General features: G+C 42.6%; 51 protein-coding genes and 3 pseudogenes (1 of these 54 running past the window's edge). 44 read left to right on the forward strand and 10 right to left on the reverse strand.

Annotation, left to right across the window (positions count from 1 at the left end; all coding sequences use genetic code 11):
- Positions 1 to 143 precede the first annotated feature (143 nt).
- Positions 144 to 1,838, reverse strand: a complete 1,695-nt coding sequence (locus tag L1028_RS21035; protein ID WP_234539239.1) for a M3 family oligoendopeptidase — start codon at positions 1,836 to 1,838, stop codon at positions 144 to 146.
- Positions 1,839 to 2,050: 212 nt separating this feature from the next.
- Between L1028_RS21035 and L1028_RS21040 the strand changes: the two genes are divergently transcribed.
- The 11 genes and pseudogenes from L1028_RS21040 to L1028_RS21085 all read left to right on the forward strand — a co-directional run bounded on the left by L1028_RS21040 (position 2,051) and on the right by L1028_RS21085 (position 11,399).
- Positions 2,051 to 2,479 carry an SRPBCC family protein gene (locus L1028_RS21040; RefSeq protein ID WP_234539242.1) on the forward strand — a complete coding sequence of 143 codons (429 nt, stop codon included), beginning with the start codon at positions 2,051 to 2,053 and terminating at the stop codon, positions 2,477 to 2,479.
- 152 nt (positions 2,480 to 2,631) lie between these two features.
- Positions 2,632 to 2,815 (forward strand): annotated as a pseudogene (locus tag L1028_RS21045) (VOC family protein); the annotation flags it as partial.
- Between the two features lie 226 nt (positions 2,816 to 3,041).
- On the forward strand, positions 3,042 to 4,226 hold the full coding sequence (locus tag L1028_RS21050) for a GntR family transcriptional regulator (RefSeq protein ID WP_234539244.1): 1,185 nt from the start codon (positions 3,042 to 3,044) through the stop codon (positions 4,224 to 4,226).
- A 233-nt stretch (positions 4,227 to 4,459) separates the two neighbouring features.
- Positions 4,460 to 5,725, forward strand: a complete 1,266-nt coding sequence (locus L1028_RS21055) for a glycoside hydrolase family 125 protein (protein ID WP_234539247.1) — start codon at positions 4,460 to 4,462, stop codon at positions 5,723 to 5,725.
- A 43-nt stretch (positions 5,726 to 5,768) separates the two neighbouring features.
- Complete coding sequence (locus L1028_RS21060) at positions 5,769 to 7,073, forward strand: ABC transporter substrate-binding protein (protein ID WP_234539249.1); 1,305 nt, start codon at positions 5,769 to 5,771, stop codon at positions 7,071 to 7,073.
- Between the two features lie 65 nt (positions 7,074 to 7,138).
- Positions 7,139 to 8,026, forward strand: coding sequence for a carbohydrate ABC transporter permease (locus tag L1028_RS21065; protein WP_234539252.1), 888 nt, complete (start codon positions 7,139 to 7,141; stop codon positions 8,024 to 8,026).
- 33 nt (positions 8,027 to 8,059) lie between these two features.
- Positions 8,060 to 8,947 carry a carbohydrate ABC transporter permease gene (locus L1028_RS21070; protein WP_234539254.1) on the forward strand — a complete coding sequence of 296 codons (888 nt, stop codon included), beginning with the start codon at positions 8,060 to 8,062 and terminating at the stop codon, positions 8,945 to 8,947.
- A gap of 33 nt (positions 8,948 to 8,980) precedes the next feature.
- Positions 8,981 to 10,036: a glycoside hydrolase family 76 protein gene (locus L1028_RS21075; protein ID WP_234539257.1), complete on the forward strand. Its 1,056-nt coding sequence runs from the start codon at positions 8,981 to 8,983 to the stop codon at positions 10,034 to 10,036.
- A 12-nt stretch (positions 10,037 to 10,048) separates the two neighbouring features.
- A complete protein-coding gene (locus L1028_RS31535) occupies positions 10,049 to 10,414 on the forward strand; it encodes a hypothetical protein (RefSeq protein ID WP_341482571.1) in 366 nt (121 codons plus the stop codon).
- Complete coding sequence (locus L1028_RS21080; RefSeq protein WP_341482572.1) at positions 10,366 to 11,109, forward strand: glycoside hydrolase family 76 protein; 744 nt, start codon at positions 10,366 to 10,368, stop codon at positions 11,107 to 11,109. Before L1028_RS31535 ends, L1028_RS21080 begins: the two co-directional genes overlap by 49 nt.
- A gap of 113 nt (positions 11,110 to 11,222) precedes the next feature.
- On the forward strand, positions 11,223 to 11,399 hold the full coding sequence (locus L1028_RS21085; RefSeq protein WP_234539259.1) for a hypothetical protein: 177 nt from the start codon (positions 11,223 to 11,225) through the stop codon (positions 11,397 to 11,399).
- 10 nt (positions 11,400 to 11,409) lie between these two features.
- Here the strand turns inward: L1028_RS21085 and L1028_RS31745 are convergent.
- Both L1028_RS31745 and L1028_RS21090 read right to left on the reverse strand, forming a co-directional pair.
- A pseudogene (locus L1028_RS31745) lies at positions 11,410 to 11,457 on the reverse strand (hypothetical protein); the annotation flags it as partial.
- Between the two features lie 338 nt (positions 11,458 to 11,795).
- A complete protein-coding gene (locus L1028_RS21090; RefSeq protein WP_234539261.1) occupies positions 11,796 to 12,026 on the reverse strand; it encodes a cupin domain-containing protein in 231 nt (76 codons plus the stop codon).
- 364 nt (positions 12,027 to 12,390) lie between these two features.
- Here L1028_RS21090 and L1028_RS21095 point away from each other — a divergent pair, with 364 nt between their 5' ends.
- The 3 genes from L1028_RS21095 to L1028_RS21105 all read left to right on the forward strand — a co-directional run bounded on the left by L1028_RS21095 (position 12,391) and on the right by L1028_RS21105 (position 13,130).
- Positions 12,391 to 12,591, forward strand: a complete 201-nt coding sequence (locus L1028_RS21095) for a helix-turn-helix domain-containing protein (RefSeq protein WP_234539263.1) — start codon at positions 12,391 to 12,393, stop codon at positions 12,589 to 12,591.
- The gene (locus L1028_RS21100) at positions 12,581 to 12,760 is read left to right on the forward strand and encodes a hypothetical protein (RefSeq protein WP_234539265.1); all 180 of its coding nucleotides are present in this window, start codon (positions 12,581 to 12,583) and stop codon (positions 12,758 to 12,760) included. Before L1028_RS21095 ends, L1028_RS21100 begins: the two co-directional genes overlap by 11 nt.
- Before the next feature lie 148 nt (positions 12,761 to 12,908).
- The gene (locus L1028_RS21105; protein WP_234539267.1) at positions 12,909 to 13,130 is read left to right on the forward strand and encodes a hypothetical protein; all 222 of its coding nucleotides are present in this window, start codon (positions 12,909 to 12,911) and stop codon (positions 13,128 to 13,130) included.
- Positions 13,131 to 13,923: 793 nt separating this feature from the next.
- Here L1028_RS21105 and L1028_RS21110 read toward each other — a convergent pair.
- Together L1028_RS21110 and L1028_RS21115 are read right to left on the reverse strand one after the other, a co-directional pair.
- A complete protein-coding gene (locus L1028_RS21110; RefSeq protein WP_234539270.1) occupies positions 13,924 to 14,694 on the reverse strand; it encodes an alpha/beta fold hydrolase in 771 nt (256 codons plus the stop codon).
- Between the two features lie 18 nt (positions 14,695 to 14,712).
- Positions 14,713 to 15,048 (reverse strand): class I SAM-dependent methyltransferase, encoded by a 336-nt coding sequence (locus L1028_RS21115; protein WP_234539272.1) that lies wholly within the window; start codon positions 15,046 to 15,048, stop codon positions 14,713 to 14,715.
- Between the two features lie 224 nt (positions 15,049 to 15,272).
- Here L1028_RS21115 and L1028_RS21120 point away from each other — a divergent pair, with 224 nt between their 5' ends.
- The 4 genes from L1028_RS21120 (at position 15,273) to L1028_RS21135 (ending at position 16,933) form a co-directional block, all read left to right on the forward strand.
- Positions 15,273 to 15,566, forward strand: coding sequence for a hypothetical protein (locus tag L1028_RS21120; RefSeq protein ID WP_234539275.1), 294 nt, complete (start codon positions 15,273 to 15,275; stop codon positions 15,564 to 15,566).
- A 126-nt stretch (positions 15,567 to 15,692) separates the two neighbouring features.
- Positions 15,693 to 16,043: a hypothetical protein gene (locus L1028_RS21125; RefSeq protein ID WP_234539277.1), complete on the forward strand. Its 351-nt coding sequence runs from the start codon at positions 15,693 to 15,695 to the stop codon at positions 16,041 to 16,043.
- Positions 16,044 to 16,147: 104 nt separating this feature from the next.
- Complete coding sequence (locus L1028_RS21130; protein WP_234539404.1) at positions 16,148 to 16,453, forward strand: hypothetical protein; 306 nt, start codon at positions 16,148 to 16,150, stop codon at positions 16,451 to 16,453.
- Positions 16,454 to 16,570: 117 nt separating this feature from the next.
- Positions 16,571 to 16,933: a DUF1304 domain-containing protein gene (locus L1028_RS21135; protein ID WP_234539279.1), complete on the forward strand. Its 363-nt coding sequence runs from the start codon at positions 16,571 to 16,573 to the stop codon at positions 16,931 to 16,933.
- A 271-nt stretch (positions 16,934 to 17,204) separates the two neighbouring features.
- On the opposite strand, the gene L1028_RS21140 is transcribed toward L1028_RS21135, so the two are convergent.
- Entirely contained in the window at positions 17,205 to 18,092 is an 888-nt protein-coding gene (locus L1028_RS21140) for a fructose bisphosphate aldolase (RefSeq protein WP_234539280.1), read from the reverse strand.
- 646 nt (positions 18,093 to 18,738) lie between these two features.
- Between L1028_RS21140 and zwf the strand changes: the two genes are divergently transcribed.
- From zwf to L1028_RS21155, 3 genes are all read left to right on the forward strand, one after another.
- Positions 18,739 to 20,274 (forward strand): glucose-6-phosphate dehydrogenase, encoded by a 1,536-nt coding sequence (gene zwf, locus L1028_RS21145; RefSeq protein WP_234539283.1) that lies wholly within the window; start codon positions 18,739 to 18,741, stop codon positions 20,272 to 20,274.
- Between the two features lie 72 nt (positions 20,275 to 20,346).
- A complete protein-coding gene (gene gnd / locus L1028_RS21150; protein WP_234539285.1) occupies positions 20,347 to 21,240 on the forward strand; it encodes a phosphogluconate dehydrogenase (NAD(+)-dependent, decarboxylating) in 894 nt (297 codons plus the stop codon).
- A 165-nt stretch (positions 21,241 to 21,405) separates the two neighbouring features.
- Positions 21,406 to 22,050: a class I SAM-dependent methyltransferase gene (locus L1028_RS21155; protein WP_234539287.1), complete on the forward strand. Its 645-nt coding sequence runs from the start codon at positions 21,406 to 21,408 to the stop codon at positions 22,048 to 22,050.
- An 87-nt stretch (positions 22,051 to 22,137) separates the two neighbouring features.
- Here the strand turns inward: L1028_RS21155 and L1028_RS21160 are convergent, their stop codons facing one another.
- Positions 22,138 to 22,893, reverse strand: a complete 756-nt coding sequence (locus L1028_RS21160; protein ID WP_234539289.1) for a DeoR/GlpR family DNA-binding transcription regulator — start codon at positions 22,891 to 22,893, stop codon at positions 22,138 to 22,140.
- Between the two features lie 356 nt (positions 22,894 to 23,249).
- Between L1028_RS21160 and L1028_RS21165 the strand changes: the two genes are divergently transcribed.
- From L1028_RS21165 to L1028_RS21235, 15 genes and pseudogenes are all read left to right on the forward strand, one after another.
- The gene (locus L1028_RS21165) at positions 23,250 to 24,401 is read left to right on the forward strand and encodes an iron-containing alcohol dehydrogenase (RefSeq protein ID WP_234539290.1); all 1,152 of its coding nucleotides are present in this window, start codon (positions 23,250 to 23,252) and stop codon (positions 24,399 to 24,401) included.
- 68 nt (positions 24,402 to 24,469) lie between these two features.
- Positions 24,470 to 24,782: pseudogene (locus L1028_RS21170) on the forward strand (L-rhamnose isomerase); the annotation flags it as partial.
- A 49-nt stretch (positions 24,783 to 24,831) separates the two neighbouring features.
- Positions 24,832 to 25,677 carry a rhamnulose-1-phosphate aldolase gene (rhaD, locus tag L1028_RS21175; protein WP_234539294.1) on the forward strand — a complete coding sequence of 282 codons (846 nt, stop codon included), beginning with the start codon at positions 24,832 to 24,834 and terminating at the stop codon, positions 25,675 to 25,677.
- Positions 25,678 to 25,846: 169 nt separating this feature from the next.
- Positions 25,847 to 26,941, forward strand: a complete 1,095-nt coding sequence (locus L1028_RS21180) for an NADH:flavin oxidoreductase (protein ID WP_234539298.1) — start codon at positions 25,847 to 25,849, stop codon at positions 26,939 to 26,941.
- 107 nt (positions 26,942 to 27,048) lie between these two features.
- The gene (locus L1028_RS21185) at positions 27,049 to 28,488 is read left to right on the forward strand and encodes an SWIM zinc finger family protein (RefSeq protein WP_234539300.1); all 1,440 of its coding nucleotides are present in this window, start codon (positions 27,049 to 27,051) and stop codon (positions 28,486 to 28,488) included.
- A gap of 47 nt (positions 28,489 to 28,535) precedes the next feature.
- Positions 28,536 to 30,413 carry a HEAT repeat domain-containing protein gene (locus tag L1028_RS21190; protein WP_234539302.1) on the forward strand — a complete coding sequence of 626 codons (1,878 nt, stop codon included), beginning with the start codon at positions 28,536 to 28,538 and terminating at the stop codon, positions 30,411 to 30,413.
- Positions 30,414 to 30,419: 6 nt separating this feature from the next.
- Positions 30,420 to 31,514, forward strand: a complete 1,095-nt coding sequence (locus L1028_RS21195; protein ID WP_234539305.1) for an ATP-binding protein — start codon at positions 30,420 to 30,422, stop codon at positions 31,512 to 31,514.
- Positions 31,514 to 33,853, forward strand: a complete 2,340-nt coding sequence (locus L1028_RS21200; protein ID WP_234539308.1) for a DUF5682 family protein — start codon at positions 31,514 to 31,516, stop codon at positions 33,851 to 33,853. Before L1028_RS21195 ends, L1028_RS21200 begins: the two co-directional genes overlap by 1 nt.
- A gap of 2 nt (positions 33,854 to 33,855) precedes the next feature.
- Positions 33,856 to 35,076 carry a VWA domain-containing protein gene (locus tag L1028_RS21205; RefSeq protein ID WP_234539311.1) on the forward strand — a complete coding sequence of 407 codons (1,221 nt, stop codon included), beginning with the start codon at positions 33,856 to 33,858 and terminating at the stop codon, positions 35,074 to 35,076.
- A gap of 431 nt (positions 35,077 to 35,507) precedes the next feature.
- On the forward strand, positions 35,508 to 37,094 hold the full coding sequence (gene miaB / locus L1028_RS21210; protein WP_234539313.1) for a tRNA (N6-isopentenyl adenosine(37)-C2)-methylthiotransferase MiaB: 1,587 nt from the start codon (positions 35,508 to 35,510) through the stop codon (positions 37,092 to 37,094).
- A 13-nt stretch (positions 37,095 to 37,107) separates the two neighbouring features.
- The gene (locus L1028_RS21215) at positions 37,108 to 37,572 is read left to right on the forward strand and encodes a YlbF/YmcA family competence regulator (protein WP_423803072.1); all 465 of its coding nucleotides are present in this window, start codon (positions 37,108 to 37,110) and stop codon (positions 37,570 to 37,572) included.
- A gap of 164 nt (positions 37,573 to 37,736) precedes the next feature.
- Positions 37,737 to 38,507: an NUDIX domain-containing protein gene (locus L1028_RS21220; protein WP_042128449.1), complete on the forward strand. Its 771-nt coding sequence runs from the start codon at positions 37,737 to 37,739 to the stop codon at positions 38,505 to 38,507.
- 29 nt (positions 38,508 to 38,536) lie between these two features.
- Positions 38,537 to 39,076, forward strand: a complete 540-nt coding sequence (locus L1028_RS21225) for a cysteine hydrolase family protein (RefSeq protein ID WP_234539315.1) — start codon at positions 38,537 to 38,539, stop codon at positions 39,074 to 39,076.
- 52 nt (positions 39,077 to 39,128) lie between these two features.
- Positions 39,129 to 40,580: a nicotinate phosphoribosyltransferase gene (locus tag L1028_RS21230; RefSeq protein ID WP_279306894.1), complete on the forward strand. Its 1,452-nt coding sequence runs from the start codon at positions 39,129 to 39,131 to the stop codon at positions 40,578 to 40,580.
- A gap of 96 nt (positions 40,581 to 40,676) precedes the next feature.
- A complete protein-coding gene (locus L1028_RS21235) occupies positions 40,677 to 41,381 on the forward strand; it encodes a DUF6273 domain-containing protein (protein WP_234539319.1) in 705 nt (234 codons plus the stop codon).
- Positions 41,382 to 41,476: 95 nt separating this feature from the next.
- Here L1028_RS21235 and L1028_RS21240 read toward each other — a convergent pair whose 3' ends face one another.
- Positions 41,477 to 42,820, reverse strand: a complete 1,344-nt coding sequence (locus tag L1028_RS21240) for an amino acid permease (protein WP_234539323.1) — start codon at positions 42,818 to 42,820, stop codon at positions 41,477 to 41,479.
- Between the two features lie 322 nt (positions 42,821 to 43,142).
- On the opposite strand from L1028_RS21240, the gene L1028_RS21245 reads away from it, so the two are divergent.
- From L1028_RS21245 to L1028_RS21280, 8 genes are all read left to right on the forward strand, one after another.
- A complete protein-coding gene (locus tag L1028_RS21245; protein ID WP_234539326.1) occupies positions 43,143 to 44,153 on the forward strand; it encodes a 2-oxoacid:acceptor oxidoreductase family protein in 1,011 nt (336 codons plus the stop codon).
- 25 nt (positions 44,154 to 44,178) lie between these two features.
- The gene (locus tag L1028_RS21250) at positions 44,179 to 46,485 is read left to right on the forward strand and encodes a thiamine pyrophosphate-dependent enzyme (RefSeq protein ID WP_234539328.1); all 2,307 of its coding nucleotides are present in this window, start codon (positions 44,179 to 44,181) and stop codon (positions 46,483 to 46,485) included.
- A 567-nt stretch (positions 46,486 to 47,052) separates the two neighbouring features.
- On the forward strand, positions 47,053 to 47,793 hold the full coding sequence (locus L1028_RS21255) for a LytR/AlgR family response regulator transcription factor (RefSeq protein WP_234539400.1): 741 nt from the start codon (positions 47,053 to 47,055) through the stop codon (positions 47,791 to 47,793).
- A 1-nt stretch (position 47,794) separates the two neighbouring features.
- On the forward strand, positions 47,795 to 49,081 hold the full coding sequence (locus L1028_RS21260) for an ATP-binding protein (protein ID WP_234539331.1): 1,287 nt from the start codon (positions 47,795 to 47,797) through the stop codon (positions 49,079 to 49,081).
- A gap of 121 nt (positions 49,082 to 49,202) precedes the next feature.
- A complete protein-coding gene (locus L1028_RS21265) occupies positions 49,203 to 51,257 on the forward strand; it encodes a serine hydrolase domain-containing protein (RefSeq protein WP_234539333.1) in 2,055 nt (684 codons plus the stop codon).
- A gap of 76 nt (positions 51,258 to 51,333) precedes the next feature.
- A complete protein-coding gene (locus tag L1028_RS21270; RefSeq protein WP_234539336.1) occupies positions 51,334 to 52,506 on the forward strand; it encodes a serine hydrolase domain-containing protein in 1,173 nt (390 codons plus the stop codon).
- A gap of 255 nt (positions 52,507 to 52,761) precedes the next feature.
- Positions 52,762 to 53,316 (forward strand): DUF1700 domain-containing protein, encoded by a 555-nt coding sequence (locus L1028_RS21275; RefSeq protein ID WP_234539339.1) that lies wholly within the window; start codon positions 52,762 to 52,764, stop codon positions 53,314 to 53,316.
- A 248-nt stretch (positions 53,317 to 53,564) separates the two neighbouring features.
- The gene (locus L1028_RS21280; protein ID WP_234539341.1) at positions 53,565 to 55,634 is read left to right on the forward strand and encodes a serine hydrolase domain-containing protein; all 2,070 of its coding nucleotides are present in this window, start codon (positions 53,565 to 53,567) and stop codon (positions 55,632 to 55,634) included.
- A gap of 818 nt (positions 55,635 to 56,452) precedes the next feature.
- Here L1028_RS21280 and L1028_RS21285 read toward each other — a convergent pair.
- Together L1028_RS21285 and L1028_RS21290 are read right to left on the reverse strand one after the other, a co-directional pair.
- Positions 56,453 to 56,734, reverse strand: coding sequence for an ArsR/SmtB family transcription factor (locus L1028_RS21285; RefSeq protein ID WP_279306895.1), 282 nt, complete (start codon positions 56,732 to 56,734; stop codon positions 56,453 to 56,455).
- 695 nt (positions 56,735 to 57,429) lie between these two features.
- Positions 57,430 to 57,671 carry the end of a MogA/MoaB family molybdenum cofactor biosynthesis protein gene (locus tag L1028_RS21290; protein ID WP_234539343.1) on the reverse strand. 271 nt of this gene lie beyond the right edge of the window, so the window shows 242 of its 513 coding nt (coding positions 272–513); its start codon lies beyond the right edge, outside the window; the stop codon is at positions 57,430 to 57,432.

Here is a 57,671-nt window from a genome sequence, read left to right on the forward strand (position 1 = left end):
GGCTGAAAAGTCTGCTTTCACGTTATCTGGAACTTTGTTAACCTTTTGGAACCGCCGTATGCGGACCCGCATGTACGGTGGTGTGAGAGGACGGAGGCTTACCGCCTCCTCCTACTCGATTGATGAGCTTATCAGAGTATGGATTAAAGCTCTTTATCATTAATGCTGTTCAGCCAGCCTTCAATATCCCCAATAACGGAGCTAATGCAGCCATCTTCAAATGGTGAAGTCAGACCCGCAAGTTCAACCAGTTTGATAAAAGACTTGCTGCCTCCAGCTTGGCATAACTCCAAATAATCGCTCCAAGCAGATTTGAAATCTTCGTTCGAACGCTTCCAGAACTGGAAGGCACATAGCTGTGCTAGTGTATAGTCAATGTAGTAGAACGGTGAGGCAAAGATATGGCCTTGTTTATGCCAGAAACTGCCTTGTTCCAGATATGTGTTACCTTCATAATTACGATGTGGCAAGTATTTCTTCTCGATGTCTCTCCAAGCTTGTTTGCGTTCAGCAGGGGTTGCTTCAGGGTTGCTATAAACAAAATGTTGGAATTCATCGACAGATACCCCGTAAGGAATAAACTGAAGGCTGTCAGATAAGTGATTAAAGCGGTATTTATCCGCATCTTCCTCAAAGAACAAATTCATCCAAGGCCAAGCGAAAAATTCCATACTCATGGAATGAATCTCACATGCTTCATAGGTTGGAAAAGCATACTCTGGCACATTAATATTGCGGCTTTCATAAACCTGGAACGCATGACCCACTTCGTGAGTTAAGACATCAATATCCCCAGAGGTTCCGTTAAAATTCGAGAAAATAAAAGGGGCTTGGTATTGGCTGAAATAGGTGCAATATCCGCCGCCTTGTTTTCCTTTTTTACTTACTAAATCCACCAGATTATTGTCCAGCATGAAGGTGAAAAATTCATCCGTTTCAGGGGAGAGTTCTTTATACATCTTCTTACCGTTAGCTACAATCCAGTCTGGATCCCCTTTAGGGGTAGCGTTCCCGGTCTTAAAGCTAAAGTTCTCGTCGTAATATTTCAATTCATCGAGACCTAGGCGTTCAGTCTGACGTTTCTTTAGCTGCTGGGAGACAGGTACGATATATTCAAGAACTTGTTTGCGGAAATTAGCAACCATTTCAGCATTATAGTCGGTACGCATCATTCGGTCATAACCTAGCTGAACAAAGTTGCTGTACCCAAGCTTTTTAGCTATGCGGTCACGGACCTTGACAAGCTCGTCATAGATGCGGTCAAACTCAGCCTCGTGTTCGGACATAAAACCAAAACGAGCTTCAGAAGCACTTTTACGCATATCACGGTCTGTAGACAATTCAAAAGGTGCGAGTTGAGGCAGTGTACGCTCTTCACCTTCGAAAAGAATCTTGGCAGATGCGATAAGCTGGGAGTATTCTGTTGAAAGTTTGTTCTCCAATTGTAAATCTTCAATGATTTCCGGACTAAACGTCCGCAGCGATACTTCAGCAAGCTGGAGTAATTGCGCACCCCATTCCTTTTCAAACTCGGCTCTATATTTGGATTGTACGAGTGCTTTGTAGTAGTCGGTTATGTATTCCTGAACGACAGGCCCGATTTCGTCCATGAATTCTTGTTCGGCTTTGTAAAATTCATCTGTCGTGTTGATAGAATGACGAACGCTAACCAATGTCTGCATCGTGTCAAACTCATTGCGAAGCTTGTTAATGGCAGTGACGGAAGCTTTTTGTACCTCTAGTGGTGATGTGTCGTTGAGATCTTTCAGCAGGGTGTTAAAGTCTTGCTTGAATTTCTCTACATCCGGTCGCTCATAGCGGTAATCATCAAATTTCATAAAAAAATCAACTTCCTTTCTATACCAGATAGTCTCTATTATATAATCTGAACAGCCATTTACGATAGACCTGTGTAAGCTTTTTATGGTCGGAAAATGAACAAATGTACAAAAGTGTAAAAACTTGTTAAGCGGAATGTGGTTTGATATTATTTAAAAATATAGTAGATTATGCTGCACATTACATTCATTTTTTTTAGAGGGGGATATAAATGTCCACGCAAACTTCCCGAGTATTGATCCAAGCATCAGCGAAGAAGGTATGGGATGTAATTACAAAGCCAGAACTAGTTAAACTGTGGCAGTATGGGAGTGATCTAATTACAGATTGGCAAATCGGTAGCGAGATTCGCTTTCATAGTGAGTGGGAAGGGAATATCTACGAACAGTGGGGGAGAGTGTTGGAGTTTGAACCCTATAAGCTGATCAAATACACACTCTTTGCACCTCGTCCAGGTTTGGAAGATAAGCCGGAAAATTGCTTTATTATGAGTTATACACTGACCGAAGATGGAAATGAGATTTTATTGACGATTGAACAGAATGATAATAGACAAGGGACTAACCATCAGGAATCTCAAGATGACGAAGGTCAGTCGGTTTTATCTGTACTTAAGGATATTGCAGAATCTTCTGAATGAACCGTGAATAAGTTCAGCCAATTAGACCATAGAGTGATGCATCTGGAAAGTATACTACCCGCACATTTCAAGCGGAGATTGGTGAATATTTGTAGCTGAAGGAGAGCTTCCTAGCTTCCTAGCGCTGTCTATTTTGCTATTTTTGAAGTAGGGGCCACAATGTAGGGAGTAAAGAGGAAGCAGATCAGGTTATGGAGCAGGCTCAAAAGGCTGGTGCGAAAATCGATTGACCCTTTACATGATACCTTTTGGGGAGGGTATTCCGGTCACTTTATGGACCCCGATGGGCATTTGTGGGAAGTCGCATGGAATCCAGAATGGGAGCTCGAGAATTAAAGGAGTCTATTCAGAGCTTTGTTACTTAGCCTCTCTTAAACCGTATTCTCAGAATACGGTTTATCTCTGTTTCTATACGAATCTTAGAATTCTTTAACTTTACACTCTGAATCCTTCCTCCCTCTTTTTTCAACTGCTTCAGTACAAATGTCGACAAACTTAATATATCATGATATATTATTATGTATAAAGATGAAAAAATTAGAGTCAGGAGATAACGAAAGTTATGAATGAGACAACGTCATCCAAACCGATGTATGAAAAAATATTTGATGAAGTGAAGCAGCTTATTGTTAATAAATCCTATGGGCAAGGGGAGCGAGTTCCTTCAGAAAAAGAACTGGCTGAAACCTATAATGTAAGTCGGATTACGAGTAAAAAAGCTCTGGAAATGCTCGCCGCCGAGCATTTGATTGTGAGAAAACCGGGAAGAGGTTCGTTTGTGGCTGATCCGGCAGTTGACTACATAGATTCAGTTATGTCTCCTGAGACGACCTCCGACGGGACTGTTTTTAATTCTTTTAACCATGAGGAAAAGACGATTGGTCTGATTATTACCGACTTTGGCAACAGTTATGGCACAGGCTTGATTTATGGGATGGAACAGGCTTCCCGTGATAATGATTGCTTCCTCGTTCTACGAAGAACATTTGGCGTACCAGAGAACGAAGAACAGTCTATTCAGAAGTTGCTCAGTTTGGGTGTAGATGGTCTGATTGTTTTTCCAGCTCAAGGCGAATTTTTTAATGCTGAGATTCTAAAATTGGTGATCGGGCGATTCCCTTTAGTTCTGGTAGATCGCCATCTGAAGGGAGTAGCTGCTGCTTCGATCGGCACGGATAACATACAGGCTGCGCTTAAAGGGACGGAGTACTTATTTGATCTCGGACATACTCATATCTCTTTCCTCTCTCCACCTCCAGCGGATACGACGGCTCTTGAGGAGCGGGTGGAGGGGTTTATACAAGCCCATGCGGAGCGGGGGATAGCTGTAGATAAGGGGTTGTGGGTTAGTGATTTAACCTCAACATTACCAAATTCCTTTAATGATGAGAATATTGAACACGATATCTCACGGCTAGTTTCTCATTTACAAGAGAATCCAGCAATAACGGCGCTTTTTGCCGTGGAATATAATATTGCCCTGCTGGCTAGAACTGCGGTTGAACGACTTGGGCTGCGGATTCCAGAGGATATTTCGATCATTTGCTTTGATAGTCCACCAACTCCACTTGGCTCGGGTTATGCGTTCACTCATTTGCGGCAGAATGAAGAAGAAATGGGGCGACTCGCCGTTGAAAATGTATTGCGAATTATGAACGGCCAGACTGTATCGAACAAGATAATGCTGGAAGCTAAGTTGATTTCTGGTGAATCTACGGGTCCTGCTAAACCATCCAATTCTAATTAATTTTATGCGTTATCCATAAATTAGTTGTTATAAAAACCTATCTTTTGGGATAGGTTTTTTTGTTTGTTTTAGATAGATATTTATCATTATAGAAGTATTGATATATCATTATTAATAAATAAACATATTGACATACTAACCACATGACAATATACTAATTTGTGAAAGCGCTTCAAAGGATGAAGAAAAAGGGGGTATTATAACTGAAAGCAACCAGAGAAATCCCTGAGTCGATGAAGAAACTGGCATCTAATGTAAAATCACAGCTGAGTGATCGTCCAAAATTAGCCGAAATGTTCGAGAAATGTATGGCTAACACCTGGAATACAACCTTAAAAAGAATGGCGAATGGCACCACTTTTGTCATTACCGGAGATATTCCAGCGATGTGGCTGCGGGACTCCGCTGCTCAGGTTAGACCATTCCTGATCCTTGCCTCCGAGGATGAAGAAATTGCGGACATGATTGAGGGACTTGTGCAAAGACAATTCGCCTGCATTCAACTTGACCCTTATGCGAATGCGTTCAATGAAGAAGGGAATGGGAATGGCCATCAGGAGGACCTTACGGAGATGAGCCCGGGTGTATGGGAAAGAAAATATGAAATTGATTCGTTATGCTATCCGATCCAACTGAGTTATCTGCTCTGGAAGAATTCGGGCCGAACTAGTCAGTTTAATGATTCATTTGTTAAGGGTGTAGAAAGAATCATTGCATTATGGACTACCGAACAGAATCATGAGAGCGATTCCAAATATCTTTTTCAGCGGGTGAACTGTCCACCTACGGATACATTAACACGCGAAGGCAAAGGGGCGTTGACGGCTTATACCGGAATGACATGGTCTGGATTTCGTCCTAGTGATGATGCTTGTGAATATGGGTATTTGGTTCCTGCCAATATGTTCGCTGTGGTTGTTTTAGAGTATGTGTGTGAAATTGCCCGAGAGATCCTAAGGGATCAGGAACTGGAATTGAAAGCTAGGAAACTTTCTGAACAGATTAATAAGGGGATAAGCCAGTATGGAATCGTAGACCACCCAGAGTTTGGGTCAGTCTATGCATATGAAGTAGATGGCCGTGGACAGGTGAATTTGATGGATGATGCAAATGTGCCGAGTCTGCTCTCTATCCCGTATTTGGGTTATGTGAGTGCCGATGATCCTCTCTACAAAAATACCCGTGCGCTTATTTTAAGCAGCAATAATCCTTATTTCTTCGTAGGAAAGGCGGCTGCTGGCATTGGAAGTCCGCATACACCTAGTCGTTATATCTGGCCTATTGCTTTAGCGATTCAGGGAATGACATCTACTAGCAATGCAGAACAGGAATCCTTGCTTAATCTGCTGGAGAAGACGGATGCGGGCACCGGGTTTATGCATGAAGGGTTCCATGTGGATAACCCGAATGAATTTACACGTCCTTGGTTCTCTTGGGCAAATATGATGTTCTGCGAGCTGCTGCTTATGCACTGTGGGATGCAAGTTAAGCGAAGTTGATGTCTACAAGGTTTATAAATCGACTCTAAAGGGGATAGAGAACATGAAAAAATGGCTGGTTACCACACTTGCTTTGGTTATGACAGCTTCACTTGCTACGGGCTGCGGTGGCGATAATGGGTCTGCCGGTAATGAGTCCGGAACTGCAAGTAAACCTGGAAGCCGTGATGGGAAAAAGACGGAGCTTACCTTCTGGGGAGATTGGGGCGGTGAGGGACAGAAGCAATTTGAGACCATGGTCGATGCCTTTAATAAATCTCAGGATAAGATTCATGTAAAGTATGTGCTGCAGCAGGATATGATCACGAAATTCCTGACTTCCGCGACCAATGGCGGTACTCCAGATGTACTATTTTGGGATCGTTGGAGAACTTCACTGTATGCCCCGAAAAACGTACTGCATCCGGTTGACGAATACTTAACACGTGACGGCATTTCCAAAGATGATTTCTACAGCGAGTCCCTTAGGGAGCTTTCGTATGATGATAAATTATATGGGCTGCCGCTTACGGTAGATGCCCGAGCTCTTTTCTATAATAAGAAGCTTCTCGCAGATGCAGGACTTCAGCCTCCCACAACATGGGATGAACTAGAGGCGGCAGCTACCAAGCTAACCAAATGGAACGGCAATAAATTGGAAATCGCAGGTTTTTCAATGGGGGATCTGGGTCTTTTTAATATGTATCTTCAACAGGCTGGTGGCACCATGCTTACTGAGGATGGAAAGACCAATTTTAATAATGAGCAAGGCAAGCAAGTGCTAGAATTCTGGGATCGCCTGATGAACAAGGACAAGGTGTATAAAGTAGGGTTCGAGCTTGGACTTGGGGAAGGGCAAGATGCTTTTGTTACAGGTAAAGTTGCTATGCTGTATTCCGGCCCGTGGATGCTCAGCACCTATAACAAATATGGTAAAGATCTGGATTATGGAATCGTTCCTCCTCCAGCTGGTCCGAGCGGGGATAAAGGCAGTGTGATGGGTGGATTTGGTCTAGTGATTCCAGAAGGCTCCAAACATAAGGAAGAGGCATGGGAGTTCATCAAATGGTGGACGGCGAACAAGGATAACGCCTTGCTCTGGGCCAAGACTAGTCTTAATCTGCCAGGTTATAAGCCATCAATGGAAGATTCATTCTTCAAGGATGATCCCAAATGGCAGCCGTTTCTAGATACGTTGGAGTTCGCTAAGGTTCGTCCAAACCACCCTGGTTATTCCGTGATGGAAACCGACGCCTTGGCACCTAATTTGCAGCTTAACCAGCAAAACAAGATGAGTATTGATGAGACCTTGAAGAAATCGCAAGAAGAAGGCGACAAAATGCTTAAGGATAATGAAGTTGTGAAGTAATAAGTAAGACATTTGAAGTAAAGGGGAGGTTTTGCCTCCCTTTTGCTTAGGAGGGGGTAGCTGAAATGGCTTCCATCAGAAAGCTAGAGAAACATCAGGCGCGGACAGCTTATCTGTTTATTACACCCACGGTGTTGCTATTTACAGTATTCACGGTCATCCCCGTGGTAATGGCGCTGTATTTAAGCTTTACCAATTACGATGTACTTAGTAGAAATGATTGGATCGGTTTTGATAACTATCGCCGTTTGATAGAAGACAGTTTATTATGGAAAACATTCCGAAATGTATTTTTTTATTCGATCATTTTCGTTCCGCTAAATATCCTGATTTCGCTGCTCCTCGCGATTCTACTTAGTCGAACCTGGCGTGGGGTGAAGCTGTTCCGCACTCTGAATTATCTGCCAACCCTTACATCCGCCGTTGCTGCTGCTACCGTTTGGATCTGGCTTTTGCATCCTGAATTTGGTTTGGTTAACGGATTGTTGTCCTATGTAGGGATTACAGGCCCTGCCTGGTTATCCGAGACCCGAACGGCCATGCTGTCGATAATTATGCTTACACTGTGGCAGTCGGTAGGTTCAAATATGATTATTTATTTGGCAGGTCTGCAAGGCGTGCCTGACTATTTGTATGAATCCGCACGGCTGGATGGTGCCAATAAGCTGGATTGTTTCCGGTATATTACTTGGCCGCAACTACGTCCAACGACCTTTCTAGTCAGCACGATGGCAATCATTGGTGCGTTACAGTTGTTCGACCAAGCTTTTGTGCTGACGCAGGGTGGTCCAGCGAATATGACGAAGACTCCGGTTTATCTGATCTATCAACAGGGCTTTAATCAATTGCAAATGGGGTATGCGTCTGCACAAGCTTTTGTGCTTGCTGTGGCGATTCTCATATTCTCACTTATAAACATGCGGATCACAAAGGCGGAGGAGTCCATTGTATAAGCTGGGCTTGTCATGCAGAAAGGGGATAGAGGTATGGAGACTAGTGGAAGTTCGTTATTAAAAAGAAACTTAAGTAAGTCTATTTATTATATAGTGTGCATTGTTATTGCAATCGTAATGTTTCTACCTTTTTATTGGAGTGTTCTTACATCTTTGAAGCCTGACGAAGAGATATTCGCCATGCCCATTCGGTGGTTTCCTTCACATTTGACCTTAGAGCATTATCGTAAGGCGTTTACAACGGTTCCATTTGCCCTCTTTTTCTGGAATTCACTTGTGCTTGCTGTAGCGGGTGTGCTGGCGAATCTGTTTTTTGGTTCGATCAGTGGCTACGCATTCGCAAAGTTGAATTTTAAGCTCAATAAGCCAATATTCCGCGTGCTGCTAGCGGCGATGATGATACCGGGCATTGTGACGATGATCCCTACAGTTTATGTCATGCGTCATATTCCATTTTTCGGAGGTAACGATATTTTTGGCAGTGGGGGGAACGGGTTGATGAACTCCTTCTGGGGGATTATTCTTCCAGGAGCTTCAGGAACTTTTGCTGTGTTCTTTATGCGGCAATTCTTTCTTACCCTACCTAGTGACATGATGGAAATGGCCCGGATCGAAGGCTGTGGAGAGTTTAAGATATTTTGGCGTATTTATTTGCCGCTGACCAAACCAGCGCTGGCGACTTTAAGTATCTTTACTTTTCAAGCGGGTTGGAACAGCTTCCTATGGCCCATGATTGTACTAAATGACCCGAATAAAGCAACGATCCAGATGGGACTTCAAGCCTTCTCCTATAATTTCCAAACGGATTACGGTCCAATGATGGCTGGTGCGCTTGTTGCGATCCTGCCGATATTGGTGCTATTTCTGGCACTTCAGCGTTATTTTGTGCAGGGGATTGCATTCAGTGGCATTAAAGGTTAATTCAATAAAAATCGAATCAGGGAGAGAGTTTATATGAACCAATTGGAGATCGGGATTTGGGAGGAACGGGCGAATCAAGCACAAGCCGCGCTGGATTCATTATTCTGGAATGACACGATCAAAATGTACAATATAGAAACACCTTGTCCAAACGGAGAATGTAATACCATTTTTCATTATTGGTGGATGGCTCATGCTGTGGATGTATTGGTAGATGGATTACAGCGAACGGGTGAGAATGGGTATGCCGAACGGATTTCCGCGCTTCACGAAGGTCTTTTGCGACGAAATGGGGGAGTGTGGCCTAACGAGTTGTATGATGATATGGAATGGATGGCTCTCGCGTGGCTCCGTGCCTATCAAGCAACAGGAGAGGAAGTTTATAAAAATACAGCCCTTCTTTTATGGGAAGACATTCTGACAGGCTGGAACGAGCATATGGGTGGTGGGATCGCTTGGCAGAAGTCACAGTTGGATTATAAAAATACACCTGCCAATGCACCGGCAGCTATTCTGGCGGCTCGTTTGTATCATGCCTTCGGTGAAGCTGAGAATCTAGAATGGGCGCTAAAAATTTATAGATGGCAAAAAGAGCATCTGGTAGACCCCACGACGGGTTTTGTATGGGATGGCATGAATCGCACGGGCAATGGCCAGATCGATAAGGATTGGAAATACTCCTATAACCAAGGCGTCTATATTGGTGCGGCTGTAGAACTCTATCGTATCACTAAGGACCCATCCTATTTAGAGGATGCTCGTTTAACTTTTTCCGCTGCTGCTGATGAGCTTGCTGAAGTTAAGGGCGGTGTACTTCCGGACGAAGGAAATGGAGATGCTGGATTGTTCAAAGGAATCCTGATTCGGTATACGGCAGAATGGGTCAAAGCTGATGCCGCAGCTGTTGGAGCTGTCGATTTTCTGCGTAGGAATGCTGAAGCTCTCTGGGAGCAAGGGAAGTCAGAAGACGCAGCTTTGTTTGGCACAGATTGGACTTTGTCATCTACTGGTATAATTCAGCTCAGCTCCCAACTTAGTGCAATGAAGTTATTGGAGAAGATGGCTGAATTGACTAAGGATCAGATTTGAGGTGAACTCTTAATGACACAAACAAAAGAAGCCCTAGAAGTACTTAACTGGAAGGAAAGGTCCGAGTGGCTCCAACAATGTCTAAAACGTAATTATTATAATGCGGAGACGGGGATCATGAATCAATGGTATCCCAGAGAGTATAACGTTGCAGGTGAGAATTTTTATTATTGGTGGCAGGCTCATGTCATTGACATTCTAGTGGATGGCTACGAGCGTAGTGGAGATCCTGCATATTCTCTGAGAATCAAGGGATTGAGTGAACATCTCCAAGCTTATAACGGTGGGACTTTCAGGCATAATTACTTTGATGATATGGATGGACGGCATTGGCGCTGCTACGAGCTTATCGGGCTACTGGATATGAAGTCTACTTAGACGCTGTGCTAGATCTATGGGAGGATATAAAATCGGCTTGGAATGAACATTTTGGAGGCGGTTTGGCCTGGAAGAAGGATCAGCTCGATTATAAAAATACACCTGCCAATGCACCAGCCGTCATTCTAGCAGCTAGGTTATATGAACTTTTTCAAAAGCAGGAGGATCTGGAGTGGGCACTCCGTATCTACGAATGGAACAAAACATATTTAGTGGATCCTGAGACTGGTTTTGTGTGGGATGGAATGAACAGACTCGGGGATGGCCAGATCGATTTCGATTGGGAATTCACGTATTGTCAGGGAGTGTTTCTTGGTGCGGGCTTAGAGCTGTATAAGAATACGGGGGATGTCCATTACTTAGAAGATGCGAATCGGACAGCTTATACATGTATTGACCGTCTATGCAATCCGACTAATCTGATGTTACCTGATGAAGGCATCGATGATACTGGATTATTCAAAGGGATTCTGATTCGTTATCTGGTTCAACTTTGTAGAGAGGTTCCTGAGGCTAGCAGGATTCGTGAGGTAATCATGGTCAATGCTCAGCAGTTATGGGAAAAAGATTTGGATAAACATCTGGGTCTTTGTAGTCCATCTTGGGAATTGAAACCGGAGCTTCCGGTTCAACTAAGTATTCAACTCAGCGGCTTGATGTTGCTGGAAGGGGCTGCCGTACTCATGAGGGAATAAAACGTAATTTTTAAAGAAGCTTCTCTTTTTAAATGGTGAATAAATCTTCCGTTTAATAAAGAGAGGCTTCTTTTTGTTATTTTAAATTAACCGTTTATTCGTTAGAAGTTCCGATGTTTCCAACCATTCAATTTAGCGACAGCGAGCAGAGAATTCGCTCCGCTGTTAGCGTAGAGACTTTTTCGCCTACAGTTACGATCGCAGCAAGCTTTAGCAAACCTGAAGCGGCGATAGATGCCGCAGAGCTATCTTTCTATATTTTAACGGCGTTGTTCCGAGGAATCTTTTGAACAATTGATTGAAATAGGAGGCATTCGGGAAACCGACAATGATTCCGATTTGCTCCACAGGCAAGTCTGTCGTTCCTAACAAGCGGCAGGCTTGTTTGATTCTTCGATAGGAATATCTGCTGGTCTCCAGTCCTGATACTGCTCAATAATTGAAAGAGTAACATCGAAATGTCTTCGATATTTTCGCTTGGATTGTTTTTATTGTGATCATATTGCTCCAGAGTCCACTCCATAATCTCAACACGATCTTCAAGATTAATGGCTCAATGCGTATTTTCCCCTCGCCAAAGTGTTGTGAATAAAGCTTTTCTTTTCGAAAAGCCACTTAGCAGGTTCTCTGCAACATTTGGATCAATATAGAAAATGGATCTTTCAAAAGGACAATCGGGAGAGACCTCAGAATAGATCCGGTGCAGCTGATAAGGCTGGAAAAAGAATAACATCCCCCTGCGGATATCGTGCCTGCTGATTGACGACAACATTTCCCTGACCAGCATGCACGAACATGATTTCACAGCATTGATGCCAGTGATAATAACCTTTGTAATAGTCGTCAGTATATATTTTGTAATCCCCAATTAAGGTCTTATGTTCTTCAAAAATAACAGGTTTTAATAGCTGCTTCATAGGCGCTCCACTTTAAGGGTTATGAAAGCGATACAATAAAAACGAATTGAGGGAGACTTATCTAAGTTCAGGATTACATTAATACCTTGTGGCGACGTTAACAGTTCATGCATAAGCTCGAACGGGATTCTATCGGTAGAAGGTCGCCATATTAGATTAGATGATCAGAAGCTCAGATTCCAGAAGTCAATATCCCAAAGCTGAACTCGACATGAAAACTGCAAAAGTGCAGTTTTCATCAGTTAATTAGGTGTTGGTTAAGGATATTCCTGCGAATACCCCAAGGCCCCCTAATTAAACTGGAGTCTTCCTATCCAAATAAATTAATATAAGAATAAGAGAGATGATGAAAGAAGAAGCGCGGATGAAGATTGTTCGAGAGGCATTGGCTGGTATTAAAGTTGGAGTTCTTGCTCGTATCTATGATGTTCATCCAGAATCTATACGTCAATGGGTCAGGGATCGCCGTGACTCTGTTCCACTTGAAGAAATACCAATGACAGATGAACATGTGCAGGAACTTCAACGACTACAAGTTGTAGAAGAGAGCTTTCATGACCTTTGAAGAAGCTTATACAGCACTTGATACGTACATGGATTTTTACAATAACCGCAGAATGCATGGAAGTTTGGGGCGAAAGCCTCCAGCAGTTTTCTCGAAGTGGGTCAAGTTGTTGGAGGATACTTCTGCTTTTCATAAAGCGATGACCCCTTTTTCATCCAGTACGCTGTAATGGCTCAGTATGAGGAGCGTAGGAGCGGGGTGCCAGCAAGTATCACCCTTGCTCAGCTGAACTTGAATCTGGAAGAGGAAAGAACGCGGTACGCAATTATAATATGTTTGGTATTAAAGCAGATAAAGCTTACAAAGGTGATTATTGCTTGGCAAAAACGCATGAGGAAGTGGATGGCGTACGTGTGTCCACGACTTCAAAATTCCGGAGTACTCTAGCGTATCACAGATACGAGGATGTTTTCTTTCAAACTAATCGCAACTGGACGGATCCGGAACATCCAGCAACAACGAACACCGTGCATCAGTTATTGCTTCGCATCAGCCGCACACTTAATGGCGAAGATAATACTTATTTACTCCTGCAGTAAGACCGTCAAGCTGACACCGTTATAACCTACGCTACACCATATGTTTGATGTGAAATGGGAAACTACGTTGCATTGAATGGTGCTTGTTAGAGCAGGACTCAAGCCTAGCAATTAGAGAACGTAAGATCTTGTAAGAGACTGGTTCAGCTGGTCATCCCGTAGCCAGTTCCATTTTTAGACCTGCAGGTAAGCTCTGTATCAAGTTGCTTATTCAGTCGTATTACTTAGTAGCAATTCAATTCGATATTAATGTTTACGTTTTATTAATCCAAATAACTACTCAAAATAGGAGGCATCAAACGGTGCCTTCTATTTTGCTCTTATGGTGATCTCTATCATAAGTAGGTGTGGATTTTGAGGATAAACTTTCTTTTTACTATACGACTCTGAATATCTTCTGGCATTGATGTAGAAATATATATGGTTTAAATGTGATACAGAAAAAAGTAGAGAGAGAGTAGGAACTGGCAGATTGTAAACTGGGACATGTCTGCGAGATATGTATGGTATCAGCGGAACTAAATGATATATCAGGCGTAATTGTAAATAAAAGGAATGAACCTTAAGGAACGATTTGGAATATAATTGAGATGGACAATCATCAGATTATAAAGGCATCGCTTCTATTGGTTGAGTCAAAACCGAAGATTCGCGAGGATGAAGAGGATTAATCACTTTTATACAAATAAATTTCTGGAACTCCTTGGTTGGTAATCACTCAAGGAGTTTTTTTGTGTCTGGATGGATAAATTGGAATATTTTCACTTCGTTTATGAATCATAATAGATTATCCTTAGAGGCTGCGGTGCACGAACTGCTTGATCAGTTCGTTCAGTGGTTCGGAGGCTTTCGTCGGAATCCGGTGGTCGACTTTTTTAACGAAAACCTGTTCACTCTTCGGCAATCGTTGATGCAACATTTTGGCATAAGGATGAAAGTGCTTGTCTTTGTCCCCGTAAACGAGCAGGACGGGAAGATGGATTTCCCGTAGCCGCGATGTACAGTTGTACTTCAAGCTGTATTGGTAATACTGTTCCGCATTTCTGGCATTTCCTTTTTTCGCATCATTGAATAATTCACGGAACAAAGAAAGATCTTTAGCTTGCGCCCAGGCATTGGAAAACGCGATCGTGCCGACTGCTCCGATTTTGGAGAAAGCAACGCCCAAAGATATTTTGTTTCTTAGTCGCCATTCATTCACTTCCGACATTCCACCGATGACAATGCCTCCCCATGCCCGATCGGGATGAGTCAAGAGAAACTCAAGTACTATCGAACCCCCAGTAGAATATCCGCACAAGAAAAATTTATCGATGCTCAACCGGTCCATCAACTGTTTAATATCCTCAACGATTAAAGGATAAGTAACCGTTTTTTTGGAAGGCTGACTCTCACCGTGTCCTCTGATGTCAAAAGCAATGGTTCGATAATGAGGCGATAGCCCTTGGATTTGGTATGTGAAATTTAAACTTGTAAGTACCGGGGGATGAATGAAGAGGATGGCAGTTCCTTTTCCTTGATCGATATAATGCATTGAGTATCCGTTTATGTTTGCAGTAGTCATCGTCACATTCCACCTCCTTTACAGTGATTTTGGTTTTACTGAAAAAAATAACTCATGATATAAAAAACATTTTCGGAATCGTTTTATGACCTTACAATCATAATTATGATCTCTAAACAATCGAATATATTCTTCTTCATTACGAATATACTCCCCATTGTCGTACCATTTCATAAACCTATTACATAACGGTTTTTTCTTGCATAAACAGGGTTCCATAACGATAATGGTTCCGTTAGGCTTTAGAATTCTTTGAAATTCCTTCATGTAACTTGATATTTCGTCCGAAGAAACATGATGCAACACAGCGATAATTAGTATGCAGTCGAACGATTCATTATCAAGAATGTACATGATCGTGAATATACTTTTTAGTAAACCATCTCGGACGGACAAACCAATGATAAAGTCTAGGCGAGAACGAAATATTAATGGGAATTAACCATCTTTCGGATTAAGTCACGAAAGATAATATAACCTATAGGATTGAAAAACATTCATGCAAGTAAAACATGATATTTTCATAAAAACTGAATGGGGTATATTTATTTTCATCTAAATGAAGAAGGAGTGAATTTATGGACGATATCTATCAGTTAAACCAAGTTCAATTGAACAAAAAAACAAAAACGATTCATGAAGAGTTGGCCGACAAAGGAAAAGAATCCGCGTCAATCAATGCTATTGTTTTTAGAGGAAAAACGGAACATGCCTTAAAAGTGCCTCGCTTCATAACGTACAGCAACCGTGTGCCAGAACAATTGATAATAACAGGACCTAAATGGTTTTCCTATACAGCTCTTGCGCAGTTTGATCCCAAAAATAGCAGGAATACTTTTTTGTGGAAAAAATATGGAATGAATCTTCTCTAGCCTTACTGTTCATTATCCAATTAAACCAGTCGATTCATTTACAGACCTTAAAAATATGAAGTCAGAGGAAGCCGGCATTTGTTTATCTAGTGTACGAATAAACAAAACCATTCCAGCTGTGAAGCGGTGGGGTTCTCAGAGTGCATTACGTATTCAAAAGGGCTTAATGAACCTGCAGATCCGCTTTCAGCAGAGATTATGACTGAAGATGCAGCAGTCTGCAAATCTAGCGAAAAACGCATAGAGAAGAACCCAAAGTCCTATCAGGAGGTATCTTCAGGGCAGTCGTTACCTATGCTCCGCCCACCTACCTTTTTCCGACTTATCCCTTGGGTGAACGTCTATACTGTCACTCGGGCATTTGGAGGATCCGAAGAAGGTGGATGGTACTATCGCCAGTATACGTGCGTAAAAAGCCAGCAAGTTTGGCTTTGGGACGCTGAGGTAACGGTAGCGATGTCTCTGAGAACTTATTAAGGGTTAGCATGGGGTCTGCTCTGTAAAGAAGCAGCCGGACAAGAAGTAGTTGTGAGAATTGAGAGAAGAAGAGCTGCACTTCAGTACGCTGGGAAAAATAGCTTATGATCCAGAGAGATCGTGCTGGAGAGTGCCGTGAAACTGACATCAAAAACTCAGAAAAACATAGTGCGGTCAACACCGTTGTCTATAATGAAACTAAGCAAAGTCACAGAAATAGGATTGACTCCGCCAATCGAGCACTTCGAATTCTGGATGCAGATCGTCAAAATTCAATCGTAGAGTCCACCAAACGTTACGGCAAAATAGTTTCTCCGCTTCAGATGTCCACGTTCAAAGCGACCCTTTGCGTTCCCCTGATCTCTTTTGTAAATGGTATCAGTAGCTTGATTTCCGCATTCTATTGTTGATTACTAGGAAGGCGATTTGAGTGGATTTAATATGAAAATTATGATGGAATGTACATCTTTGAATTGATATGTGATACAATTAAATTGTACACAAATTAAATAAGGGGAGTTAATCAAATGATCATAGCAGGTAATATCATGGTCGGTCTTGTTGCGTTAATACATATTTATATTGTCTATCTGGAAATGTTCGCTTGGTCAAAGCCCAAAGGGCTTCGAGTTTTTGGAATGACGCAGGAAGTTGCGGACGCTTCTAAAACTCTAGCAGCGAATCAAGGGTTGTATAATGGATTTTTAGCTGCTGGTTTAATTTGGGGATTGGTTCATCCGAATGTGAATTTCGGCCACCAAGTTGAAATCTTTTTCCTCTGCACTGTTATAGTGGCGGCGATTTATGGTGCACTAACGGTGAAAAAATCTATTTTGTTCATGCAAGGACTTCCAGCTTTCATCGCTTTAATATTAGTAGTTTCGACTTAAGATAACCTAAAAGTTAGCGAATTCAGGGTTTTCCCTCGCGTGTCGGCGTGGTGAAGCCTTTTTTTGCGTGAGATAAAATGATGTAATCAGTAACCATGCGGTTCATTTTATTTTCCTATGACTTACGGGGAAGCGGCAACTGCCATTTTGCAAGTAATAGTGTTGAAAAGTAAATCCAAATTTTTTAAAAAAGAGCTGCTTCCCGAAGGAATCGCTTGTCAGGGAAACAGCCCTTTTTTATGTCTGGCGTCTTCAAGAGGGGAAGAACTGCTTATTGAATAGAGGCAGCATAAATCGCTTCTACAGATTTAGAGAGGAGCATGTTAAACTCTTCGTCTGACTGCCCGGCACTTAGTCCTTGCGATAAAGCACGTGAGAAGCTGGCGATTAATCCTTGATTATGGGCGAGCTTATCGTTGGCCTCAGCTTGTGTGTAACCGCCGGACAAAGCGACAATTCTTAAAACGTGAGGATCATCCATTAATTCACGATAGAAGTTATCCTCCGTAGGTATGGAGAGCTTAAGCATGACCTTCACGTCTTTGCCCAGCTTCGTCAATTGAGCTGAAAGTTCTTCTTTTAACAGCTTCTCTGACGTTGTTTTATCAGTAGAGTGGATATCAACTTCCGGTTCGATGATCGGAACCAGTCCCGCTTCTAAAATTTGCTTACCGACTTCAAACTGTTGTTCAACAACTTTTTTGATGCCGGAAGGATTGGCTTCTTTAATCACCGAGCGCATTTTGGTCCCAAAAATATTCCGTTCGTTGGCCCGCTTAAGAAGATCACTTAAGCCGGGAATTGGCTTCATGAGCTGTACACCGTTTTCAGGCTCGTCAAGTCCTTTATCGATTTTCAGAGTAGGCACAATGCCTTTTTCCTCCCACAGATAATCAGCAGTATATTTCCCGTCGATGAGACGGTCCATTGTGTTCTCAAATAGGATTGCACCCAGTATATACTTTGAATCAAATGCTGGGCTCTTGATAATGCGCGTTCGCATCTCGTGAACCATTGCATACATTTGATCTTCATTGGAGTAGCTGTCCTCTTTAATGCCATATTGCAGCAGCGCTTTAGGTGTACTTCCACCACTTTGGTCCAAGGCAGCTATAAATCCCTGTCCCGTCCGAATTCGATCCCATTGCTTCATATTCATGAAAAAATCTCCTTCCTTTCGTAAACTGAATGGAAATTCATACGTTCTTTAATTATTAACACTTAAAATACCTGCCTTAAACAAAGAGGCATGGATACTCAGTAGTCTGTCAACGCCTTCAAAGTTATCTGTGCTAATCCCTACGAAGCATACTCTGATAATCTTCCTCGAAGATGACCTTTTTTTATGCTTAAAGATCTAAGTTGAGATTAAAAGCAAGATCGATTTGTAATATTTTATTTATGTCGTCCATTTCAAAATGATCAATTACTTTAAGTTAGTTTAAAGATACGAGGGAGTACGAGTAAAGATGACGACTGGAAATTTTATTCTTGTTACAAAGTGACTGTTGTGATGGTTTTCTAATCGGAGGGTATAGGTCAGATTGGTTAAAGCCGCGCTGGGATTGAGATTTTTCTTTAATCAACGTAAATATCAGAGTAATTTGATGCGAATAATTCAGTAAGTTTTTCTTTGTGACATTAATCATAATTACCATTTCATAGCTTTGTGAAAATAATAACTTTTCGTAAATGTCGAAATGAGGTTGACGTATGAAAATATCAGTCGTATGATTGATTCTACTGAGTATGTTAGTAATTAAAAGTAAGTATATAAATAATATATAACAACAGGAGGAATGAAAGTGGAATCATCAACATTTGTGCTATTCGGCGCTACAGGAGATTTGGCAAAACGTAAAATCTATTCTGCACTATATAACCTCTTTTTAGATGGTCAAATTTCAGGTCCTCTTTCTGTGATTGGATTAGGAAGAAGAGAAGTTTCGAATGAAGCCTTCCGTAAGCAAGTACTGCAATCGTTACAGACTTTTTCTAGACAACCAGCGGTTGACTCACCGCAATTGCAGGTGTTCTTGGAAGCTTTTGAATATAGTGTTCTAGACGTAGGGAATACAGAAGATTACTTGAAGCTGCTGGAGCATGTTAAACGTCGCGAGCAGTTGTTCAATATTCCGGAGAACCGGATGTTCTATTTGTCTGTGGGTCCTGAGTTCTTCAAGGAAATCGCAGCTAATATTCACTCAAGTGGTCTGGGTTCCACGAAAGGCTGGAAGCGTCTGATTATTGAGAAGCCTTTTGGCACAGATTTGAAATCAGCAAGAGAGCTGAATGATAGCTTGAATGCCGTATTTACTGAAGAAGAAATCTTCCGGATTGACCACTTCCTAGGTAAACCGATGGTGCAGAATTTGGAAGTTCTGAAGTATTCTAATCCAGTGCTAAGAGCGCTGTGGAAAAATAGATATATCGCGAATGTTCAAATTACGGCGAGTGAGACTGTCGGCGTTGAAGAGCGGGCAGGCTATTATGATAAAGCTGGTGCACTTCGTGATATGTTCCAGAACCATATGCTGCAGTTAATGATGATGATGGCAATGCAGCTTCCTAAAGGCAGTACACCTGAAGAAATCCGTGGGAAGAAAATATACGTCATGGAGCATCTCATTCCAATTAGCAAAGATGAGGTTAATAAACATGTTGTTCGTGGACAATATGCAGAGGGTGAGATTAAAGGGAATGCTGTGGCAGGTTATTTGAATGAGCCGGGTATTAATCAATCCTCGCAAAATGAGACGTTTATCGCAGCGCGTTTATTTATAGATGATCCGCTCTGGAATGATGTACCTTTCTATGTTCGTACTGGGAAGAGAATGAAGGAGAAATCTACACGTATTGTTATTGAGTTTAAAGAACCGTTTAATGATAGTAATAACTTGAATAAAGGAAATGATGTACCGAATTTACTGATTATCGAGATTGGACCGAATGAAGCCATAACGCTACAACTTAACACGAAAGATCAGCTGCAAAAAGGAAAGCTTGAGCCTGTCCGCGCTACTTATGAAGCGGGTACCTCAGATGTTCCGGAAGCCTACGAGAATCTAATTTTCGATGCATTACGTGGTGATGCTACCTTCTTCGCTCACTGGAGAGAAGTAGAACTGTCATGGCAGTGGGTTACACCTATCCAGGAAGCGATGGAAGAGGGGCTTATGCCACTTCACACTTATGCTTCAGGTTCATATGGTCCAGATGCGGCTATGGAGCTATTGGGTGAAGATCGCTGGTGGTTCGATGAGGCAGATCAGGAGTCAGAAGTTCTCTCTGCTCAGGCAGAAGTTGCAGCAACAGAGGAATCTATACGGCCAGGGGCGTAAGCCCCTGCCTGTTTTTTTTACCAATTTTGGAGAAATTACATCACAAGAATCTATATATCGGAGGGGAATTACATGAAGGTAGGATTAGTTGGATTAGGAAAAATGGGCTTCAATTTGGGCCAGAATTTGCTGGATCATGGACATGAGGTTGTCGCATTTGATTTGAATGCACCTGCTGTGGAAGAAATGAAAGCTAAAGGTGCAAGTGGAGCAGTAACACTGCCTGAGCTAGTGCAACAATTGGAAACACCAAGAATTATTTGGATCATGGTTCCGCATCAGGTCGTTGATTCAGTAATCGCTGAACTCACTCCACAATTGTCTAAAGGTGATATCGTTATTGAAGCAGGAAACTCACACTATAAGGAATCTATTCGCCGGTATGAGGAATTGAAGGAGCACGGAATTCACTTTATGGACGCTGGTACGTCCGGAGGGATGGAAGGAGCGCGTAACGGCGCTTGTTACATGGTTGGTGGAGATCATGAAGCTTGGGAGGTTGTGGAGCCCATCTTCCGTGATACAGCTGTAGAAAGCGGCTTTTTATATGCTGGTAAAGCAGGCAGCGGCCATTTTCTAAAGATGGTGCATAACGGTATCGAATACGGCATGATGGCTGCTATCGGTGAAGGTTTTGAGGTACTGGAGAAGAGTGAGTTTGATTACAACTTTGAGGAAGTCGCTCGGGTGTGGAATCATGGATCTGTCATCCGTTCTTGGCTGATGGAACTGGTTGAACGTGCGTTCTCGAAAGATGCTAAATTGGATGAAATCAAAGGGATTATGCACTCCTCCGGAGAAGGTAGATGGACGCTTGAAACTGCATTTGATTTGCAAGCCGCAACACCAGTGATCGCAATGGCGTTATTAATGCGCTACCGTTCACTTGAGACCGATACCTTCACTGGTAAAGTAGTGGCTGCACTCCGGAATGAATTTGGTGGACATGCCGTTGAAACGAAGTAATTAATGTTAATCATTAGCCCGAATTTCCTCGCAATTATTCTGCGGTGAAATTTGGGCTTTTGTTTTGCGAAAATTAATAAATGGAGAGAATAGATCGAGTACGACTTTAATCTTTTTAACATATTTTAGAGTTAGATGGGGAAATTACGATAAGGGGGAGTTGACATGCGAAGCGGAATTCGAGAAAGACTTCATTTTCTGTATAAATTTCTGCATGCGCCCCGACAATTAGGAAGCGTTACTCCCAGTTCGCGCTGGCTAGCAAAAACGATGATCGACATTATTCCATGGCAACAAATGCATAATATAGCTGAGCTGGGTGCTGGTACTGGAGCCATCACAAGATTTATTCCAAGCGGGGAAGAGAGTGGGATGAATGTGCTCCTGTTTGAGAAGGATCCTGATTTTCGTCATCAACTAAGACTTAAATTCCCTGACCGTATTTTTTTTAACGATTGCCTGCGGCTACGGCTTGCGCTTCATAATAGAAGGTTGAAGAAGGTAGATTGCATCGTGAGCAGTTTGTCTTTTAGGAATTTCTCAGCCTCAGATCGAACGCTTTACATTGAGCAAATCATATCTTCTTTAAAAGAGGGCGGCTGGTTTATCACTTTTGAATATTTTCCTCAAATGAAGAAAGAATTAATGCAGCATTTTGATATTGTGAGTGTTAAATGGGTGCTGTTAAATTTCCCGCCAGCGCTTGTTTATATTTGTAGGAAGAAGGCTTCTACACAAGTAAAGCAATCAGATCATATTCATTCTTCCGTAGATGTAATATCAATCTCTCAGGTTTCTACGGAAAGATAAGGTTGAAAAATATAACAAATGCCGCTACCCAGCTCACACTGGGGAACGGCATTTGTTAAATTAGGCTTAGTATGTTCTTACCCTCTGTTAATAGAGAACCTCAATATTGTCCTCGTTCAGACGTTTTAGCCAAGCTTCAGAAGGCTTACGGTCAGTGATCAGAAAATCAATATGGCCAAGCTCAACCAGCTTTGTAAAAGCAGTCTTATCGAATTTGGTGTGATCCGCCAGGAGTACGACCTTATTGGCTTGCCTTAGCATGTACTTCTTGAGCTCACACTCCGGTTCGTTGGAATCTGTGATGCCTCGTTCCATATCCATTCCTTTGCAACTGATTACCGCTGTATCCACATTGTATCTTTGAATGGTGTCATGGGCTACCGGTCCCACCAGCGACAACGATCGGTAACGAAGTGAACCGCCAGTAGAGATGATATCCATCCCTGAATTCGAGAACTCATGCAAAATATTTATAGAATTTGTGATGATGGTTAAATTATTTTTGTTTCCCAGCAATTTTAGAAACTCAAAGGCTGTAGAGCTTGGATCTACCATTAATGTATCTCCATCATTGATTAAATCGAGCGCCTTCAGGGCGATTCCCCGTTTAATATCTGTATTCAAGGCATTACGTGTAACAAAAGGCAGATCCTCATTCGTATGGCGATTCAGCATAGCGCCGCCATAGGTACGACTAAGGATGCCATCCTTCTCTAGCTTCTCCAAATCTCTGCGTATCGTCTCTTCAGTGACCTCAAACATTTTACTTAGATCGGAGACAAGTACTCGTTTATCTTGATGGACGAGATCTATTATTTTTTTACGTCTTTCGGCTGCAAGCATAGGAATCACCTTTCCGAAGCTATATTTTACAATCATGCGCTAAATATCTGTGTTTTGCAATAAAAACAACGTATATACATCTGTATTTGCCAATAATATTCACAAAACAGATATAAAACAAACAAAAACAACATAAATAATATTAAAAATGTTGACAACAAAGATTTAGGGGCATACGATGAAGAAGGAAATAAATCCTTTAGAAATTTATCGAGTTGGTGTGATGCAAGGCCGGTCCAGCTGGTATTCAGAGGCCAGCCTGAGGCGCAGCAGAAGGAATACAACGCTTTAGCTTGTAGAGAAAAGTAAATGATTTTGGTGTTGCTTAAAGAACTCATTAGGAGGCTGGTCAAGCAATGAGCACACATGTGTTTTACGTTCCATCGATCAATATTATGGGCAAGGGATGCTTGCAGGAAATTGGTTCTTATATTCAAGAACTGAATTTGAAGAAGGCACTTGTAGTTACAGACAAATTCCTTATGAAGAGCGGCATTGCCGGTAAATTGCTGGCAGTATTGGACGAAGCGGGCATTGTATACGCCATTTATGATGAAGTGAAGTCCAATCCAACCTGTAAAAATGTTCATGATGGCGTGGAATATCTCCAAGCACAGAATTGCGACTATCTGATCTCCATCGGTGGTGGTTCGCCACAGGATACAGCCAAAGCCATTGGTATCATTGCCACGAATGGCGGACACATCAAAGAATATGAGGGCGTACACAAGTCGAAGCATAAATCGCTGCCTATCGTTGCTGTGAATACCACCGCAGGCACTTCAGCTGAAGTCACCATTAACTATGTAATCACAGACGAAGAACGTAAAGTGAAGATGGTAATGGTGGATAAGAACAGTATTGCTACAATCTCAGTTAACGATCCAGAGCTTATGGTAGATAAACCCGCTGCACTTACGGCAGCAACAGGAATGGACGCTTTGACTCATGCAATTGAAGCACTGGTAACGCCGGGAGCTTATCCGGTAACTGATGCTACGGCACTAGCCGCAGTGGAGATTATATTCGCTAACTTGGCTCGTACCGTGAAGAATGGCCATGATATTGAGGCTCGTGAGCAAATGGTGTATGCGATTTTCCTAGGCGGACTTGCTTTCAATAATGCAGGACTTGGTTATGTGCATGCGATGGCGCATCAGCTTGGCGGTGTATATGATCTGCCACATGGCGTATGTAATGCAATGCTACTTCCTTATGTGGAAGAAGAGAATGCCAAATATGTGCCTGAGAAATTCAGAGCTATTGCTAAAGCAATTGGGTTAAACGTGGAGGACCAAACTGATAAGGAATGCGCGGACTTCGTAATCGAGTCGATCAAGGCGTTGTCTAAAGAAGTAGGAATTCCATCTAAACTATCCGAGCTTGGAGTAGATGAGGTCGATCTTGATCTTTTAGCAGAGAACTCCATGAAGGATGCGTGTGCACCGGGTAACCCTTTTATTCCAACGAAGGAAGAAGTCATTACTCTATTCAAAAAAATACTATAATCATCCCTTACTTTAGGAGATTCTTTATGAATAATCATATCGCCATTGATATTGGTGCCTCTAGTGGTGGGGATTTACTCTCCCGTACGAATATCGGACTCGATTTCTTTGCTGGCAGTATTAATCATATCGCTGCTTGGGTGATTGGTACACGCAATACCATTAAGGCGTTACTTCGCGCAATGCTCGAACCTGTGGAAGAATTGAAGCGAATCGAGCGGCTTGGATTACACCTCACGACTAGCGCTTACGAAAGAATTCAAATCGTATCCGTTTGGAGCCGTGTGGGATTACTATTGTGCTTCGCAAGACACACCCGTTCGGGAGCAATGGCTGGCTGAAGTGAAGCGTTATGAACAGGAAGTTTTGTCTGTAAGATAGAGCGTTAGAGTGGATGTGGAGAGTAACATATACAAAGGAGAGATTGACAATGAGTACATCCGTATTAGAATCCAAAGGGTATATTGCCAGTAGTGAGGCTCCATTTATTCAGGAAATGTCAGAGATTACCCGTCATATGTGGGAGCTTGGCTGGGATGAGCTGAATGGCGGTAATGTCAGCTATCTGTTGGATGAGAATGAGGTTGCAAAATATATTAACGTTCTAGAGCCACTACGCACCATTAAACTTACCTTCCCTGTAAAAGAATTAGCCGGCAAATACTTCATCGTGACCGGTTCTGGCAAGTATTTCAGAAATGTGATCAAAGACCCGGAAGCCAATCTCGGTGTGCTTCGGGTTAGTGCGAATGGTGAAAGTGTAGAAGTGTTATGGGGATTGCGGAACGGCGCTGTACCTACTAGTGAATTGGCTTCTCATTTCATGAGCCATATTGAGCGACTGAAGGTGGACCCTACGCACCGTATCGTACTTCATACACATGCTACGAATGTTATCGCGATGACCTTCACGCATGATCTGGATGAATTGAAGTTTACGAAGACGCTTTGGGAAATGTGCACAGAGTGCCTTGTTGTATTTCCTGATGGCGTTAGTGTCATTCCATGGATTGTTCCTGGCAGCAGTGAAATCGGCCGCGAAACCGCTAAGAAAATGAAGGATCACCGCCTAGTCATCTGGCCGCAGCACGGGATTTTCGGCACTGGCTCCTCAATGGATGCCACCTTTGGTCTAGTAGAGACTGTTGAAAAGGCTGCTACGATCTACAACCTGATTGGCGGAAGAGAAATGAAGCAAAAGATCACAGATCAGCAGCTGTGGGATTTAGCTAAGGCGTTCGGAGTGACTCCTAAAGCTGGAATTCTTGAGGTTTAAGAGTTTCATATATATTGATGAGAACCGGGCGTTCGCAGATTTTGCGAGGTCTGGTTTTTTTTATGATTTTTTCTTACATAAAGATCATTAAAAATTTGCATTTTCCATCTTCTGGGGAGATAATTAGCCTTACTTAAAGTAATCAAATAATCAATTGGAGGTAATATGTATGAACACAGAGCTATTATTTTCACCTATTCAAGTGGGAAATCTTTCGCTGTCAAACCGAATCGTCATGGCGCCGATGACTCGGGTGTTCTCACCGGATGGTGTGCCGGGAAGTAATGTTGCCGCATATTACCGCAGACGGGCAGAGGGTGGAGTAGGATTAATCGTTACCGAGGGTACAGCCATTAACCATCCTTCGGCAGTCAGCCACGCCAATATTCCCAATATACATGAAGAAGCAGCTTTAGAGGGCTGGAAGCAGGTAGTAGAAGAAGTTCACGCTGCTGGAGGTAAGATCATACCCCAATTATGGCATGTGGGAATGGCGCGAACTATAGGGGAAGGCCCTAATGTTGAAGCCCTTCCTATTGGCCCTTCTGGTCTGAATTTAGCAGGAGAATCTGTGACAGAGCCACTGACTACAGCTGAAGTTGAAAGCTTAGTCACAGCATTTGCTCAAGCGGCAGCGAACGCGAAAAAAGTGGGTTTTGATGGTATCGAGATTCATGGTGCACATGGTTATCTGATAGACCAGTTCTTCTGGGAAGGAACGAACAAACGTACCGATCGGTACGGTGGCGATTTGGTTGGTAGAACTACATTTGCAGTAGAGGTTATTGAAGCATGCCGTAAAGCGGTAGGGCCAGATTTTCCGATCGTGCTACGCTTCTCTCAATGGAAATTGGGTGCCTATGATGAGAAGCTGGCAAAAAATGCAGATGAGCTCGAAAGATTCCTTACTCCACTTAGCGATGCTGGCGTTGATATTTTCCACTGCTCCACTCGTCGCTTCAGCCAACCTGAATTTGAGGGATCTGAGCTTAATCTCGCAGGATGGACCAAGAAAATCACGGGGAAACCATCTATTACGGTGGGTTCTATCGGTCTTCACAGTGATTTTTTTGCAGAAGACTCAGCTCAGAAGACAGAAGATAACATTAATGAATTACTAGATAGAATGGACCGTGAGGAGTTTGATTTGGTTGCTATTGGCAGAGCTTTAATTAGCGATCCAGCTTGGCCTGCCAAAGTTCAAAGCGGAGCTATAGACGAAATCATTCCATTCACGGCTGAATCGACAAAGACTCTTTACTAAAGGCACAGAAAAGCGGGTTATGGACAGCTTTATTTTTAGAATAATTTTCATTGAAGGATAATATTATCATAGGTAATAAAAAGCATAATAGGTAGGGAGGATATGGGTTGATAGATATCACAGAAGTCTTCATAGATACTCTAGCACCGAACAGTGCAGCAATTAAGAACGGGCAAGGACTAGTTAAGAAGAGACGATTTGTCCAATTGAATCAGTCGGAAGACGGCGTGGTTCTGTTTGGTGAATGCGGTGGTAGCGGTAGCAGCAACTATTATCCTTCTGCTGATTTTGTTGTTTCTGACAAACCGGTGATGCGTTGTACTTGTCCAAGCAGGCAGATTCCTTGTAAGCATGTCCTCGGATTGCTATATGCCTATGTAGGCAAGGAGACTTTCGTATCTGCAACGATTCCTGAAGATCTTGCTGTTAAACGAGAGAAGATGAGTAAGCGTGAAGAACGAAAATCTGAGCTTGCTGCGGAAGGGGCTAATGTTAAGCCCAAGAAAGTGAACAAGTCCGCACTTAAGAAAAAGATTGGAGCTCAACTGGAGGGCTTGGCTGTACTGGAGAAACTGACCCAATCGCTTATACGCGCAGGACTTGGAACAATAGACGCCAAGGGTGTAAAGGATATTCAGGTGCACGTGAAGATGATGGGCAATTATTACTTAACTGGTGCACAAATTGAATTAAGAAGATTAGCTTTATTGCTCTCCTCTACTGACAATCGTGAGAAGACTTATTCATTAGCAATAGAGCAGCTAACCCGAATTCATGCGTTCATCAAGAAAGGGCGCGCTCATCTAACAATGAAGCTGGAAGATCCGGATTTGTCTTTGAATAATGAATCTACGATTGAAGAATGGCTTGGTCATGCTTGGCAGCTAACGGAGCTTAAGGAATGTGGCCTGATGAGCTCCGATGTAGAACTGATCCAGCTTTCATTCCTCAGCTATGATGATGCGGCCAGACAGGAATATGTAGACTTAGGCTACTGGATAGAAAAGTCTACTGGTAATATACATCGTACGCTCCAGTATCGCCCTTATAAAGCAGCCAAGTATATTCATGAAGAAGATAGTTTCACTGATGTTGCACTCATTCCTTCCTTATATCATTATCCTGGCGACCGGAACCGGAGGGTACGTTTCGAGAGTATGTCAACACGACCTCTGACTAATCAGGATGTAGAGTGGATCGTTTCTAAGGCATCACATTCTTTTTCCGAAAGCTTCAAGCAGATTAAAAATCAGTTAAAGAATCCCCTAGCAGACAAGAATCCTGTGATGCTGCTGCATGTGAATAAGATTAGCAAGTCTCAGCAAGATCAGTTCGTCCTTACGGACGAATCGGGTCAGTATTTGGTGTTAGACCAAATAGTAGCACTCGAGCAGGATACACTTGCACTGTTACAATACTTTACACTCGAAGAACTATCGGATACTACGATGCTGCTTATGTTTGAACATCAACTCGATACAGGACGATTGAAAGCACAACCGTTAACCCTTATCAAAGGGATAGAGATGATCCGTCTCTTATATTAAAAATATAAGAAAGCATAAGTTTCACATAAACTTTGGGAGGAATATCCATGAGTACAGCTTTACTACAAGAGCTTCATCAAGAAGTAAACCGGCTGTATATAGCTGGAAGTGAGCTCGCTGCTGAGGATTTCCGCTTAAAGCGGCTATTGCCACAGTTTCAACAGTTAGGTGAACGTGCTCCCATATTCAAAAGGTTAGGAGAGGGAATCGTTGCGGTCATTGAACCAGATCATTCCGAGGGATCTTCCTCTGCTCAGAACCTACAGGAGCTCAGTGTGCTGCTTAGCTCGGTGCTATATACACAGGGAGCGACTTCGCCTGATGGTGAACTGCTTGAGGTGGAAGTCCATCCGGTGAGATTGCCTACTCAGTTCTCATATCGTAGGCTGTCAGCGGTACAGACGGCATTAAAGACTCGTGGGGGAGGACGTTATGAGATTATCAAGGAAGCTTTTGAGACAGGATTGTTCCAAGATCTTCGAATGATTCATCCTGCTTTAGCAGCCCTCCAAGATCCATATGTTGAGATCGCCGAGCTTGTGATGAAGCAGATACTGCCAGCCTATGGCCCTCAGATTCTTCCGATCCTTATCGATCAATTTGATCCAGCTGGAGGAATAGTGGAGACGAGAAAGCTGTACGTGATCGCAGTATTAGGTGGTGATAGCGTTCAGGATCTGATCTATCAAGCTGCGGATTCAGGATCAGAAGATGTTCGGTCTATGGCTATTTCTCTGCTCGCAAGTCAGGGACAATATGAAGTTGAATTACTTGCTTGGAGTACTGATAAAAAGAAAAAAATTCGCGAAGCTGCCTATAATGCGCTGGCTAAGAGCGACTCGGCAAATGCGGTGAATCGGCTGCATGAGGCATTTACGGGAAAAGATAGTGAACTAGTAGTTCCTGCACTGAGACAGTGTCAAGCTCAAGAGCTCACAAAACGACTTGTTGTAGAGTTATCAGAAATGCTTCAAACTGTCTCGGAGATTATGGGCGATGCGAAGAAAAAAGACGGATTATGGATTAGGGTAGTCCAGTATCTTCGGGTTTTATCTTACAAACGCAGTCCTGAACTAGAAAAACTATATTTTAATGTTCTAGAGCAGTATCCATTATATATGAATCAGCTAAAGTGGAATTCATTGATCGAGGAAGCAAACTCCTATTTTAGACAGATAGATTCTATCGAAGCGAAACGTATATTACAACAGACACTTGAGCGTGATCTTGTCTACTATAGAAACAATAGAAGATATGTGAATGATGTTTTTAAAGACGCGTATCTCTACTTGTCACCAGAGCGTGTGTATGAACAATATGTTGAAGTTCTAAAGCATTATGCGCCATCTTCAACTAGCCATACTTCTTCAATGGCGCAGCAACTGCTGCGCACAATATCTGAAGTTGTAGTTCAACGGTATCATGGAACTTATGATGCAGTTTGGAATTCACCTGTAGACCAGATTCAATATATGTATAAGGTCGAAATGCAGCCCCCCGAGGTACTGGCTATTCAATGGGATTCACGGTGGCTTGACGCTTTTATAGAGCTGGATCAATACGAACTGGTAAGTGCCTTTGCAAGGCCGGGACATGCCGAAGCAATGCAGTATTTGCTTCGTAAATTAACCGATAATCCTGAATTCCGCCATCGGTTTTCCAATATTCTCTTGATGGGCTTAGCACGTACAGGGATAAATAAACAAAGCTTGCAAGAGGCTCTCCTAGTGGCTTTGGAAGATGATAGAAATACAGAATGTCGATTAATTGAACCGTATACGTTTGAACAGCTATGTCAGCTTCCAGCAAGTTTTGCGAGTCGAATAATAACTGTTCTACCTCGATTTAGTGAGGTTGCAGAAGAACAACTTGAGTATGTCATTCGCCTCATGCAAGGACCATCAAACCCAATAGAAGAGGTGTAGCTAACGATGAGTCAAGAACGATTACAAGATATTATGAGGCTTCCAGCAGAAAGATTGTATGAGCATGAGTTGGAAGCGCTTCGTAAAGCGGACACTGGTAAGATTCCAGCAGGATGGCAGATGTCGCCCCAATCTGTACTGAAGTTTATCGTTGGCGGTAAAGCAGGGAGTGCCGAGATTACACCTAAGTACATTGGTAACAAGCGATTAATAGAGATGGCGATAGCCACGCTAGTAACTGATCGTGCACTGCTATTAATCGGTGAGCCGGGTACAGCAAAGTCATGGTTATCTGAGAATTTATCAGCTGCTATATATGGACAATCAGGACTTGTCGTACAAGGTACTGCGGGTACGAGTGAAGAGCAGGTGCGCTATTCGTGGAACTACGCAATGCTGCTTGCACAAGGCCCTACGCCGGAAGCGCTAGTGAAGAGCCCCATTATGCGAGCGATGGAGGATGGGGGCATTGCACGTTTTGAGGAGATATCTCGTTGTGCATCTGAGGTACAGGATGCGTTGATATCCATCTTATCAGAGAAGACGATATCCGTTCCTGAGCTAGGTAAGGAGATGAGTGCGCGCAAAGGCTTCTCGATCATTGCAACAGCTAATACGAGAGACCGTGGTGTAAATGACATGTCAACTGCCTTAAAGAGACGGTTTAATATTATCGTCCTTCCAGCCCCTACGGATTTGTATACTGAAGTTGAGATTGTGAAGAAACGAGTTCGTGAAATTGCCTCTTCCTACGATTTGCAAGCGGCGCTCCCTGCAGACGAAGCTTTACATAAGGTCGTGACCATCTTCCGTGAGTTGCGTAGCGGGATGACATTGGATAAGAAGGAGAAGGTGAAGTCTCCGGCAGGCGTGATTTCCACAGCTGAAGCGATCTCGCTCTTAACGAATAGTATGGCGCTGGCCGCAAGCTTCGGTAATGGAGAACTGACGGACGAAGATCTGGCCGCAGGGCTGCAAGGTGCCATTGTGAAAGATGATGATAAGGATCAACTTGTCTGGAGAGAGTATCTCGACAATATTATGAAGAAACGTGGCGCAGATTGGCGGGGGTTATATACGGCTTGTAAGGAGATGAACTAGTGGAGAGCGAAACTACTGGAGCTGGCGTGCATATTTTTGGGGTGCGGCATTTGTCTCCTGGTGGTGCGCAGCATCTATTGAGCTTCCTTCATGAAATAGAGCCCACAGCTGTGTTAATTGAGGGTCCATCGGATGCTACACCTGAGATTCGCCATGTCATCAACATGACAACCAAACCTCCTATTGCCATTCTAGCTTTTACGGAGGAAGTTCCTGTGCGTACAGCCCTATGGCCGCTTGCGCTATATTCCCCCGAATATCAAGCAATGAGATGGGCGGAGCAGCAAGGAGCTTATACTGCATTTATAGATTTACCTTCATCAGTGGTCATCGCGTTACAGGATATACGAACCAAAAGTAGAGATTCTGTTGAACAGAGCGAGGAATCTGAAGTTAACAATACAGATGAGAAGGCTCCTGAAGAAGCATCTCTATATGATAGAGTAGCTGAGCTGGCTGGTGAGCTTGATTATGATATGTATTGGGAGCGCAATTTCGAACACAACACTAACAAGGGTGCATATCAGGAAGCAATAATTTCTTTCTCATCCCAAATGCGTCAGATTTCTGAAGAAAATGAGAGACATAACAACGTAATAGAATATGCACACAATACGATACGTGAAGCTTATATGCGTCGTCAGATTCAGGATACAATCGCTGCCGGCCATCAACCAAATAAGATCGTTGTTGTATGTGGAGCATACCATGCAGCGGCGCTTGCTGATCTGGCATCTGGTATGTCGGATGAGGAAATAGATGCTCTTCCTTCTCTAAATTCGAAGCTAACACTTATGCCCTACACGTACTATAAGTTATCTTCTTTGTCTGGCTATGGAGCAGGTAACCTCGCTCCTCATTATTATCAAATGATGTGGGAACGTATGATGAATGGCTCACTTGAAGACTTGCCGAATCATTATCTGTCTACCGTAGCCAGATACTTGCGTAATACAGGGACACACCGTTCCACAGCAGAAATTATCGAAGCCGTTCGCTTAGCCGAATCATTAGCTGCCCTTCACGGTGGAAGTGCTCCGACGTTAAGAGATCTAAGAGATGCTGCGCTGACCTTACTGGGGCGTGGAGAGCTTAGTGTGATCGCTGAGGCGCTTGCTCGTACAGATATCGGTACTGCTATTGGTGAGCTGGCAGAGGGCATCAGTCAGACGCCGATTCAAGATGATCTGAATCGGCAATTAAAGCGCTTGAAGCTTGAGAAATATAAGACCCCAGTAGCAAATGATCTTGAACTAGATCTCCGAGAGAACCGAAGAGTGTCTTCTGAGGAAGCAGCTTATTTAGACTTAAATCGTTCTTTCTTTTTTCATAGGCTCAGATTACTTGGGATCGATCTAGTGAACATAAGAGCAAGTGGTCAGACTAGCGCAACGTGGGCAGAGCATTGGGTAATGAAGTGGTCTCCTGAAGTTGAGATTCAGGTTGTTGAATCTACGCTACTTGGGGAAACAATTGAGATTGCTTCAGCTTATGTATTGCAACAAAAATTAGATGGCAGCAGTACCATTTCGGAAGCGTCAGCACTTATTCGAACGGCTTATGAGTGTGGAATGATACACCAGATGGAAGCAGGACGGCAGACGCTTCAGCGTCTAGCTGTTGATACTCGAGATGTGGTGCAGATTGCTGCTTCCATTCATGAGTTATCCCTTCTGATTCAGTATGGCGATGTTCGACGGATAGATACCAAGCCGCTCATTCCTTTGCTGGAACAACTGTTTAGACGAGCCTGTCTGTTCTTGCTGGATGCGAGCCAATGTAACGATGAGGCTTCAGGTGAGATGCTTAAAGCTATGAACATACTGAATCAGGCAGCTATTGCGCATAGTGAGGAAGTAGATGAGGTGTTGTGGATCCAAGAGCTGAAACACTTGTCAGAGAGGGATGACTGCAATCCGCGTTTATCTGGAGTGGCGTGTTCCATTTTATTGGAGCGTAATGCGATGACTGCACAGCAATGTTCAGAAGAAGTATCGAGGCGCCTGTCACCAGGTATACCCGCAGAACTTGGAGCCGGCTGGTTCGAAGGGATGTCTATGCGTAATCGATATGTACTGTTGTCTCGATTAAGTCTGTGGGAACAATTGAATGAGTATATTAATTCATTAGATGATGAAGAATTTGTACGTGCATTAGTGTTTTTACGGCGCGCTTTCAGCACCTTTGAACCAAGAGAAAAGACGATGATTGCCGAACTGTTAGGTGAATTGTGGGGTGTGAACACCGAGCAGGCTGCTGAGATTCTGACGGGTGAGCTGAAGGAGGCCGAAGCGAAGATGATTGAGGATTTGAATGAATTTGACTTTGGAGATATATGACGATGAGTACATCAGTGGATTCAAGTGTTGTAGCTCGGTGGCGCCTTATTCTTGGTCAGTCTGCAGAAGAGCAATTGACGGTTTCTAGCGGAAACACAAGTATTCACCTGTCTGAAGATGAACTCATCATGGACCAAGCACTGGCTGCTATCTATGATGAGACGAGCGATATCGTAAATAGTGGTGATGCTAACTCTTCGGCTACGGGACAAAGAGGAGCGGGATCAGGTAAATCTGCACCCCGGTTGGCAAAATGGTTAGGAGATGTTCGAAATTTCTTCCCAGAGGATATCGTATCGGTTATTCAACATGATGCGATGGAACGGAAGGGCTGGAAGCAATTATTGTTTGAGCCGGAAGTTCTGGCAACAGTGAAGCCTGATATACAGCTAGTAGGTACACTACTTTCGCTAAAAGGGAAAATTCCTGAGAAGACAAAAGATACGGCTCGCCTGTTAGTGAAGGCGGTTGTGGATGATCTTGTAAAGCGTATGGAGGAAGATCTGCGTCGGGCGGTGACGGGTGCACTGAATCGCAGACAGCATTCTCCATTGCCATCTCTTAGTGGTATAGACTGGACACGGACGATAAAACGCAATCTGAAGCATTATGATGCAGAGCGACAACAGATTATCCCTGAGAGATTCTACTTTTATGATCGGGCAAGACGCAGCAAGGAATGGACAGTCATTGTGGATATCGATCAGAGTGGTTCTATGGCAGAATCGATTATTTGGGCTTCAGTAGTTGGTTCTATCTTTGCAAGCATCCCATCACTAAGTACCCGAGTAGTTGTATTTGATACAGAGGTTGTTGATCTGACAGAGCAATGTGCGAACGATCCTGTTGACATGTTATTCGGGATTCAGTTAGGTGGCGGTACAGATATACAAAAATCTGTTGCTTATTGCGAACAATTTATTGATCAACCGAAGAAGACATTATTTATCGTTATTTCAGATCTTTATGAAGGTGGAAACCAGGCAGGCTTAATCCGTCGGATGCGTCATCTGAAGGAATCTGGAGTTAGAACGATGTGCTTGCTGGCTTTATCTGATGAAGGCAAACCTTTCTATGATGAGCATGTGGCCAGATCTTTGACTCGCGATGGAACGCCCTGTTTTGCGTGTACACCTGCACTGCTGCCACAGTTAGTAGAAGGTGCACTAAAAGGACAGGATCTTACTGAATTAGCAAAGAAACTTGGTACAAAAGGGATTTAACAAGAGTCGTGCTATTACAGTTTTTATAAAAAGTGATATTCAGACAAGAACTGTGATTCATTACAGTTTTTGCGGCGTATATAAATATCATACCCCCCTTTATACAATATAATTTGGCCCTGTCGCTCGTCGGCAGGGTATTTTTTTTATGGAAGTCTTTAGAAGAGCTATTGTCCTGCCCTATTAAAATTTTCTTTTAGAGTATGTTCTGCTCTCACGCTGTGGTAAAATAGACCTGATTTTTCAAAAATATATGAAAGTTAAGTTTCACGCTATACATTCTCTTTATATTTCTCGCTTAAACGCTACCCAGATCAGTGCATATTGGGATTGAGATCTAAGATGGATGTAATGTTATAGAATGTGCTATAATTTTATATTAGGTTAAAACATCAATAAGCTACATTTTAGATAGAGGACGTGAAAACAGCATGACTAAGGGGAACCATAACTCACCGGACTTAAAATCCGGCAAGGGTTCGAAAGATTATTCGAAATATTTTGATTTTAGCGATGCGAAGGTAATTAGTGAAGAAGAAGGTAAGATTACTTATCGGATTAAAGGAAGAAACGTTCAAATTAATAGCCAGCCTGATTATAAAGAAGGAAAACGGCGTGGCAAGGAAGAAATAGAAGTGCATTATGATTTCGAGATTCCTGAAGAGATGCAGAATTTCGGAGTAGACAAATATTATCATATAACGACTTATGGCTGCCAAATGAATGAGCATGACACGGAAACGATGAAAGGCCTGTTAGAACAGATGGGCTACAAAAGCGTCGATGATCGGAATCATGCGGATCTCATACTGCTTAACACTTGTGCGATTCGCGAGAATGCCGAGGATAAGGTGTTTGGAGAGCTTGGTCACCTTAAGAACTTGAAGATTGAGAAGCCAGGTCTTTTGCTGGGCGTGTGTGGCTGCATGTCGCAGGAGGAAGGCGTAGTTAATCGAATTATGTCTAAGCATGGATTCGTGGATATGATCTTCGGTACGCATAATATTCACCGTCTGCCACACCTCATTAAAGAAGCTGTATTCAGTAAAGAGCTTGTGGTGGAGGTATGGTCTAAAGAGGGCGATATTATTGAGAACTTACCGAAAAAACGCGAAGGCATGCGGGCTTGGGTAAACATTATGTATGGCTGTGATAAGTTCTGTACGTACTGTATCGTACCGTTTACACGAGGAAAAGAACGCAGTCGCCGTCCGGAGGATGTCATTGCTGAAGTAAGAGAGCTCGCGCGTCAAGGATTCAAGGAAGTGACTTTGCTGGGGCAGAACGTAAACGCATACGGTAAGGATTTTACAGACATCGATTACACCTTTGGTGACCTAATGGATGATATGCGTTTAATTGATATTCCGCGCATCCGCTTTATGACATCGCATCCACGTGATTTTGATGATAAATTGGTTGAAGTGCTCGGCAAAGGCGGCAACCTGGTGGAGCATATCCATCTACCGGTTCAATCGGGAAGTACTGCCGTACTTAAGAAAATGAGTCGCAAATATACTCGTGAAGCTTATCTGGAGTTAGTTCGCAAGATCAAGATAAGTGTACCTAATGCGGTATTAAGTACCGATATTATCGTTGGCTTCCCTGGTGAGACGGATGAGCAATTCGAAGACACTCTTTCGCTAGTGCGCGAGGTTGGGTATGATATGGCATATACGTTCATTTATTCACCTCGTGAAGGTACCCCTGCTGCTGCTATGGAAGACAATGTACCTATGTCAGTGAAGAGCGAACGTCTGCAAAGACTCAATGATCTCATTAAAGAGAATAGTCGGATTATTAATGACCGTATGCTAGGTGAAGTCGTCGAGGTACTGGTAGAAGGCGAGAGTAAGAATAACTCGGAAGTCCTTTCTGGCCGTTCCCGTGCGAACAAGCTGGTCCATTTTGAAGGTTCGAAGGAGCTTATTGGCACATTTGTAAAAGTGAGAATTACAGATACCAAAACATGGTACATCAAAGGGGACATTGTGGCAGAAGCTGCTGCTGTTCATTAATCATCACATACGAATGGGGAGATGGCTTGTGAGTACAGAGGAACAACGTTTGAATAAATATGGAATGAAGACTTATAATACCCGTGACTTGATCGTACGCGAGGATATTATGGGTAAAGCTAAAGAACTAGCTACATTGATCTCGACAAGTGAAGAAGTAAAGCATTTTCAACAGGCTGAGCAAAAAATCCTGAACCACGAGCGTGTACAAGGCCTGATTGCAACGATTAAGAAAAAGCAGAAGGAAATTGTCGCCTTCGAAAGCTTTAATAATAAAGATATGGTAGCAAAGATCGAGCGTGAAATTGAAGTGTTGCAGGATGAAATTGACGGCATTCCAGTCGTGAACGAATTTCAGCAGAGCCAGAGTGACATCAATTATCTACTCCAGCTTGTCATTTCCGTGATTAGAGATACCGTTTCGGAAAAAATAAATGTGGAAGCCGGCACCGAAGCGCCTCCAACCACATGCGGATAACCCACACTCAGTTTGGGGGGCGGATGCAGATCCGCCCCTTTAAGTTTCACACTATACATAATCTAATCTTTCTAGGTCCAGTTGTTGATTTTAGAAGTTAAGGTTTGGTACATTTAAAGATACGAATTAGTAAAATTATAGCTTCGGAAAAGGATGGGGCAAATATGAGCGAAAATGGGGAACAAACCTATAACGCCAAAAAATATCGTACACCGGACGGAGTTCCGGCCGACATCGTAATGTTTACACTGACCAAACGCGAACGTAAGACGGTCACCAAGACGCTTCCCTTACGTGAGCTTAAGGTAATGTTAATTAGAAGAAAGAAATGGCCGTGTGCTGGAATGTGGGCTCTCCCAGGCGGATTCTGTCAGGAGGATGAGTCCATTTATGCTGCGGCTACACGTGAACTCAAAGAAGAGACTGGTGTAGATGGTGGTCATTTGGAATATCTGGGCGTTTACAGTACACCAGGCCGCGACCCTCGCGGATGGATTATCAGTCATGCATTTTTTGCCCTTGTAGAAGAATGGATGTTGGAGCAAAGACAAGCTTCGGATGATGCTGGTGAGGTAGGTTTATTTACATTGCAGGAAGCACTTGAAGAGCTGGAGCTCGCTTTTGACCACCATGATATCATCAAGGATGCATACTTGCGTATTCAACAACAAATGCTTCAGACTACGATCGCAAGACAGTTTTTACCTAGGCATTTTACCCTTAGTGAGCTCTATCAAGTCATTCAAACGGTAGTGCCGGAATTTAAGGAACCGAATTTTATTCGTAAAATCACTTCAACACGTAGCCGTCAGGGTATATTAAAAGAGGTGAGAGACGAAGAGGGGAATGCGCTTAGTTCAAATCAATATTCCCAGCGTCCCGCTCAGCTCTATATGTTCACAGATCATGAGCCTTTGTTATCCATCTACACGTAGTGGTTAAATCAGGAGAGGGGATTAATCTCATGAGAGCACTAATAGTGATCGACTTTACGAATGATTTTGTTAACGGAAATCTGCCGGTTGGTCAGCCAGCCGTAGATATCGAGCCTAGAATGAGCCAATTAACGTCGGAGTTTGTCCAAAATGGCGATTATGTCGTTATGGCCGTTGATTTGCATGAAGAGAATGACCCTTACCATCCGGAGAGCAAACTATTTCCTCCTCATAATGTACGCGGGAGTGAAGGACGAGAGTTGTTCGGAAGTTTGAAGTCTGTCTATGAGCACAACCGTGATTCCATCTATTGGATGGACAAAACACGTTATAGCGCCTTTAGTGGAACTGATCTGGAAATTAAGCTGCGGGAGCGTGGCATTACTGAACTCCATTTAATTGGGGTCTGCACAGATATTTGTGTATTGCACACAGCAGTGGATGCATATAACAAAGGGTTTGCAATTATTGTGCACGAAGATGCAGTTGCCAGCTTTAATCCAAATGGACATACTTGGGCGTTAGAACATTTCAGGGGTAGTTTAGGCGCAGATGTTGTTAAGGCATAATACTAGAACAGAACATACACATATAGCAGCGTAGATATTAGGAGATGAGGACTTGAGAAGAGAACTTGCGCTACATACGGATAAATATCAGATCAATATGATGTATGCTCACTGGGTGAATGGAACTCATAAACGGAAGGCTGTATTTGAGGCTTATTTCCGTAAGCTGCCTTTCGGCAACGGCTATGCTGTGTTTGCAGGGTTAGAGCGTATTGTTGGTTATATCGGCGGTTTGCGGTTTACCGAAGATGATATCCGTTATTTGTCGGAGCAAGAAGAGAACTATGCTCCAGCTTTTTTGGAGGAACTGTTGCAGTTTCATTTTCAGGGAACCGTTCATTCGATGAAAGAAGGCGCATTGATTTTTCCAGATGAGCCATTAATCCGCGTGGAAGGAACCATTATGGAGGCTCAGCTGGTGGAGACAGCCATTCTGAACTTCATGAACTACCAGACGTTGATCGCTACTAAGGCTTCACGAATTAAGCAGGTGGCTCCGAATGACATCTTGCTGGAGTTCGGTACCCGGCGTGCGCAAGAAGCTGATGCAGCGGTGTGGGGGGCTAGAGCGGCCTATATTGGCGGCTTTGATGCTACTTCCAACATGCTGGCAGGCAAAATGTTTAGTATTCCGACCAAGGGAACACATGCACATTCCTGGGTACAGAGCTTTGGCAGCGAGCAGGAGGCTTTTGATGCCTATGCTAAGGTGATGCCGGACGAAGTTACGCTATTGGTCGACACCTTCGATACACTTCGTAGTGGGGTGCCTAATGCAATCCATACAGCCAAGAAGCTTGAGGCGCAAGGTAAAAAAATGGTCGGTATCCGTTTGGATAGCGGTGACTTGGCCTATCTATCCCGTCAAGCGCGTAAGATGTTAGATGATGCTGGCCTGGATTATGTGAAGATAGTCGCTTCCAACGATTTGGATGAGAACACGATTATGGATTTGAAGCTGCAAGGTGCAGCAATTGATACTTGGGGGGTGGGTACCCAACTGATCACCGCCTCGGACCAACCTTCTTTGGGTGGTGTCTATAAGCTGGTGGAAATTGAGTCTGCTACTGGAGAAATGATCCCGACGATCAAGATTTCCTCCAACCCTGAGAAAGTATCCACGCCTGGCAAGAAGGACGTATTCCGGATTATTGGTAAAAATGGCAAAGCGCTTGCGGATTATATCTGCTTCCCAGAAGAGGAAGCTCCCCGTAATGGTGCGCGGTTGAAGCTGTTTAATCCGCTGCATCCATACATGCATAAGTATGTTGAGCGTTACGAGGCACTACCTATGCTAGTGCCGATATACGTTAACGGATTCCAAGTGTATACTTTGCCGGATTTGAATGAAGTCCGCCGTTATCATCGGGAGCAAAAGGACCTATTCTGGCCGGAGTATCAACGTAAGCTGAATCCCGAAGTATACCGGTTGAATTTGAGTGAAAAGGTCTGGACTAGCAAGCAGCAGTTAATCGCTGAGCATATACGACCGGATATAGAGTAGATTTTGCAGGATTAATTCTGTCAACAGTGTTAACGCGGGAGAGTGATGTACCCGCGTTTTTTTGTTTTTTCGGAAGTAAATAAGGAGGAGAACTTAATGGAAAAGGGGCAGCATGCTTTTGCGTCGAACAGGAACTTTAAGCCGGGCGAAATCATTACTTTCGGCACGTATTCACAATCGAAGGATGGTAAAGAGCTGCCGATTGAATGGCGTGTTCTCCATAACTCAGGTAGCGAACTGTTTGTTTTGAGCGAGTACATTTTGGAATGCAAGAGGTATCACGGCAAGAGCGCAGATATTAAATGGCGTGATTGCGTGGATATTACGTGGCACGACTGTGATTTGCGCGAGTGGCTAAACGATGAATTCTATAACAGCGCATTCAATGCTGCCGAGAAGGAATTAATAAAGACGACCCGTTGCTCAGATAACGGAGAGGGTACGCCAGATACGGAGGACAACGTTTTTTTGCTTAGCGTTGATGAGATAAAGGCATTCTCAGAGATACATGGCAAAGAACTACGGCGTGCGTTTGGCACGGAATTTGCTAAATCGAAAAAGCACGATGGATGCAACTTATACGTATATGATAAAACGGATAAAGATAACTATAAAATCAAAGACGGCGAAGAAGTTGGCTGCTCTTGGTGGTGGCTGCGAACACAGGGAAACAAACCTTCGCGTGCGTTTTTTGTCGGACCGAGTTACAGTATTCGCAGCTATGCGAATGTCAGTGTAGCCCGTGACGGCGTCCGTCCCGCTATGGTAATTAATCTCCATGATAAAGACAATCGGTTTTGAGTGGCAATAATTAAAAAGAGGCGTGTCCCTCTCTTCGCTAATGTGAAGAACAAGGGATACACCTCTTTTTGATAAATCGGTCCAAGCTAGAACCTCTAATTCTTTTTCTTGAATTTTACGAACGACCAAATCGTAAGCATCAACAGAACTGCTAGGCATGTTCCTATACTGATACGATTCTGAACATCGAAGAGAAAAGAAACCGCGATAACAGTTAAACAAACAAGTGTAACAACGGTTATATAAGGGAATCCCCATACCTTAAAGGTTGGTTCTTTCGGATAAGATTTTCTCAGTTTAAGTTGTGACATACAAATGCTGATCCATACGAGAATAACCACAAAGCCTGGAACAGCCATTAGCAAACGGAACAATCCATCCTGGGCGAAGTACGCTAACAAGGAACCAATAACAAGAACAACGGCACAGAGCTTCAGACTGTTGATAGGTACACCTTTTACAGAGGTTTTTGCCAAGCTGCGTGGTGCTTCGCCCTGTGACGCCATAGAGTGCAGCATCCGAGTGGCGCCATAAATACCAGAATTGGCAGCAGAGAGCACCGCTGTAATCAGAATAAAGTTCATGATGTGATCGGCACCCTTAAGTCCTGTTGCGGCTAATACCTGAACAAACGGGCTTGTATGCTCATTCAGTTGATTCCAGGGTATTAACCCACAGATGATTAGGATCGGCAAGGTATAGAACAGAATAACGCGCAGAATGAAGCTTTTGACGACCTTAGGTAAGACCTTCTCTGCATCCTGAGTCTCCGTCAAGGTTAGCCCAATCAACTCTGACCCACCGTATGAGAACATGACGACAAGAAGCGCAGAGAAAATGGGGGCCCAGCCTCTCGGGAGAAATCCACCATAGTCTGTAAAGTTGTGTAAGTAAGGCGTAGCCTCAGACATAGGCAACAGTCCAAAAATTAATGAGCTTCCTAAGATAATGAAGATGATGATCATTGCGATCTTGATCCCGGCTAACCAAAACTCCGTTTCTCCATAACCACCTACACTCATCATGTTGATGCCGATAATTAAAGCGCCACTTGCAAGACTGAGTAGCCATAAAGGAACATCCGGTAACCAGTATTGCAAGAAGCTGCCTGCTGCCAGCACTTCAATCACACAAACGGTCAACCACATGAAGCAATATAACCAGCCCACAATAAAGGAAAGTCGTTCTCCAAAAGCCTCACGTATGAAGTCCTTCATATTCCTATTCGGGTACACCGTAGCCATTTCGGCTATTGCCCCCATGACCACTAAGAGTAGCAGGCCTGCTAATACATAAGTAAGAATAACCGCAGGTCCGGCAATGCTTATGGTCTCAGAACTTCCTTTAAATATCCCCGTACCGATTACTCCGCCCATCGCCATAAAGCTGATATGCCGAGGAAGCAATTTCTTCTGTAATGATGCTTCGTTTGACTTCACAATTAATGCCTCCTAAGCTGTCTTCGAAAAATTACACCAAGCATCAGTTTATCCTGAAACGGACTAGTTGAAAAGTAAAAATAACACACATTTTTTGAATGAGGCATTACTTTTCACTGGAGTGTGATATTTATCATGCAGAATGTGATGAATTTAACATCTTAATTTTTAATTTTATTGCTAAATAAGAGTAGCTAAATAATCTTAGGTAACACATGGAAAATGCAAGATTTGTCACTTCGCGACTTGCTAAATGAAGTTACAATCTTTGAAAAAGTCATAAGGATATTATACTGATGACATTCTGAAAGGGGCTATGTCGGTGGTACAGTTACCAAAAGTGAACGAACTCGGATTTTTTGAGATTCGTCTGGAATCAATTGGAGGGCTAGGCGCGAACTTAGCGGGTAAAATGCTTGCAGAAGCAGGCGTTGTCGGTGCTGGAATGAATGGAGTGAGCTTTTCATCCTATGGTTCTGAGAAAAAGGGATCAGCGGTAAAAGCGCATATCCGTTTTTGTGACTTGAACACGCATATTCGTGACACTTCACCAGTAGAACGACCTCATGTCGTAGGAATATTCCATGAAGCGTTGGCAAAGACCGTCAACGTGACTAGCGGAATTTATGATCATAGCACGGTACTAGTGAACTCAGCTAAGTCGCCGGAGGAATTAAAGTCCTCCCTGAATATGATGGCAGGAACTATAGCTGTTGTTGATGCTACATCGATCGCTTTAGATGAAAAGAACCGTGTAAACATGGCAATGTTAGGCGCATTGTTCCGGATGTGTGATTTCTTGGATCCTGAAATTATGAAGGGCGTTATCGAGAAATCACTTGGCAAAAAATATCCGCAGGCTGTTCAGTCCGCACTAACTACTTTCGAACGTGGATTTAATGAAGTTACCTTCATGCATTTCCCATTACCAGAAGGGGCGATTATGCCTGAGTTCGTTCGGTCCGATATTTCGGCCTTAGGTTATGAAACTCAGCCTATTGGTGGTACCATTACGAATCCTGGCAGCAGCTTTTTAAAGAATCTAAGCATTTCAAGATCCGGTTTATTGCCTCATTTCAAATTAGAAGATTGTATTCATTGTGCGCAGTGCGATACGGTATGTCCTGATTTATGTTTTGTTTGGGAGGAACAGCCTGATAAGAAGGGACGACCGCAAATGTTCCTGCAAGGGATTGATTATCAATACTGCAAAGGCTGTTTGAAATGCGTAGAAGCATGTCCTACAACGGCTTTGTCTGGCGAACGCGAGGAAGAGGGCTATGCTGAGAGCCATACGGTCCGGCATATTTTTGATCTTGTTACTGAGGCTTAATTAACGGAGGAAAGGTGGAACACACGTGGCTATTGATTATGACAAAGAAGTAAGCTCTACGAAGGTTGAGCAGAAATTCCTATATGAGTCAGGCAATGAAATGGCGGCTTATGCTGCCCATCAGATAAATTATCATGTCATGGGTTATTTTCCGATCTCCCCATCGACAGAAGTCGCTCAATTTCTTGATACCATGAAAGCGAACGGTCAGCATGACATTATGCTTATTCCATCAGATGGCGAACACAGTTCTGCAGGAATCTGTTATGGAGCTTCGACGGCTGGCGGACGTGTATTTAATGCTACCAGTGCCCAAGGTTATATGTTCATGCTAGAGCAATTGCCGGTACAAGCTGGTACACGGATGCCTATGGTAATGAATTTGATCTGCCGCTCGATTTCCGGTCCGCTTAATATTCACGGTGATCATTCTGATTTGTATTTTGCACTAAACACGGGTTGGCCGATTCTGATGTGCCGTGATCCACAATCCGTTTATGATATGAACCTGATGGCACTTAAGCTTGCTGAGCACGCCAAAGTGCGTCTTCCAGTTATGGTAGCATCAGATGGGTATTTTACTTCTCATCAGAAGCGCCGTGTACAGGCATTTACTCACCGTGAGGATGTTCATGAATTCGTCGGAGCACAACCTCCGGTAGGCTTTACGGACACCCTGGATCGTAATAATCCGGTTACCGTAGGTCCTTACATGAATGAACCTGACTATATCAACAACCGCTATCAGCAGTCAGTAGCGATGTATAATGCGGGTGAAGTCTTCGAGGAAATCGCTAAAGAATTCGCTGAACTGACCGGACGCCACTATCCAATGATCGAAGAGTATCGGATGGAAGATGCGGAAGTAGCCGTATTCTTGATGAACTCTGCGTCAGAGATCATTAAAGATGTTGTAGATCAGCTTCGTTTGCAAGGGATCAAAGCAGGTGCAATTTCGCCGAATATGATTCGGCCTTTTCCACAGAAGCAAATGGCTGAAGCGCTGAAGAATGTTAAGGCAATCACTGTAGGCGACCGTGCGGATTCGGTTGGTGGTCACGGCGGTAATATGGTAAATGAGATCAAGGCAGCCTTATTCACCTATGGTAACACTACTACAAAGGTAATTAGCCGTATTTACGGGTTGGGCGGTAAGGACTTCTACGCAGAAGATGGTCATGCATTCTTCCAATTGGCATTAGAGGCCGTTGCTGCAGACCGTGTTGAGGTTCCGTTTGACTACTATGGTCACAATCCAGGTGCACCGGACAAAGCGCCACAGCGTCTATTGAAGCCGATGGACTTTGATTCGCTGAAGACAGGATTAATTACGGTTAAACAGGATGAAGCAACAGGGAAATTAAGTGTGCGGATACCCCCACTGCGCAGCTTGACGAAGAAACCTAAACGGCTTGCACCAGGTCATGGCGCTTGTCCAGGCTGTGGGATTTTCTCAGGACTGGAGACGTTCTTCAAAGGCATCGAAGGGGATATCGTAGCGCTTTATCACACGGGTTGTGCGATGGTAACAACTACGGGATATCCATATTCTTCTCATAAATCTACGTTTATTCATAATCTGTTCCAAAATGGTGCAGCTACCTTATCTGGTGTCGTAGAAATGTTCTGGGAACGCAAACGCCGTGGTGAATTGGACGGACTTGGGCTTCAAGACGACTTTACATTTGTAATGGTAACTGGTGATGGCGGTATGGACATCGGAATGGGACCTGCGATTGGGGCCGCACTACGCGGTCACAAAATGATTATCGTAGAGTACGATAACGAAGGTTACATGAACACAGGTGCTCAGCAGTCCTATTCCACACCACTGGGTCACCGTACATCTACATCCAGCATTGGTAAGAATCAGCAAGGTAAAGTTACACAGCATAAGGATACTGCGCAAATCATGGCAGCTACTAACATTCCATATGTCTTCACAGGTTCCGAAGCTTATCCGCAGGATCTTGTGAAGAAAGCGGCAAAAGCACAATGGTACGCTCAGAACGAAGGACTTGTGTATGGTAAAATCCTGATCGCATGCCCGCTGAACTGGATGTCTGAAGATAAAGAAGGTACCAACATCGTCTCGCTGGCTGTTGAATCTTGCTTCTTCCCTCTTTATGAAGTGGAGCACGGTTCTACGAATATTACGTACAATCCAGAGGACAAAGGCAAACGCGTTGAGCTTTCTGCTTGGTTGAAGACAATGGGCAAAACCCGTCATTTACTGAAGCCTGAGAATGAGCCAGCTTTACGGAGCTTCGAAACAGAAGTAGAGCGTCGTTGGAATCGTCTGAAAGCAAAACATGAGCATCCTGATTTGTAAAATATAAATGATAAAAAACCCGGCAGATTTCTCTGTCGGGTGTTTTGTATATAATGAAAGAAGGGAGGACTGATACTATTGAGCTGAATTTTGTGGATCTGTTTTTTTGTTTCATTACTGTTGTCTTATTTGGATCAGCGAAAGATATTAAAGTTAAAAGACCGGGAGATCATAATTGCAGCTTTTTCACTTTGTGAATTATATGTCGATTTATTAGGGTTACTGATTCCTGTGGGTTTTATCATGGGATTGATTTATATGAATAAAATCTCCGAACGATCTATGAGTTTGACCGCCTAAAAGCAAGGACTCCGATGATACCCAGATTCTGAGTTTACAAAGATAAAGAGCACCGACTCACAACCTAGAATGGAATTTTTTTCATAGTCCCTCGATATGATTTGATTTCTTCCCGCAAGCTCATGTATTCGCAGGATTTCGTTCATGTGGTGTTGAGGGATTCTAATTTGCATTTCATCCAAAAGCTATCTATACAAAGTCAAAAGGTTGTATCATGTTTATATGGAGTTTTAGAATAAAGGATAGAAAATGAGAGGTGTATCATTTTTGTATAGAGTGGCTATTTGCGATGATGAGGAAAAACAAAGAGAGCTTGTCAAAAGTATCCTGATTACTTTGTCGATAAAGACTAATATAGATTTTGAAATTGAATTATTCGGCTCGGGAGAGCAATTGGTATCCCATTATGAACGCTCTGAAACTCCATTCCATATTTTAATTTTGGATATTGAAATGGGGGGGATAAACGGGATTCAAACAGCCCGAAAAATAAGAGAGTTAAATAACCTAGATGAACAAATTATTTTTCTGACAAGCTATCCTGAATATATGGTGGAAAGTTTTGATGTCATGACATTTCAGTATTTGATAAAACCCATTGCTCCTTCGATCTTGGAGGAGAAAATGATCAAGATATACCAATACTTTCAAGCACTTGATAAAAAGTTTATGGTTATCAAGTCAACCTATGAAGAAATCGTTTTAAAATATGATGACCTCATTAGTATTCAAGCTGCCAAAAGCTTAACTATAAAAAGCAAACTACATTTTATAACCACTAATCAAACCTATGAAAGCAAAGGCATCATTTCAGATTATGCTTTGGCCTTAAAAGGCTGTAATTTCTTGCAAATCCATCGTTCTATTATTATTAATCTGCTTCATGTGAAGAAATTTTCTAGCGGAGTTGTTCTAATGTCCAATGGGTTGGAATTACCTATAGGTCGTTCTAAAATTAATGAAGTTAAAGATACTTACACCAAATTTATGATTATGAAGGTCGATTGATATGATTCAAAATAATTTTCCTATTGTCTTTAGCATTGTACTTGTGATGGGTGTTCAAATTAATTTTTTCTTCAACTCGGTGTTTGATAAATCAGCTAAAAAACATAACCGATTCATTTATTTCATTATGTTTGGGTTGCTTGATTACCTGTATCTGGTTATTCCCATCTCTCCTATTTTATCTTTGATTCTACCTTTGCTCATGATATTTAGTTTTGCACAATCTTATCAAGTAAAAATTAAAGACAAGATCATTTTTTCTATGTTTTACGGTGTTTTAATATCTCTCGTTAATTTTATATCCCTTTATATTTTTTATACCCTATATTCAATTGAGTTTAGCTTTGACTCTGTAAATGAATATGATCAAATAGCCTACACAAAAGCTATTGTACTCAGTTGCATGATCATGTTTGCTATCATTCAGATCATACGACTACTTGCAAAACGTAGAAGTTACTCTTTGCATTATCGTTACTACATATTTTTTTCGGTTATTCCTATTGTAAGTATAAACCAACTGAATATTCTAACTTATAAGGACGCCTATTCTTTCATATCCGTCATTGTATTACTATTCTTAAATGTTATGATTTTCTATGTTTTTGATAATATCATTGATAAATTTCAATTCATGCATGAGAATGCTCAGCTGCAACAGCAGATGGACCATCAGGATGCGAATTACGAAAAAGTCGTTCACAGCTTTAAATCCATTAAAAGAATCATTCATGATACGAACCAACAGTTTTTATATATTGAAGAGTGTATTGAGCGAAACGAGTTAGCAGCAGCAAGGGAACATATTAAGACTACATTAAATAAAGTTGAAGGGGCTTATCAACGGGTAAACACAGGTAATCTAGTTATAGATGCCCTTGTCACAAATACACTTAATATTGGACAAGCCAATGGCATAAGAATAGATACAAAGCTTAGCTTATGTTCGCAAAAAGTCCATATTGACCGTTATGACTTATGTGTTGTCATTGGAAATATGCTAGATAACGCAATAGAGGCTTCTAAAAAGTTGAAGATCGCAGAAGATAGGTACATTCTTATAAAAATACATTCTACCGAGTCTACCCTTCTCATTCACATCATGAATCATATGGAGAATGAAGTTGCCCATTTAAACAGCCAAAAATCAAACCCGGAATTTCATGGTATTGGATTAACGAACATAGCTAGAATCTGCGACAAGTATGGTGGTCATATGACCATTGAAACGAAACATAAAATATTTAATAATATGGCACTAATACCATTATATACCGATAATCCTTAGACAACCTGTTGTTTAGGGATTATTTTTTGCGTTTCAGGGCGATTTTCATTCTAGCAGCGTTCTTCCTTGTATGATGATTTCAGTAAGTCACATCTGGAAGGAATACGAGGAGGGATTAATAATGAAGAAGATGGTTTCCGTAGTAATGACTGCTATACTTTTTGCAATACCAGTCACCCCTGCTTTTGCTCTAACGAATAATGATACTGTAAAAGAAAAGGCACAGAAGCTGGCTTCGAAGATCGTGTCCGATTATGGTGCAAGTGGATTGCAGTATGCAATTATGGATCATGGATCCATTGTTTTATCGGATAGCGCTGGTGTCTACGATAAAGCGACCAAGAGTCCGATAACCAAAGAGACGATGTTTGGAATAGGCTCAGTAAGTAAAACGTATGTGTCTGCTGCAACGATGATGCTAGCTGATTCTAATCAAGTTGATATTGATCAACCACTGACCACGTACATTAAGGACTTTAAAATGGCAGATGAACGATATAAAGAGATTACGCCACGCATGTTGATGAATCATTCTTCAGGAATTTACGGTAGTCACTATGGGAATAGTTTTTTGTTTGATGATAATGATACGAAAAATCATGATGAATTATTGGTCAAATTACAATCAGATAACTTAAAGTCAAACCCCGGCGAATTTTCGGTATATTGTAATGATGGCTTCCAACTACTTGAAATCTTGGTTGAAAGAGTGAGCGGTTTAAGTTACAGCGAATTTCTTGAAACCCATATTAGCAAGCCTCTTCAATTAACCTCTACCCAAACACCACGTGATTCGTTTGATAGAGACAGACTCACAAAAACTTATTTTCCCGGGATCGATCAAGCTTTACCCACCGAGAATGCCAATCTCATTGGGACAGGAGGCATCTACTCCACGGCCGAAGAAGTAAGTAAGTTTGCTGAAGTATTAATCGGGAATCGAACGGATATTTTATCTGAGAAGTCAGCAATGGCTATGCAAAGTCATGAGTATAGAAAGGGTGTGTGGGTTTCTGAAGAGACAAACACCATTAATTATGGCCTGGGTTGGGATGCCGTCCGTTTAGCCCCATTTAGTGATTACGGAATCACCGCATTATTCAAAGGTGGAGATACGTATATGTATCACGCTGCTTTGACTACCCTACCCGAACATGACATTTCTATAGCTGTACTTTCATCGGGAGGGAGTGGTATTTACAATAGTATATTTGCATCTAATATTTTATTAGAATATATAAGAGCCAAAGGCATCATTAAAGAAATCCTTCCTAAAAAAACATTTGAACCTCCATTGAAAGTGGACATGCCATCCGATTTGCTTGCTTACTCTGGATTATACGGTACCGTAGGTAAAACGGTAAATCTGGAGATAAAGAACGGAGAGATTGATTTACCCGATCTAGGATTTGGATCGATACCGCCTCAAAAATATGTATATACGGGCAATGGACAATTTAAAAACAACGATGGGAATGCAACCATAAGCTTTGACCAACCGAAGAATGGCAAAACCTATTTAAAACTTAACGCTTATACGGATACTCCAGGATTAGGTCAAACAGTTGCGGTAACCTACGAATATCAAAAATTAGATTCCAATCCTCTAAATCAGTCAACTAAAACGATATGGGAACATCGAAATGAAAAAAACTACTACTCTTTGGATGAAAAGATAACTTCAATGTTGTATTTGAGCAAAACGCTTTTGGCCAAAAGTATATCCGTTGATATCAATCATGGATACGCATCCGGCACTAAAATTGTTGACGAGAATAAAGCAGTAAATGTAATTGAGATTCCTACTTTGAACGGAAGAGATGCTTTCGATTTGAATTTCTATAATGAGAACCATAAAGAGTATTTAAAGATCAACGGACAATCCTATATAAGTGAAGATGCTATTCAACCCATTTATGAAGGGAACGACTCGTTTTGCAGAATACCATCGGGTGGTCAGGCTGTATGGTATAAAATTGATGATCAATCAGCCAATCGTGTCATGAACGTTGAAACTCCAGTAAGTGGAGGCTTTGCCGTTTATGACGCGGATGGAATCGTTGTGAACTTTTCAAAGGCAACGAGCAATCATTCGGTAGTTCTACCTGAAGGCGGGATGATTGTTTTTGGTGGTAATGAGGGCGATATATTTAAAATTAATTTGATGAATAAATAGACGACTCAACTTTGTAAAACAACAATTAGGAAGATGATTACAAACTTACAATATTAATTGAGAAGAGGAATGCCTTATGAAAATACGTAGTCGAATTACATTTGCAAGTCTGGCCCTTTTAATAACTGGAAGTTCCCTGCTATACACATCGCCAAGCTCAATTGTAAAAGCAGAACCCACTCAAAATGTATCTAGTTCGTTAAAAACAACAACCACTCAACGAGATCATAATTCCGTCAAGCAAGCAATGCGGGATACATTGCAGCTTGGATTCCCGGGGATACTTGCTAAAACTTCTGAGGGTGGAAAAACATGGGGTTATGCCGCTGGGGTAGCGAATCTGAGCACCAAGAAACCAATGGAAACAGATTTTCGCTTTCGCATTGGTAGCGTGACGAAGACGTTCACCGCAACGGTTGTACTTCAATTAGCTGGAGAGAACCGCTTGAATCTAGATGACTCCATCGAAAAATGGCTGCCTGGTGTCATTCAAGGAAACGGATACAATGGTAAACAGATTACCATCCGGCAGATATTGAACCATACAAGTGGTATCGCTGAATACTCAAGGTCAAAAGACGCTGATTTTATGGATACAAAAAAATCGTATACGGCTGATGAAATAGTGAAGATGGGGATTTCTCTGCCCCCAGACTTTGTCCCAGGAAAGGGCTGGTCTTATTCAAACACGGGATACGTATTACTGGGTATTCTTATTGAAAAAGTAACCGGAAACAGCTACGCGGAAGAGATTGAAAATCGGATTATTGAACCGCTTGAATTGTCGGATACATTCCTACCTGGCAATTCAAGCGTTATTCCAGGCACCAAGCATGCTCGGGGATATTCCCAACCAGACGAAGCAAGTGAGATTAAAGACGTTACTTATTATAATCCAAGTGCAGGTAGCTCGGCTGGAGATATGATTTCTACTGCTGATAACTTAAATAAATTCTTCTCTTCCTTGCTCGGTGGCAAATTACTCAAGAAACAGCAACTAAAACAAATGCTTACTACAGTTCCTACGGGAAGAGCAGGAATCGATGGATATGGTCTTGGAATCTTTGAAACTAAGCTTCCAAACGGTGTCTCGATATGGGGACACACAGGTGGCATTCTAGGGTTTTCTACGATTGTGGGAGGTACACTTGGAGGCAATCATACGTTGGTCGTCAGTTTGAACAGTTTGGGTAGAGATAACAGTCCTAATCCGTTTAAAAGTATTTTACTTGCTGAATTTAGCAAGTAGGAAAAAATGGAAAATGGAAAATACGGATAAATTTTGTGATCATTTTTTCAGTTAAATATATACCTTTCTGGTCCAAAATCCCCAACTTACTTTTAATAATAATCTTTGGGCTTTTGGATTAGGACGGCAACTTTTTTGAACTTTCCCCTCTCAGAACGCCCAGAAAATCTGCGCAATATAAGGGGGTTGGTCCCTTATTTGAAGATTATGATAATTTATTAACAGCTATATCAGTAATCAAAGGAGAGTTAAATTATGGATGAAATTATGAATGATTATCTAATGAAAATTGAAACTCATTTGAAATCGATGACCGATTCCGAGCGTATTGACATTTTAAAAGAAATCAAAAGTGTAATACTTGAATTGCAAAATAATGGTGTATCTACTGAGCAAATCATCGAACGGTTAGGAAACCCAAAAGAATTAGCGAAAGTATACTTAGGTAAAGCCATTTCAATGAACAGTAAATTTAGTTGGCGTAAATTTGGTGCAATATTTGCTCTTTGTAACAGTTTTGTAGGTGTCAGTGGTATCTTACTCTTGCCATTCATCAGTACTCTTTCCATTGCTTTAATGATTGGTGGAGTTATTACGCCGATAGGCGGAATTCTTAAATTTGTCGGACAACATATGGGATTTGATATTGGGGGAATAACAATCGAAATGGGAGCATTTACACCAAGCCCAATGTATTCCTTGCCAATTTCTATTGTGATTGGAGTGTTAATGTTTTGGTTTGGGAAAGTCTTATGGAAGCTTACTATTAAATATATTCAGGCAATTAGTCAGAAAAAGAAATTAATATAATGAACGGGGCGCGACGGTCATTCATAGACCAACTGTGCCCCGATTTCTGGCTGGCCTATTTTTTAGGCATATATCGTCAATCGCAATCGAAACAATCGAAAGGCACACCGTAGTCATCGGAGTTAGCTGCTGAGGTCCTTAGGCTAGGTGATGAACTAGTCGGAAGACTGTGTGGGGAAATAATTCATCATATTACACTGAGAGGGTACTTCCAGCCTATACTAATTTCATTGACGGAGGATTTTCTAATGTGTAAAAAAAGAGTTTCAAAAGTGCTCGCTGTAACGCTAAGCACGTCTCTAGCTGTGACTTACTTAATTGCTTTGGTCGGAGGGTATAGTGTCAGTGCGGAACAGCTCCCTCTTAAGGGGCAAATAATCACAGCAATTCAGACTGCAGCTGTTCCTGCTGCTCCAAGCGGTCCGGTTGACCCCAAAGAAGTGGAGGCCTTCGCGGACAATTACTTTGGGAAAAGCCTGAAGAAGTTCAATGTTCCGGGTGCTATGTTCGTCGTCGTTCATGACGGACAAGTGGTTTTATCCAAAGGATACGGGTATGCAAACAAAGAAAGCAAAACCCCAGTTGATTCCAATACCGTTTTTCGCATCGGTTCCATTTCTAAGACGCTTACAGCTGCGGCGGTGCTGCAGCTTGCAGACCAAGGGAAGATCAAGCTGGATCAGGACATCCAATCATATCTCGGAGGTATCACAATACCAAATTCGACAGGTAAACTGCTAACTTTGGAAAATATGCTGACCCACATGACTGGGTTCGATTTCCCATATGAAAAAGACGATGACGCCTCGCTCGATCTTCTCAATCAAGAGAATTCTCTTCGAGATTTCTTATTGGATCGAATGCCAACCGTCGTCCGGACGCCGGGGGAAGCCTACCAGTATGACGATTATGCTTTTGCTTTGGCGGGATATGCCGTGGAACAAGTTACCGGGCTCCCTTTTCATGAATACATGGATAAAAACATCTTTCAACCACTCGGCATGAATTCTTCCCATGATCTTGTAACCCCAGAGCTTAAAGCCCGAATGGCTGCAGCTTACGATCCGGAAGGCACGCCATATCCGGAGTATGGCCTTTATCCTACGGATATGCCTCAGGGCGGAATGTTGTCCACCGGAAGCGATATGGCTAAATTCATGATCATGCTTCTACAAAAAGGAAAGGCCGGAGATCGGCAAATGTTAAGTGAACAAAGTGTTCAACGAATGAGCAAGTTTTCCGTTTTCGCTCATCCGGCCATACCTATTACAAGCTATGGATTTGAAAGCATTTTCAATGAACTGTCGAATGGTCAGTATGTCGTCAGCAAAGGTGGGAACATCCCCGGACATGCCTCTTTTACGTGGCTACTGCCTGAGCGCAAAACGGGAATGTTCGTCATTTATAATAATGATTCCGAATTGCGCTCGGATTTGTATGCTGCTTTTATGGACCATTATTATCCGAAGAGCACTGAGATGCCTGAATCGGTATCACCTCTGACAGAACAGCAAGCCGCGCGTTATGTCGGATTATACAAAGACCTGCATACCCCGTCATTTGTGACTAGAATTGCGTACAATAACGGACAACTTGTAGCGGAAGACAGATACAAATTGGGGAATGGCAAGACTACTTTGAAAAAGATAGATCCCTTGTTGTTTATGGATGACCACGGGAAGAAAATAGCATTTCTTGAACAAAAGGATGGAGGTATTGCTTATATGTATAGACCCTCCAAGTCACCGATAGCCTATTCGCCCAAAATACAGGAAAAAGCGTTGTTTTCGGATGTCTCGAAAGAAAGCCCCTACCAACCGTCTATAGAAAAGCTCCATTCGCTTGATATCATTAATGGAAGAGATGGGCGCAGCTTTGACCCCAAGGCGTCCGTGACCCGTGCGGAATTCATCACAATGCTGCTGCATGCTTTCGGCTATCCGCCCTCCAAATCGAAATCCGGTTATACGGATATCGAACACCATTTTGCCTTCAAAGAGATACAGGCAGCGGTCGAGCAGCGTTGGTTGGGGGAGGAGACCGGAGGCCGATTTGAACCGGATCGCACGATAACTCGGGAAGAAATGGCCGTCATCTTAACGCGCATTCCTCTTCCATGGCCGCTTGGCGATGAGGTCCGATTGGCAGGGAAAACCGATGAATCGGCTATCAAGGCCGTAAGCAAGCTTGTTGCTGCCGGAGTTACGGATCCAGTCACAATAACCAATTCTGACGGTTCAGTCGATTTCCGCTCCAAAGAACCTTTGCTTCGCCAAGAAGCCTCCTATTTCATTGACAAGATTCTATTTGTTCCTTAATCGCTTATCGGTCGTTACAGCCGCATTCGCACCGCGACGGAATCTCCAACCATGACTACCTTGTTGTTTCTTTCCAGTTTTATTTTCACTACCTTTGCGCTTAGCACATTCTAATCGTGAGGGATGGGACACTATTGTTCAACAAAATATCGACAGGCTATAATCTATGGTTCCTTATTTTATTATTTGGTCGATCTAAACCTTTACTTTCCTTAAACGGCAACAAATTTTTTTTAGAAAAAGCTTAAAAATGAATGTAAATATGGGGCAATAGAAGGCGATTGAAAGAATCTGCCTACGATATTGCCCCTTTACAATGATTTAGGATATAATTACCTCATTACAAAACACATTCATTTTCTCCGCTGTCTTATATTCAGCTGGAGAAGGAGCTGTTGTCTTAATTGACAACTTATAGAATATGCCTTGAGGTTGAAAAAGTATGGCCATTTTTTTGGGTTATTCCTTTTTTTTCATTTCAAGGCTTTTTTTATGTCCAAAAACATGAAAAGGGGGAGATAGAGATGGACGTCTATGACAATGATTGGATTAAGATCGATGAAGTGGTTTAGGTAACTACATAAAAAAAACGCCCCGGAAACTTTCCCCGGGGCTTAACTACTATTCCTCGAATAACTCATCCATTAAACTATCGATTTCCTCTTTTTGGGAAACCGTAGCCTCAATATCGAATTTAGTTTAGAGTATGAATCCCAAAAGTAAAGATCCAGGGAAAGGCTATAAGATTGGCCTTTTGGTTTCTTTTTAAGGTTGCGATAGCGGTATGCCACACCATGAAGCTCCTCCTTTCATAGATTTCATTGTTCCAGGTATTGTCTTTGGAGAACGATTAGACTATCAAAGGTTTCTTTACTGACCGAATAAAATAAATAGTTTCCCTTACGTTCCAACTTGGTGAATCCAGCCTCAGTAAGCTGCTTCAATTGTTTAGAAACCGCGGCCTCTGAGATCCCCAATAATGGCGCAAGTTGCTTTGTACAGTGAGGACCTTTCCAGAGGATTTTCAGCATACGCATTCTTGTATCATCACTTAAGGCTGGGCACCTACTCGATTTGGAAGATCTAAGAGCGGGATCCAACCATCTGATAATTCTCCTAAAGTGTGGATGTTCTCTTGGAGTGTAAGGGGCATTGCTTTCTTGAGATCAAGCGCCTACTGCAATCGTTTCGGATGGTGCTCCGGTTGATAGAAGACATGTAGACTACATAATAATTCGTGAAAAGGGCTGACGATCGTTTTGATTTTTCTATTTAATGTTGGGAGTGAGCTCATCTCGTTCCTTTCCGATTAACCGTTTAGTTAATCAAAAACCACTTTCGAGTAAAGTGTTCAAAGTTATAGGTTGAACGGTCGATGTTGTCAAATGTTTTTTCACAGAAAAAAAGTGAGAGAAGTCCCTGTGCATTTAGCACGGATCTTTCTCTCACTTATAGAGTATTTTTAATAGCATTGTGAAGTAGAGTTATCTTCCACCTCTAGGCATCATGGAGTTATCAACAAATACATCTTTAACAGAATAGGTGTAGCAATGGCGAGGTACGGGTACACAGTGGTGACGTCTTACAATTTCAACTGGATGAATCACATTTACTACTTGTGGGTGGAAGTGATCTTGATAAACCACCTTTGGTGGGTCAGTAACCGTTTGGGCTGGGCATTTTGGACATTCAGACATTTCCTTCAGCTCCTTTTGTGTGTGGACTTACCGTATTATACGCACAGAACAAAAGCCTGCTTGGTTGTTTGTCTATTGTTTTAAAAATGGGTATTTGCTTAACGCTTGTAAATTTCACGCATAACATGACGAAGTTCCGGGATAATTAACCGTTCCATAGCCAGTTTTACTGCTCCAGTAGAGCCAGGCATAGAAAAGATAGCGGTCTTTCCCATAGTGCCGGCGATGGCTCGACTCAGAATAGCGGCCGAACCGATGTCCTCAGTGAAGCTTAACATCCGAAAAATCTCACCGAAGCCAGGTAATGTTTTATCTAGCAAAGAGGCAACAGCTTCATAGG

The sequence above is a fragment of the Paenibacillus pseudetheri genome (assembly GCF_924513355.1).
Classification (GTDB): domain Bacteria; phylum Bacillota; class Bacilli; order Paenibacillales; family Paenibacillaceae; genus Paenibacillus_AQ; species Paenibacillus_AQ pseudetheri.

Excerpts from the sequence above, each read along its gene's own strand:
- L1028_RS21035 (WP_234539239.1), bottom strand. The coding sequence starts at position 1,838 with ATGAAATTTGATGATTACCGCTATGAGCGACCGGATGTAGAGAAATTC.
- L1028_RS21040 (WP_234539242.1), top strand. The coding sequence starts at position 2,051 with ATGTCCACGCAAACTTCCCGAGTATTGATCCAAGCATCAGCGAAGAAG.
- L1028_RS21050 (WP_234539244.1), top strand. The coding sequence starts at position 3,042 with ATGAATGAGACAACGTCATCCAAACCGATGTATGAAAAAATATTTGAT.
- L1028_RS21055 (WP_234539247.1), top strand. The coding sequence starts at position 4,460 with ATGAAGAAACTGGCATCTAATGTAAAATCACAGCTGAGTGATCGTCCA.
- L1028_RS21060 (WP_234539249.1), top strand. The coding sequence starts at position 5,769 with ATGAAAAAATGGCTGGTTACCACACTTGCTTTGGTTATGACAGCTTCA.
- L1028_RS21065 (WP_234539252.1), top strand. The coding sequence starts at position 7,139 with ATGGCTTCCATCAGAAAGCTAGAGAAACATCAGGCGCGGACAGCTTAT.
- L1028_RS21070 (WP_234539254.1), top strand. The coding sequence starts at position 8,060 with ATGGAGACTAGTGGAAGTTCGTTATTAAAAAGAAACTTAAGTAAGTCT.
- L1028_RS21075 (WP_234539257.1), top strand. The coding sequence starts at position 8,981 with ATGAACCAATTGGAGATCGGGATTTGGGAGGAACGGGCGAATCAAGCA.
- L1028_RS31535 (WP_341482571.1), top strand. The coding sequence starts at position 10,049 with ATGACACAAACAAAAGAAGCCCTAGAAGTACTTAACTGGAAGGAAAGG.
- L1028_RS21085 (WP_234539259.1), top strand. The coding sequence starts at position 11,223 with ATGTTTCCAACCATTCAATTTAGCGACAGCGAGCAGAGAATTCGCTCC.
- L1028_RS21090 (WP_234539261.1), bottom strand. The coding sequence starts at position 12,026 with ATGAAGCAGCTATTAAAACCTGTTATTTTTGAAGAACATAAGACCTTA.
- L1028_RS21095 (WP_234539263.1), top strand. The coding sequence starts at position 12,391 with ATGAAGATTGTTCGAGAGGCATTGGCTGGTATTAAAGTTGGAGTTCTT.
- L1028_RS21100 (WP_234539265.1), top strand. The coding sequence starts at position 12,581 with ATGACCTTTGAAGAAGCTTATACAGCACTTGATACGTACATGGATTTT.
- L1028_RS21110 (WP_234539270.1), bottom strand. The coding sequence starts at position 14,694 with ATGACTACTGCAAACATAAACGGATACTCAATGCATTATATCGATCAA.
- L1028_RS21115 (WP_234539272.1), bottom strand. The coding sequence starts at position 15,048 with ATGTACATTCTTGATAATGAATCGTTCGACTGCATACTAATTATCGCT.
- L1028_RS21120 (WP_234539275.1), top strand. The coding sequence starts at position 15,273 with ATGGACGATATCTATCAGTTAAACCAAGTTCAATTGAACAAAAAAACA.
- L1028_RS21130 (WP_234539404.1), top strand. The coding sequence starts at position 16,148 with ATGATCCAGAGAGATCGTGCTGGAGAGTGCCGTGAAACTGACATCAAA.
- L1028_RS21135 (WP_234539279.1), top strand. The coding sequence starts at position 16,571 with ATGATCATAGCAGGTAATATCATGGTCGGTCTTGTTGCGTTAATACAT.
- L1028_RS21140 (WP_234539280.1), bottom strand. The coding sequence starts at position 18,092 with ATGAATATGAAGCAATGGGATCGAATTCGGACGGGACAGGGATTTATA.
- gnd (WP_234539285.1), top strand. The coding sequence starts at position 20,347 with ATGAAGGTAGGATTAGTTGGATTAGGAAAAATGGGCTTCAATTTGGGC.
- L1028_RS21155 (WP_234539287.1), top strand. The coding sequence starts at position 21,406 with ATGCGAAGCGGAATTCGAGAAAGACTTCATTTTCTGTATAAATTTCTG.
- L1028_RS21160 (WP_234539289.1), bottom strand. The coding sequence starts at position 22,893 with ATGCTTGCAGCCGAAAGACGTAAAAAAATAATAGATCTCGTCCATCAA.
- L1028_RS21165 (WP_234539290.1), top strand. The coding sequence starts at position 23,250 with ATGAGCACACATGTGTTTTACGTTCCATCGATCAATATTATGGGCAAG.
- rhaD (WP_234539294.1), top strand. The coding sequence starts at position 24,832 with ATGAGTACATCCGTATTAGAATCCAAAGGGTATATTGCCAGTAGTGAG.
- L1028_RS21180 (WP_234539298.1), top strand. The coding sequence starts at position 25,847 with ATGAACACAGAGCTATTATTTTCACCTATTCAAGTGGGAAATCTTTCG.
- L1028_RS21190 (WP_234539302.1), top strand. The coding sequence starts at position 28,536 with ATGAGTACAGCTTTACTACAAGAGCTTCATCAAGAAGTAAACCGGCTG.
- L1028_RS21195 (WP_234539305.1), top strand. The coding sequence starts at position 30,420 with ATGAGTCAAGAACGATTACAAGATATTATGAGGCTTCCAGCAGAAAGA.
- L1028_RS21205 (WP_234539311.1), top strand. The coding sequence starts at position 33,856 with ATGAGTACATCAGTGGATTCAAGTGTTGTAGCTCGGTGGCGCCTTATT.
- miaB (WP_234539313.1), top strand. The coding sequence starts at position 35,508 with ATGACTAAGGGGAACCATAACTCACCGGACTTAAAATCCGGCAAGGGT.
- L1028_RS21215 (WP_423803072.1), top strand. The coding sequence starts at position 37,108 with ATGGGGAGATGGCTTGTGAGTACAGAGGAACAACGTTTGAATAAATAT.
- L1028_RS21220 (WP_042128449.1), top strand. The coding sequence starts at position 37,737 with ATGAGCGAAAATGGGGAACAAACCTATAACGCCAAAAAATATCGTACA.
- L1028_RS21225 (WP_234539315.1), top strand. The coding sequence starts at position 38,537 with ATGAGAGCACTAATAGTGATCGACTTTACGAATGATTTTGTTAACGGA.
- L1028_RS21235 (WP_234539319.1), top strand. The coding sequence starts at position 40,677 with ATGGAAAAGGGGCAGCATGCTTTTGCGTCGAACAGGAACTTTAAGCCG.
- L1028_RS21260 (WP_234539331.1), top strand. The coding sequence starts at position 47,795 with ATGATTCAAAATAATTTTCCTATTGTCTTTAGCATTGTACTTGTGATG.
- L1028_RS21265 (WP_234539333.1), top strand. The coding sequence starts at position 49,203 with ATGAAGAAGATGGTTTCCGTAGTAATGACTGCTATACTTTTTGCAATA.
- L1028_RS21270 (WP_234539336.1), top strand. The coding sequence starts at position 51,334 with ATGAAAATACGTAGTCGAATTACATTTGCAAGTCTGGCCCTTTTAATA.
- L1028_RS21275 (WP_234539339.1), top strand. The coding sequence starts at position 52,762 with ATGGATGAAATTATGAATGATTATCTAATGAAAATTGAAACTCATTTG.
- L1028_RS21280 (WP_234539341.1), top strand. The coding sequence starts at position 53,565 with ATGTGTAAAAAAAGAGTTTCAAAAGTGCTCGCTGTAACGCTAAGCACG.